The sequence below is a fragment of the Aureimonas phyllosphaerae genome, from assembly GCF_047943035.1.
Classification (GTDB): domain Bacteria; phylum Pseudomonadota; class Alphaproteobacteria; order Rhizobiales; family Rhizobiaceae; genus Aureimonas; species Aureimonas phyllosphaerae.
On sequence record NZ_CP181348.1, the window covers coordinates 1,851,139 to 1,906,841 of the forward strand.

At 69.3% G+C, this 55,703-nt stretch carries 52 protein-coding genes (2 of these 52 only partly in view); 40 read left to right on the forward strand and 12 right to left on the reverse strand.

Annotated features, from left to right (window positions below; genetic code table 11):
• Positions 1-16, forward strand: partial view of a DUF4194 domain-containing protein gene (locus tag ACLNGM_RS08625; RefSeq protein ID WP_416357982.1) — the 3' end only. 689 nt of this gene lie to the left of the window's left edge; only the last 16 of its 705 coding nucleotides appear in the window; its start codon lies off the left edge, out of view; the stop codon is at positions 14-16.
• Complete coding sequence (locus ACLNGM_RS08630) at positions 9-3,452, forward strand: SbcC/MukB-like Walker B domain-containing protein (protein WP_416357983.1); 3,444 nt, start codon at positions 9-11, stop codon at positions 3,450-3,452. The genes ACLNGM_RS08625 and ACLNGM_RS08630 overlap by 8 nt, the downstream gene beginning before the upstream one ends.
• A gap of 73 nt (positions 3,453-3,525) precedes the next feature.
• Here ACLNGM_RS08630 and ACLNGM_RS08635 read toward each other — a convergent pair whose 3' ends face one another.
• From ACLNGM_RS08635 to dhaL (ACLNGM_RS08645), 3 genes are all read right to left on the reverse strand, one after another.
• Positions 3,526-3,867, reverse strand: coding sequence for a CsbD family protein (locus ACLNGM_RS08635; protein WP_416357984.1), 342 nt, complete (start codon positions 3,865-3,867; stop codon positions 3,526-3,528).
• A gap of 99 nt (positions 3,868-3,966) precedes the next feature.
• The gene (locus tag ACLNGM_RS08640; RefSeq protein ID WP_416357985.1) at positions 3,967-6,015 is read right to left on the reverse strand and encodes a bifunctional sugar-binding transcriptional regulator/dihydroxyacetone kinase subunit DhaK; all 2,049 of its coding nucleotides are present in this window, start codon (positions 6,013-6,015) and stop codon (positions 3,967-3,969) included.
• Positions 6,015-6,683, reverse strand: coding sequence for a dihydroxyacetone kinase subunit DhaL (gene dhaL / locus ACLNGM_RS08645; RefSeq protein ID WP_416357986.1), 669 nt, complete (start codon positions 6,681-6,683; stop codon positions 6,015-6,017). Before dhaL (ACLNGM_RS08645) ends, ACLNGM_RS08640 begins: the two co-directional genes overlap by 1 nt.
• 181 nt (positions 6,684-6,864) lie before the next feature.
• On the opposite strand from dhaL (ACLNGM_RS08645), the gene ACLNGM_RS08650 reads away from it, so the two are divergent.
• From ACLNGM_RS08650 to ACLNGM_RS08680, 7 genes are all read left to right on the forward strand, one after another.
• Positions 6,865-8,346 carry a sugar ABC transporter ATP-binding protein gene (locus tag ACLNGM_RS08650; RefSeq protein ID WP_416357987.1) on the forward strand — a complete coding sequence of 494 codons (1,482 nt, stop codon included), beginning with the start codon at positions 6,865-6,867 and terminating at the stop codon, positions 8,344-8,346.
• Between the two features lie 53 nt (positions 8,347-8,399).
• Positions 8,400-9,404: an ABC transporter permease gene (locus ACLNGM_RS08655; protein WP_090962964.1), complete on the forward strand. Its 1,005-nt coding sequence runs from the start codon at positions 8,400-8,402 to the stop codon at positions 9,402-9,404.
• A gap of 96 nt (positions 9,405-9,500) precedes the next feature.
• A complete protein-coding gene (locus ACLNGM_RS08660) occupies positions 9,501-10,481 on the forward strand; it encodes a substrate-binding domain-containing protein (protein ID WP_090962966.1) in 981 nt (326 codons plus the stop codon).
• A 75-nt stretch (positions 10,482-10,556) separates the two neighbouring features.
• The gene (locus ACLNGM_RS08665) at positions 10,557-11,324 is read left to right on the forward strand and encodes an SDR family oxidoreductase (RefSeq protein ID WP_416357988.1); all 768 of its coding nucleotides are present in this window, start codon (positions 10,557-10,559) and stop codon (positions 11,322-11,324) included.
• A 43-nt stretch (positions 11,325-11,367) separates the two neighbouring features.
• A complete protein-coding gene (locus ACLNGM_RS08670; RefSeq protein WP_416357989.1) occupies positions 11,368-12,366 on the forward strand; it encodes a dihydroxyacetone kinase subunit DhaK in 999 nt (332 codons plus the stop codon).
• Between the two features lie 14 nt (positions 12,367-12,380).
• Positions 12,381-13,022, forward strand: a complete 642-nt coding sequence (dhaL, locus tag ACLNGM_RS08675; RefSeq protein WP_416357990.1) for a dihydroxyacetone kinase subunit DhaL — start codon at positions 12,381-12,383, stop codon at positions 13,020-13,022.
• Positions 13,023-13,484: 462 nt separating this feature from the next.
• Positions 13,485-14,135, forward strand: coding sequence for a hypothetical protein (locus ACLNGM_RS08680; protein WP_090962974.1), 651 nt, complete (start codon positions 13,485-13,487; stop codon positions 14,133-14,135).
• On the opposite strand, the gene ggt is transcribed toward ACLNGM_RS08680, so the two are convergent.
• Entirely contained in the window at positions 14,129-15,874 is a 1,746-nt protein-coding gene (ggt, locus tag ACLNGM_RS08685; protein ID WP_416357991.1) for a gamma-glutamyltransferase, read from the reverse strand. The genes ACLNGM_RS08680 and ggt overlap by 7 nt on opposite strands.
• A gap of 136 nt (positions 15,875-16,010) precedes the next feature.
• Here ggt and ACLNGM_RS08690 point away from each other — a divergent pair, with 136 nt between their 5' ends.
• A complete protein-coding gene (locus ACLNGM_RS08690) occupies positions 16,011-16,166 on the forward strand; it encodes a hypothetical protein (protein ID WP_175526830.1) in 156 nt (51 codons plus the stop codon).
• A 4-nt stretch (positions 16,167-16,170) separates the two neighbouring features.
• On the opposite strand, the gene ACLNGM_RS08695 is transcribed toward ACLNGM_RS08690, so the two are convergent.
• Complete coding sequence (locus tag ACLNGM_RS08695; RefSeq protein WP_416357992.1) at positions 16,171-17,175, reverse strand: M23 family metallopeptidase; 1,005 nt, start codon at positions 17,173-17,175, stop codon at positions 16,171-16,173.
• 180 nt (positions 17,176-17,355) lie between these two features.
• Between ACLNGM_RS08695 and pncB the strand changes: the two genes are divergently transcribed.
• The 8 genes from pncB to ACLNGM_RS08735 all read left to right on the forward strand — a co-directional run bounded on the left by pncB (position 17,356) and on the right by ACLNGM_RS08735 (position 23,605).
• The gene (gene pncB, locus ACLNGM_RS08700; protein WP_416357993.1) at positions 17,356-18,660 is read left to right on the forward strand and encodes a nicotinate phosphoribosyltransferase; all 1,305 of its coding nucleotides are present in this window, start codon (positions 17,356-17,358) and stop codon (positions 18,658-18,660) included.
• A 132-nt stretch (positions 18,661-18,792) separates the two neighbouring features.
• Entirely contained in the window at positions 18,793-19,620 is an 828-nt protein-coding gene (locus tag ACLNGM_RS08705) for a ferredoxin--NADP reductase (RefSeq protein WP_416357994.1), read from the forward strand.
• A 34-nt stretch (positions 19,621-19,654) separates the two neighbouring features.
• The gene (locus tag ACLNGM_RS08710) at positions 19,655-20,500 is read left to right on the forward strand and encodes an alpha/beta hydrolase (protein WP_416357995.1); all 846 of its coding nucleotides are present in this window, start codon (positions 19,655-19,657) and stop codon (positions 20,498-20,500) included.
• 23 nt (positions 20,501-20,523) lie between these two features.
• Complete coding sequence (locus ACLNGM_RS08715) at positions 20,524-20,772, forward strand: Lrp/AsnC ligand binding domain-containing protein (protein ID WP_055886538.1); 249 nt, start codon at positions 20,524-20,526, stop codon at positions 20,770-20,772.
• A gap of 3 nt (positions 20,773-20,775) precedes the next feature.
• The gene (locus ACLNGM_RS08720) at positions 20,776-21,639 is read left to right on the forward strand and encodes a dihydroneopterin aldolase (RefSeq protein ID WP_416357996.1); all 864 of its coding nucleotides are present in this window, start codon (positions 20,776-20,778) and stop codon (positions 21,637-21,639) included.
• A 127-nt stretch (positions 21,640-21,766) separates the two neighbouring features.
• Positions 21,767-22,411, forward strand: coding sequence for an amino acid kinase (locus ACLNGM_RS08725; protein WP_055886532.1), 645 nt, complete (start codon positions 21,767-21,769; stop codon positions 22,409-22,411).
• Complete coding sequence (locus ACLNGM_RS08730; protein WP_416357997.1) at positions 22,408-23,274, forward strand: urease accessory protein UreD; 867 nt, start codon at positions 22,408-22,410, stop codon at positions 23,272-23,274. Before ACLNGM_RS08725 ends, ACLNGM_RS08730 begins: the two co-directional genes overlap by 4 nt.
• A gap of 28 nt (positions 23,275-23,302) precedes the next feature.
• Positions 23,303-23,605 (forward strand): urease subunit gamma, encoded by a 303-nt coding sequence (locus tag ACLNGM_RS08735; RefSeq protein WP_055886529.1) that lies wholly within the window; start codon positions 23,303-23,305, stop codon positions 23,603-23,605.
• On the opposite strand, the gene ACLNGM_RS08740 is transcribed toward ACLNGM_RS08735, so the two are convergent.
• Complete coding sequence (locus ACLNGM_RS08740) at positions 23,580-23,825, reverse strand: hypothetical protein (protein WP_416357998.1); 246 nt, start codon at positions 23,823-23,825, stop codon at positions 23,580-23,582. The genes ACLNGM_RS08735 and ACLNGM_RS08740 overlap by 26 nt on opposite strands.
• Positions 23,826-24,044: 219 nt before the next feature.
• On the opposite strand from ACLNGM_RS08740, the gene ACLNGM_RS08745 reads away from it, so the two are divergent.
• Positions 24,045-24,356, forward strand: coding sequence for an urease subunit beta (locus ACLNGM_RS08745; RefSeq protein WP_416358417.1), 312 nt, complete (start codon positions 24,045-24,047; stop codon positions 24,354-24,356).
• A 15-nt stretch (positions 24,357-24,371) separates the two neighbouring features.
• Here ACLNGM_RS08745 and ACLNGM_RS08750 read toward each other — a convergent pair whose 3' ends face one another.
• A complete protein-coding gene (locus tag ACLNGM_RS08750) occupies positions 24,372-24,881 on the reverse strand; it encodes a hypothetical protein (protein WP_090962995.1) in 510 nt (169 codons plus the stop codon).
• A gap of 127 nt (positions 24,882-25,008) precedes the next feature.
• Complete coding sequence (locus ACLNGM_RS08755) at positions 25,009-25,425, reverse strand: hypothetical protein (RefSeq protein ID WP_416357999.1); 417 nt, start codon at positions 25,423-25,425, stop codon at positions 25,009-25,011.
• A 133-nt stretch (positions 25,426-25,558) separates the two neighbouring features.
• Between ACLNGM_RS08755 and ureC the strand changes: the two genes are divergently transcribed.
• The 7 genes from ureC to ACLNGM_RS08790 are packed head-to-tail and all read left to right on the forward strand — an operon-like array spanning position 25,559 to position 31,220.
• On the forward strand, positions 25,559-27,271 hold the full coding sequence (gene ureC / locus ACLNGM_RS08760) for an urease subunit alpha (protein WP_416358000.1): 1,713 nt from the start codon (positions 25,559-25,561) through the stop codon (positions 27,269-27,271).
• Between the two features lie 9 nt (positions 27,272-27,280).
• Positions 27,281-27,739 (forward strand): DUF29 domain-containing protein, encoded by a 459-nt coding sequence (locus ACLNGM_RS08765; RefSeq protein ID WP_416358001.1) that lies wholly within the window; start codon positions 27,281-27,283, stop codon positions 27,737-27,739.
• Positions 27,736-28,095 (forward strand): MliC family protein, encoded by a 360-nt coding sequence (locus tag ACLNGM_RS08770; protein WP_416358002.1) that lies wholly within the window; start codon positions 27,736-27,738, stop codon positions 28,093-28,095. The genes ACLNGM_RS08765 and ACLNGM_RS08770 overlap by 4 nt, the downstream gene beginning before the upstream one ends.
• Positions 28,092-28,559 (forward strand): urease accessory protein UreE, encoded by a 468-nt coding sequence (locus ACLNGM_RS08775; RefSeq protein WP_416358003.1) that lies wholly within the window; start codon positions 28,092-28,094, stop codon positions 28,557-28,559. Before ACLNGM_RS08770 ends, ACLNGM_RS08775 begins: the two co-directional genes overlap by 4 nt.
• Positions 28,552-29,223, forward strand: a complete 672-nt coding sequence (locus tag ACLNGM_RS08780) for an urease accessory protein UreF (protein WP_416358004.1) — start codon at positions 28,552-28,554, stop codon at positions 29,221-29,223. Before ACLNGM_RS08775 ends, ACLNGM_RS08780 begins: the two co-directional genes overlap by 8 nt.
• The gene (gene ureG / locus ACLNGM_RS08785; RefSeq protein ID WP_416358005.1) at positions 29,220-29,879 is read left to right on the forward strand and encodes an urease accessory protein UreG; all 660 of its coding nucleotides are present in this window, start codon (positions 29,220-29,222) and stop codon (positions 29,877-29,879) included. The genes ACLNGM_RS08780 and ureG overlap by 4 nt, the downstream gene beginning before the upstream one ends.
• 3 nt (positions 29,880-29,882) lie before the next feature.
• Positions 29,883-31,220 (forward strand): 8-oxoguanine deaminase, encoded by a 1,338-nt coding sequence (locus ACLNGM_RS08790; protein WP_416358006.1) that lies wholly within the window; start codon positions 29,883-29,885, stop codon positions 31,218-31,220.
• A gap of 6 nt (positions 31,221-31,226) precedes the next feature.
• Here the strand turns inward: ACLNGM_RS08790 and ACLNGM_RS08795 are convergent, their stop codons facing one another.
• From ACLNGM_RS08795 to puuE, 4 genes are all read right to left on the reverse strand, one after another.
• Positions 31,227-31,985: a class I SAM-dependent methyltransferase gene (locus ACLNGM_RS08795; RefSeq protein ID WP_416358007.1), complete on the reverse strand. Its 759-nt coding sequence runs from the start codon at positions 31,983-31,985 to the stop codon at positions 31,227-31,229.
• Positions 31,986-31,989: 4 nt separating this feature from the next.
• Positions 31,990-34,596 (reverse strand): membrane-bound PQQ-dependent dehydrogenase, glucose/quinate/shikimate family, encoded by a 2,607-nt coding sequence (locus tag ACLNGM_RS08800; RefSeq protein WP_416358008.1) that lies wholly within the window; start codon positions 34,594-34,596, stop codon positions 31,990-31,992.
• A gap of 110 nt (positions 34,597-34,706) precedes the next feature.
• Entirely contained in the window at positions 34,707-35,204 is a 498-nt protein-coding gene (locus ACLNGM_RS08805; protein WP_416358009.1) for an ureidoglycolate lyase, read from the reverse strand.
• Complete coding sequence (gene puuE / locus ACLNGM_RS08810) at positions 35,201-36,640, reverse strand: allantoinase PuuE (protein ID WP_416358010.1); 1,440 nt, start codon at positions 36,638-36,640, stop codon at positions 35,201-35,203. Before puuE ends, ACLNGM_RS08805 begins: the two co-directional genes overlap by 4 nt.
• 170 nt (positions 36,641-36,810) lie before the next feature.
• On the opposite strand from puuE, the gene uraH reads away from it, so the two are divergent.
• From uraH to glgB, 14 genes are all read left to right on the forward strand, one after another.
• The gene (gene uraH / locus ACLNGM_RS08815; protein ID WP_416358011.1) at positions 36,811-37,182 is read left to right on the forward strand and encodes a hydroxyisourate hydrolase; all 372 of its coding nucleotides are present in this window, start codon (positions 36,811-36,813) and stop codon (positions 37,180-37,182) included.
• Entirely contained in the window at positions 37,182-38,624 is a 1,443-nt protein-coding gene (xdhA, locus tag ACLNGM_RS08820; RefSeq protein ID WP_416358012.1) for a xanthine dehydrogenase small subunit, read from the forward strand. Before uraH ends, xdhA begins: the two co-directional genes overlap by 1 nt.
• Complete coding sequence (gene xdhB / locus ACLNGM_RS08825) at positions 38,624-41,026, forward strand: xanthine dehydrogenase molybdopterin binding subunit (protein ID WP_416358013.1); 2,403 nt, start codon at positions 38,624-38,626, stop codon at positions 41,024-41,026. Before xdhA ends, xdhB begins: the two co-directional genes overlap by 1 nt.
• A complete protein-coding gene (gene xdhC / locus ACLNGM_RS08830) occupies positions 41,023-41,859 on the forward strand; it encodes a xanthine dehydrogenase accessory protein XdhC (protein WP_416358014.1) in 837 nt (278 codons plus the stop codon). The genes xdhB and xdhC overlap by 4 nt, the downstream gene beginning before the upstream one ends.
• A gap of 45 nt (positions 41,860-41,904) precedes the next feature.
• A complete protein-coding gene (locus tag ACLNGM_RS08835; protein WP_416358015.1) occupies positions 41,905-43,434 on the forward strand; it encodes an ABC transporter ATP-binding protein in 1,530 nt (509 codons plus the stop codon).
• Entirely contained in the window at positions 43,434-44,573 is a 1,140-nt protein-coding gene (locus ACLNGM_RS08840; RefSeq protein ID WP_416358016.1) for an ABC transporter permease, read from the forward strand. The genes ACLNGM_RS08835 and ACLNGM_RS08840 overlap by 1 nt, the downstream gene beginning before the upstream one ends.
• Positions 44,570-45,493: an ABC transporter permease gene (locus ACLNGM_RS08845; protein ID WP_416358017.1), complete on the forward strand. Its 924-nt coding sequence runs from the start codon at positions 44,570-44,572 to the stop codon at positions 45,491-45,493. The genes ACLNGM_RS08840 and ACLNGM_RS08845 overlap by 4 nt, the downstream gene beginning before the upstream one ends.
• 16 nt (positions 45,494-45,509) lie before the next feature.
• Positions 45,510-46,610 carry a BMP family ABC transporter substrate-binding protein gene (locus ACLNGM_RS08850; RefSeq protein ID WP_416358418.1) on the forward strand — a complete coding sequence of 367 codons (1,101 nt, stop codon included), beginning with the start codon at positions 45,510-45,512 and terminating at the stop codon, positions 46,608-46,610.
• Positions 46,611-46,819: 209 nt separating this feature from the next.
• Positions 46,820-48,079 carry a urate hydroxylase PuuD gene (locus ACLNGM_RS08855; protein ID WP_416358018.1) on the forward strand — a complete coding sequence of 420 codons (1,260 nt, stop codon included), beginning with the start codon at positions 46,820-46,822 and terminating at the stop codon, positions 48,077-48,079.
• A gap of 11 nt (positions 48,080-48,090) precedes the next feature.
• Positions 48,091-49,500 carry a guanine deaminase gene (guaD, locus tag ACLNGM_RS08860; RefSeq protein ID WP_416358019.1) on the forward strand — a complete coding sequence of 470 codons (1,410 nt, stop codon included), beginning with the start codon at positions 48,091-48,093 and terminating at the stop codon, positions 49,498-49,500.
• A gap of 127 nt (positions 49,501-49,627) precedes the next feature.
• Entirely contained in the window at positions 49,628-50,473 is an 846-nt protein-coding gene (locus tag ACLNGM_RS08865; protein ID WP_416358020.1) for a fumarylacetoacetate hydrolase family protein, read from the forward strand.
• A 145-nt stretch (positions 50,474-50,618) separates the two neighbouring features.
• Positions 50,619-52,670: an alpha-1,4-glucan--maltose-1-phosphate maltosyltransferase gene (locus tag ACLNGM_RS08870; protein WP_416358021.1), complete on the forward strand. Its 2,052-nt coding sequence runs from the start codon at positions 50,619-50,621 to the stop codon at positions 52,668-52,670.
• A gap of 48 nt (positions 52,671-52,718) precedes the next feature.
• A complete protein-coding gene (locus ACLNGM_RS08875) occupies positions 52,719-54,206 on the forward strand; it encodes a phosphotransferase (RefSeq protein WP_416358022.1) in 1,488 nt (495 codons plus the stop codon).
• Positions 54,203-55,703: the 5' portion of a 1,4-alpha-glucan branching protein GlgB gene (gene glgB, locus ACLNGM_RS08880; protein WP_416358023.1), read on the forward strand. The gene runs 719 nt beyond the window's last position; the window shows 1,501 of its 2,220 coding nt (coding positions 1-1,501); it begins with the start codon at positions 54,203-54,205; its stop codon lies beyond the right edge, outside the window. The genes ACLNGM_RS08875 and glgB overlap by 4 nt, the downstream gene beginning before the upstream one ends.

Consider the following 55,703-nt stretch of genomic DNA (forward strand, 5'->3'; position numbering starts at 1 on the left):
CGCGTCGAATGTATAGCCTCAGGCGGATTTCGCTTTCGAACTGGTACCTGATCGACGCCAAGGACATCGACATCCGCGGCGAGGCGGCGCTGATCGGCCCGACGGGTGCCGGCAAGACCTCGATCCAGGACGCGATCCAGACCGTCATCACCGGCGCCAGCCAGAACCGGCTGAACCTCAATGCCAGCGCCTCCGGTCGCTCCTCGCGCTCGGTGCTGGAATACTGCCTCGGCATGACGGGCGATCCGGCCGAGAACGGCCGGCCGCTGCGCCAGTCCTGCGAGACGCTCCTCGTCCTCACCTTCGCCAACGACCAGACCGGCGAGCCGATCGCCGTCGGCATCGCCATGGCCGCCCGCCAGGGCGACACGCGCGAGGAGATCCTGTCCCGCTTCATCGCGCCCGGCCATGCCTTCTCGCTGGAAGCCGTCCGCCGCCGCGAGAACGGCGTCGAGACGGTGATGCCGTGGAGCGAGATCGCGGCCGACCTGCGGGCGAACTGCCCCGCCTTTGCCGAGTACAAGGCGTCGGCCGAGAAGTTCACGGCCGAGATGCTGGTCGCCATGCGCGGACCGGCGGCGGCGCCCAACGCGCGCCATTTCCTGCGCGCCTTCTCCAACGCGCTCGCCTTCCGCCCGATCTTCGACCCGACCGTCTTCGTGCGCGACTTCGTGCTGGAGCCCGATCCGCTCGACGTCGAGCGCGTGCGCGCCTCGATCGCGACGTGGCGCGAGCTGGAAGGCCTGATCGAGGAGGCCGAGGCCAAGCACCGACACGTCTCGCGCATTGCGGGCAAGTTCGAGACCTGGGGCCGCGAACGCCTTGCGGCTGATCTCGGGCGCTGGCGCGCCAGCGCCTTCCAGGCGCGCCGCACGGGACAGGAATGGCTCGGCATCCGCCGGTCGCTCACCGAGCGCGAGGCGGAGCTTTCGATCGAGCAGGGCGTGCTGACGACGCGGCGCGAGTGGATCCGCTCGTGGGACGAGGAGATTCGCGACAAGACCGCCCGGCTGGCCGCCGGTGGCGGCGAGGGGCGGCTGCGCGAGATCGCGGCCGAGACGCGCCTCAACGAACGCGACATCCGCGAGATCGAGCAGGGCTGGGGCCGGATCGCGACGGCGCTCGGCACGCTCGCCCGCCTCGTGCTCCGCCACGCGGCCGACCTGCCGCCGGGCGCGGTCGAGGCGGGACGCGCGGCCGCCGAGGCACTGACCCTGGTGCGTGACGGCGACAGCTTCCTCGACCATGCGCGCGGCAAGGGCGACCGGCTGGAGGACCTCGTGACGGCGGCGCGCCGCGCGGACGGGTTCGAGGCCGCGCTCGACAAGGCGACCGAGCGGCTTGGGAGCCGCGCCCATGCGCTCGAAGCGGAGCTGGAGCGCCTGCGCGGGGCCTTGTCGCGGCCGAAGGGCGCTGGCGGCACCCTGTCGCGCGAGGCCTCGCGCCTTCTCGCCCAGCTTCAGGCCGCCGGCATTCCCGCTGTGCCGCTCTGCGACGTCGTCGATGTCGCCGATCCCAGCTGGCAATATGCCGCCGAGGCCCTTCTCGGCCGCGGGCGCGAGGCGCTGATCGTCGAACCGTCGCTGCTCTCCCAGGCCTTCGACCTGATGTGGCGCGACCGGAACGCCTTTGCCGGCTGCACGCTGGTCAAGACCTCCGCGACGCGCTCGATCAACGCGCGCGCCCCGGCCGGCAGCATCCTCGAAGCGCTGACGACCGACGACCCGCATGCGCGCGCCTTCCTCAACGTGCGCATCGGCGCCTTCCGCAAGGCCGAGACGGATGCCGAACTCGACCGGCTGGAGCGCGGCGTCATGCGCAACGGCAAGACCTCGTCGGGCATGGGACTTTCCGTCCAGCGCGATCTCGGCGATCTCCTGTTCGGGCGCCGCAACGCGTCGAGCGACGGTGCCGGGCTCGAGGCGGAGCGGGGACGCCTGGAGGTGGAACTCGCCGAGGTGCGCACGCGCCTACGCGAGGCGCGCGAGGGCGCACGGGCGCTGGGGCCGGTGCTGGTCGCCCTGTCGCCGGAGGCGGGGCCGGCCGAGCTGGAGCGCCGGGCGCTCGGCGTGCGCCAGCGCGCCGACGAGCTGGTGCGCGACCGCAAGGCGCTGGAAGACGGCGAGGCCGCGACGCTGAAGGCCGAGATCGAGGAGATCCGGGCCGAGCGCGATGCCTATGCGACCGAACTCGCCGAGGAGGTGGAGCCCAAGGTCGAGACGCTGCGCCAGATCGTGGCGACGCTCAAGGCGCGCGGCGACATGGCGGCGGAGCGGCACAGGGTGGCGTTCGCGCGCCGGCGCCGGAACTGGGCTGTGCTCGCGACCGATGCGACGGCCGAACTTCTCGCGCTGGTGCCGGCAGGCGACGATGCGCCGCGTACGCTGGCCGGCGTCGCCGCGGCGCTGCGGGCCGAGATCGCCGTGGGCGAGGCCGAACGGCGCGATGCGCCCGCCTGGCTGGCGACCCGGCGCAACGAGGCGGAGGCGGCGACGGAGAGCGCGGAGGGCACGGCGCGGCGCGAGCAGTTGTCGGCGCTACGCGAGCTCACCGAATACGCGTCCCGCTGGAGTGCGCCGGTGCCGGCCTTCGACGGCGAGACGATGGTGGCGGCGCTCGCCTGGGTGCAGGGCGAGGCGGCGCGACTGGAAACGCACGAGCTGCGCGGCCATCGCGACGCCTGCGTGAAGGCGGCCGCCGAAATGCGACGCATGATGCGCGAGGATCTTCTGGCACGCCTGTCGGAGAAGCTGGCGCGGGTCGGCTACCGCCTTGCCGGCATCAACCGGCTTCTCAAGCGCCATCGCTTCACCGGCCAGACCTACGCCTTCTCCTATGCCGTCAACGGGCGGTTCGAGGGTATGCACGATCTGGCGCAGCGCGCCGCCGACGGGCAGCTCGGCGACGAGGCGTTCGAGACGTCGATGGGCGAGGTCGAGGCGATGATCGAGGGGGCGGAGGACGCGGCGCTGCTCGCCGACTACCGCCAGTACTACACGTTCGAGATCGTGATGAGCGATGCCGACGGCAATCGCACCACGCTGTCGTCGCGCGCCATGAAGGGCTCGGGCGGCGAGGCGCAGGTGCCGTTCTACGTCGCGATCGCCGCGTCCCTGGCGCTCGCCTACTTCCCCGGACACATCGCCGGGCGTCCGGTCGGCATGGGTCTCGCGCTCTTCGACGAGGCCTTCAATAAGCTCGACGTGCCGAACACGCAGGCGCTCCTGCGCTTCTTCCGCGACATGGGGCTCCAGCTTCTGATCGCGGGCCCGGAGGACAAGCGTGCGACCTTCACCGAGGTCCTCGACACGATCATCCTCGTCAACAAGTCGCTCGACGGGCGCGCGGTCTATATCGACACCGAATATCCCGGCGAGACGGCCAAGCAGGCGCTCGCGCGCCTCAACCCCGACCACCGCGGGGTGGAAGGCTTCCGTTCGGCCGCCGAGTAGCGGGCGCTAACGAGAAACGCCCGCGTGCCGATCTCGGCACGCGGGCGATATCAGAACCGGTCAGTCCGCTCGATCAGTCGCGGTCGCGGGCCAGAAGGCCGAGCACGAAGCCGACGGCACCGGCCGCCAGCAGCGACGAGAGCGGATGCTCGTGGATCGTCCGGCGGACCACACGCGTGCCTTCCTCGGCATAGGCGCCAGCGTTCTCGTAGAGGTCGGTCGCGTACTTCTGCGCGTCGTGGGTCGCCTCGCGCACGGCATCCTTGCCCTGGCCGAGGAGGTTCTGCGCGGCGCCTTCAGCCTGGCGGCGACGGCCCTCGGCCGAGTCCTTCTCGGAACCGAACGCGTCACCCAGAGCGCCCTGCACCTTGCCGCCAAACTCCTTGGCGGCGCCCTCGAGACGGTTGTTGTCCATGAGTTCGAAACTCCTTGATAGGCGAGCGGTTGATCCGCTGTCGGAGCCTATAAGTCGTTAGGCGGCGATTGGTTCGATCTGTCGCACCTTAAATTCTCGTTATCGGACGACCGTCATCGCGGCGCTGCGGCAGGGATGGCGGAGAAGATCGAGAAGTTCGTCGTCGCAGTGGAGGAACGACAGGGAGACGCCGGCCATGTCGAGCGAGGTGTAGTAGGGACCGACCCAGACGCCGACCACCTCGACGCGCCGCGCCGCCAGCCGCTGCGCCACACGGCGGTGGACGACGTAGAGCTCCATCGCGGGCGTTCCGCCGAGCGAGTTGACGAGAACCGCGACGCGGGCTCCGGCCTCGAGACGCATCTCGGCAAAGAGGCGGTCGACGAGGAGATCGGCCACCGCGTCGGCGCTGGCCAAGGGCTCGCGTGCGACGCCAGGCTCGCCGTGGACGCCGACGCCGATCTCCATGTCGGCCGGCCCGAGCGAAAAGCTCGGCCGGCGCGTTTCGGGCATGGTGCCGGGTTCGAGTGCGACGCCCATCGAGAAGGTGCGCGCCGCGGCCCGGCGCGTCACCGCCTCGCAGGCGTCGAGCGGCATCATTCGGTCGGCCGCCGCGCCCGCGATCTTGAAGACGAAGACGTTGCCGGCGACCCCGCGCCGCGAGCCGACCGCCTCCGCCGGCGCCGAGGCGATGTCGTCGATCGTCACGACCGAGCGCGTCTCGATGCCGTCCGACGCCAGTTCCTCGGCGGCCATCTCGAAGTTCATCACGTCGCCGGAGAAGTTGCCGAAGACGTAGAGGACGCCGGCACCGCCGTTGATCGCGCGGGTGCCCGCGAGGATGGGGCCGGGCGGCGGGGCGGCAAAAAGGTTGCCGACGACCGCCGCGTCCGCGAGCCCCGGCCCGACATAGCCCCAGAAGGCCGGCTCGTGGCCCGAGCCGCCGCCGATCACGACGCCGACCTTGCCGGGACGCGGCCCGTGGACGGCACGGACGGCGCGCGGCGTGCCCGGCACCGGTGCGATCGTGTCGCCGTGCGCGGCGAGGGCGCCCTCCAGCGCCTCGTCGACCGCCGCGCGGGGATCGTTGAGGAGCTTCTTGGTGTGGGTGCGGCCGAGCGGTGCGGAGGCCGGCACCGCCGGTGCGGCGCGGCGCGGCGTCTCGCTCCAGCCGTCCGCCGTCAGGATGCCCCAGCCGGTCTGCGTGTCGGTAACGAGAACGCTGACGAAGCCGCCGCGCAACGCGCCGAGGATGGCCGGCACCTTGTCGGACCCGCCGGCCACCGCGATGCGCTGCGGCACGGCGCGCAAGGCCGCGAGGTCGATCCCGATCGTGCGTCCGTCGAGCGGTCCGGGCACGCGTTCGCCGGAGGCCGAAATGAAGCGCCCCGCGATCGAGCCGATCGCCACCTGCTCGTAGTCGTGGCGCTCCGGCCCATCGAGAAAGCCGCTCGTGTGGATCGTGCTCTCTGGCCGCAGCGACGAGATGCCGAAGAGGATGCGGTTCGCCTCGGACAGGACCGCCATCTGTTCGGCGAGGACGGGCTCGGCGAAGAGCATGTCGCGCATCGCCGCGCTGGAGACGATCGCGGGCGCCGACAGCGGAATGCAGCGGCCGCCGAGCGCTTCGGCGAGGCGTGAGGCACAGGCCTCTGGGGTCCAGGGGATCTTGGCCGTGGTGCCGCCCGTTGCCTGCACGACGCGCAGGTCGCCGAGCGGGGCGACCCGCAGCGCCTCGACCAGCGCCAGGATGGTGCGGCCCCAGGTCACGGCAAGCGTGTCGCCGGGCCGCGCGAAGCGGGCGAGGGCCTGCGCGCCGGCTGCGCCGAGGCGCGCGTTCAGCGAGCGCTCGCCGCCGTTCGTCGGCACGACGAGGCAGTCCTCGAGATCGAAACGCTTGCGCAGCGCCTCGGCGAGCGAGAGCGCCCGGAACTGGCGCGGCTCGATCTCGATCGTCACAAGGCCGCGCGCTCGCGCCTCCGCAAGATAGGTATTCACCGAGGCCCGCGAGACGCCCATCTCGGCGGCGATGTCGCCCTGCGTCATGCCCTCTTCGTGATAGAGCCAGGACGCCCACAGGAGCGCGTCGTCACCGAAGCGGAGCGGGATCGCCGTCTCGCCGGCGGCGCGAGGGGCGGGGCGCGCCATCAGCCGCGCCCGCCGCGTGCGGCGCGGATCGCCTCGAAGGCCTCGCGCAGCGCATCGATCACGATCGCGGCCGAGGCGGCGCCGGGATCGACATGCCCGAGGCTGCGGGTCCCGAGCCGCGCCGCGCGGCCCTTCGACGCGACCATGGTCCGGGTCGCGTCGCGGCCCTCGGCGGCGGCTCGCGCCGCCAGGCCGAGCGCGGTCCCGACGTCCGCGCCGGATGCTTCGGCCGCCGCAATCGCCCGTAGCGCGGGCCCGAACGCGTCCATCATCGTCTTGTCGCCCGGCACCGCCTTGCCGCGACGCGCGATCCCGTCGCCAAGGCCCGCAACGAGCGTCAGGAGGTCGCCGTCCGACAGTTCCGCGCGTCCCGCGAGCCGCCGTCCGGCTTCCTGGAAGCCGCTGGCATAGAGCGGCCCCGCCGTTGCGCCGACAGCGTCAAGGAAGGAGCGGGCGGCGATCGGCAGGAGGTCGGCCGCGCCGGCGCCGGCATGGGCCGCGTCCTGCGCATCACGGACGACGGCCGCAAACCCTTCCGACATGGTGCGGCCGTGATCGGCATCGCCGATCGCGCCGTCGAGGTCTGCCAGATGCTCGCGTGCCTCGTCGATCCGGCGCGCCACCGTGCGCAGGATCTCGACCAGCTGTTCGGCTGTGATTCGTGTCATGGCCCAAGTGTCGGAGCGCACGGCCGATCGCGCAAGCGTCGGCCCGCCGGCAGCCGATCGGCACGGCTTGGCGATGCGGTGTTGACATTTGTCGGAAACAATCTGACTAATGTCGAAACGGGGCGTCGAAGGGAGAGTCGACGTCGGAAGCGCCGCAAAGGCGTTTCGGGAGGACGTCGGAATGTCGGAACCGCTTCTGAAGGTGGAAGGGCTGCGCAAGTCCTTCGGCGGCGTCGCCGCGCTGCGAGACGGCCGCTTCGAGCTCGAGGCCGGCTCCGTGCATGCCCTGTGCGGCGGCAACGGCGCGGGCAAGTCCACCTTCCTTACCATCGTCATGGGCATCCAGAAGCGCGACGGCGGCACGATCTGGCGCAACGGTCAGCCGGTCGATTTCTCCAGTCCCGCCGATGCGCTGAAAGCCGGCATCGCGATCATCGAGCAGGAACTGAGCCCGGTTCCCCACATGAGCGTCGCCGAGAACATCTTCCTCGGGCGCGAGCCGTCCGGCCGCTTCGGCGGCATCGACTTTCGGACCATGAACGCCCGCGCGCAGGCCCTGCTCGACGATCTCGGCTTCGCGATCGACGCGCGTCAGGCGATGGCGACGCTCTCGGTCGCCCAGATGCAGCTCGTCGAGATCGCCAAAGCGCTCAGCCACGACGCCGAAGTCATCTTCATGGACGAACCGACCTCGGCCATCGGCGAGCGCGAGGCGCAGCACCTCTTCGCCGCGATCGAGCGCCTGAAGGCGCAGGGGCGGGGTATCGTCTACGTCTCGCATCGCCTGTCGGAGATCTTCCAGATCGCCGACAGCTACACTGTCTTTCGCGACGGCGCCTTTGTCTCGAGCGGCAAGCTCGCCGAGATCGACCGCCCCGGCCTGATCGGCATGATCGTCGGGCGTGAGCTCGGCGAGGAATATATCAAGACGAACACGCCGTCCGAGACGGTCGGCCTGCGGGTCGAGGGGCTGGCGAGCCCCGGCCGCATCGAGGACATCTCGTTCGGCGTGCGCAAGGGCGAGATCTTCGGCATCTACGGGCTGATGGGCTCGGGCCGCACCGAGATCTTCGATGCGCTGTTCGGCCTCGACCCGAAGGCCGAAGGGCGCGTTGCCGTGGACGGCCGCGAGATCGCGGTCCGCAAGCCGGCCGATGCGATGGCCGAAGGGCTGGCGCTCGTCACCGAGGACCGCAAGCAGACCGGCCTCAACCTCCACGATTCGGTTCGCGGCAACATCGCGCTGGCGAGCCTGCCCGAGATGAGCCCGGCCTTTGCCATGCGCGGCCGAGACGAGGCGGCCGCCGCCCACGAGATGATCGCGCGCTTCGGCATCAAGGCGGCGCGCGACACGATGCCGGTGTCCGGCCTGTCGGGCGGGAATCAGCAGAAGGTCGTGCTCGGCAAGTGGTTCCTGCGGAACCCCCGGGTGCTGCTCCTCGACGAGCCCACCCGCGGCGTCGATGTCGGCGCCAAGCGCGAGATCTATCGCATCATCTGCGAGTTCGCCGCCGCCGGCGGCACGGTCGCGATGATCTCGTCGGAGATCGACGAGGTGCTCGGCCTTTCGGACCGCGTGATGGTGATGCGGGGCGGGCGCTCGGCCGGCATCCTCGACCGGAGCGAAGCCAGCGCGCAATCGCTCGTCCATCTTTCGACCTGAACCGGGCTTCTCGCAGCCCGCGCCCGCGCATGACCTCTTGGGGAGACGATCCCGTGACCGACATCAACGCAAAAGCCGCCGATCCCAACGCGGGCGCCGAGCGCCGCCGGCTTCTGATCCAGGAATACGGCATCTTCATCGCCTTCCTGATCCTGGTCGGCGTGCTGGCCGTCTCCAGCCCCTACTTCCTGACGGCCGGCAACATCTCGAACGTCCTTCTGCAGACGTCGATCAACGGCATCCTCGCCATCGGCATGACCTTCGTCATTCTGACGCGGGGCATCGACCTGTCGGTCGGCTCGGTGGTGGCGCTCGCCGGCATCGTCAGCGCCAGCTTCGTGACGACGACGGCGAACGCCAGCGTCGCGGGCGGGCCGTACCCGATGGTGCTGGCGCTCGCGATCGGCATCGGCGTCGGCGTCCTGAGCGGCGCGATCGTCGGCCTCATCGTCTCGCGCTTCAACGTACCGGCCTTCGTGGCGACGCTCGGCATGCTGTCGGCCGCGCGCGGCATGACGCTGATCTACGGCGGCGGCCGTCCCGTGCCGGGCCTCATCCCGGAGTTCCGCTGGATCGGGACCGGAAACGTCTTCGGCGTGCCGCTACCGGTCGTGATCCTCGCCCTCGTCTTCGCCGTCTCGTGGTGGCTTCTCTCCTCGACCCGCTTCGGCCGCTACATCTATGCCGTCGGCGGCAACCCGCACGCAGCCAAGACCTCGGGCATCAACGTCGCCCGCATCCGCTTCATGGTCTACGTCATCTCGGGCGCGCTCGCGGGTCTTGCCGGCATGATCCTGTCGGCCCGGACCGGCTCGGCCCTGCCGCAGGCGGGCGTCGCCTACGAGCTCGATGCGATCGCCGCGGTCGTCATCGGCGGCACCTCGCTGTCGGGCGGTGTCGGCCGCGTCACCGGCACCCTGATCGGCGCGCTGATCATCGGCGTGATGAACAACGGCCTCGATCTCATGGGCATCCAATCCTACTACCAGCAGATCCTCAAGGGCGCCCTGATCGTGGGCGCGGTAATGCTGGACCAGAAGCGCAGCCACGCCGGCTGAGCGCTCGACGCGTTCCGTCCGGCGACGAGCCGGACCGAAAGGGGGCCACCATTCCGGCGGCCCGACCACCAGTTCCACTCGGGAGGAGACTTGACGATGAAGACCCTACTGCTCGCCCTTGGCCTTGCCACCGCGCTCACCGGTCCGGTGCTCGCCCAGGAGAAGCTGAAGATCGGCGCGACCGTCTACGGCCTCAACGCCGAGTTCATGCAGATCTGGACCGCCGCGCTGCAGAAGCATCCGGCCGTGCAGAAGGGCGAGGTCGAGGTGACCGTGTTCGACGGCCGCTACGACGCGCTGGTCCAGCAGGAACAGTTCAACACGATGATCACGCAGCAGTATGACGCGATCATCTTCGTGCCGATGGATATCGAGGCGGGCGCCGCGCCCGTGCAGGCCGCGGTCGATGCCGGCATTCCGGTCGTCGGCTCCAACGCGCGCGTCAATTCCGATCTCCTGACCTCCTATGTCGGCTCCAACGACGTTGAGGCCGGCGAGCTCGAGGGCAAGGCCGTTCTCGACAAGATGGGCTGCAAGGGCAACCTCGTGATCATCGAGGGCCCGATCGGCCAGAGCGGTCAGATCCAGCGCCTCGAGGGCAACGAGAAGGCGCTCGCCGCCTGCCCCGACGTGAAGGTCTTGGAGAAGCAGACCGGCAACTGGTCGCGCGCCGAAGCCCAGACGCTGATGGAGAACTGGCTGACCTCGCATCCCGGCCAGATCCAGGGCGTGATCGGCCAGAACGACGAGATGGCGCTCGGCGCGATCGAGGCGATCAAGGCCGCCGGCCTCAACGTCAGCGACTTCGCGATCGCCGGCATCGACGGCGTGACCGACGCGATCAATGCGGTGAAGGCCGGCGAGATGGCCTCGATCTTGCAGGACGCGAACGCGCAGGCACAGGGCGCGCTCGACGTCGCGATCAAGGCTGTGAAGGCGGATTACCAGCCGCAGTCGCCGATCTGGAACCAGTACCCGTCGATGAAGTGGGAAGACGGCAAGGCGAAGACCTACCTCGTCCCCTGGACGCCGGTGACGACGGCCAATGCCGACGAGCTCCTGAAGTCGCGCCAGTAGTCGCATCGCGGACGGCGGCCGGCATCCCGGCCGTCGTCCCCATCCTGCCCTTCCCCACAGCCTGGAGCCGGTCCCTTGAGCGACGACCCTTCCATCGATCTCGACTTCTCGCTGGCGACCAAGGTCGCGCTGGTGACGGGCGGCGGCTCGGGCATCGGCCAGGCGATCGCGCGCGCCCTGAGCCAGAAGGGTGCGCGGGTCGCGCTGCTCGACAACAACCTCCAGGCCGCCGAGGCGACCGCAGGCGAACTATCCGGTGCGCGCGCCTTCCGCTGCGACGTCGCCGATCCCGCCTCCGTCGAGGAGGCCGTCGGGGCGGCTGAGAGCGCGTTCGGCGCGATCGACATCGTGGTCAACAGCGCCGGCATCGTGGCGCTCGCCCCGGCCGAGAGCCTGACGCTCGACCAGTGGGACCGCACGATCGCGATCAACCTGAAGGGCACGTTCCTCATCTCCCAGGCCGCCGGAAAGCGCATGATCGCGGCCGGGCGCGGCGGGCGCATCGTCAACCTCGCCTCGCAGGCCGGCACGGTCGCGATCGAGGAGCACATCGCCTACTGCGCGTCGAAATTCGGCGTGATCGGCTTGACCAAGACGCTGGCCGCCGAGTGGGGCCGTCACGGCATCACCGCCAACACGATCTCGCCGACCGTCGTCCTCACCGAGCTCGGCAAGGCCGCCTGGGCCGGCGAGAAGGGCGAGGCCGCCAAGAAGCGCATTCCGACCGGCCGCTTCGCCTATCCGGGTGAGATCGCGGCGGCGGCCGTCTTCCTCGCCTCGGGCGCCGCGGCCATGGTCAACGGCGCCGATCTCGTGGTCGACGGCGGCTACACCATTCTCTGAAGCCCTGCCTCCCAGCCCAACTCCTCAGAACGGACCTCGTCCCATGCAGCGTTTCATCAACGATCCCGACAACGTGGTGGACGACACCGTCCGCGGTTTCGTGAAGGCCCATCGCGACCTCGTGCGTCTGTCGGAGACGAACCGGCGGGTGGTCGTCTCCACGCACGCACCGAAAAGCGGGCGCGTCGGCGTCGTCACCGGCGGCGGCTCGGGCCACGAGCCGGCCTTCATCGGCTACACCGGCAAGGGGCTGGTGGACGCGGTGGCCGTGGGCGAGCTGTTCTCCTCGCCGACCGCGAAGAGCTTCCATGACGCGATCAAGGAAGCGAGCGGCGGTGCGGGCGTCGTCTGCCTCTACGGCAACTACGCCGGCGACAACATGAACGTGAAGATGGCGCAGAAACTGGCGTCCAGGGACGGCATCGAGGTCGCCGTCGTGGTGGCCAACGACGACGTCTGCTCGGCCCCGCCGGAGGAGCGCGAGAAGCGCCGCGGCGTCGCGGGCGAAATCTTCATGTGGAAGATCGGCGGCGCCAAGGCGAACGAGGGCGCGAGTCTCGAGGAGGTGCGCGCCACCGCTCAGAAGGCGATCGACAATTGCCGCTCGATCGGCGTCGGCCTCGGGCCCTGCACCCTGCCGGCCGTCGGCCATCCCAACTTCCAGATCGAGGCCGGCACGATGGAGGTCGGAATCGGCCACCATGGCGAGCCCGGCATCCGCGTCGAACCGTTGAAAACGGCCGCCGAGGTCGCGCGCGACATGGCCAAGATCGTCCTCAACGACCACGCGCTCGCCGCGGGCACCGAGGTTGCGGTCCTCGTCTCGGGCCTCGGTGCGACGCCGCTCAACGAACTATACATCCTCAACGACACGATCGAGGCCGAGATCACCGGTCGCGGCCTCACGGTCTACCGCACCTATGTCGGCAACTATTTCACCTCGCTGGAGATGGTCGGCGCGACGCTGACCCTGCTGGCGCTCGACGACGAACTGAAGCGCCTTCTCGACGCCGAGGCCCGCGCGCCCGGCTTCCAGGGTTGAGGGAGACCGGACCGATGCAGAGCTTCCCGAATGCCGGCAGCGGTGCGATCGTCGAGGCGATGGCGGCGCGGATCGTCGAGAACAAGGCCTATCTGTCGGAGATCGACGGCAAGATCGGCGACGGCGACCACGGCGTGAACATGGCCAAGGGCTTCGGCATGGCGGCCGAGCGGCTGAAGGGCCGCGACGCGTCGCTGGCAGAGGCCTTCGCGCTCCTCGGCGAGGTGCTGATGGGCGAGATCGGCGGCTCGATGGGTCCGCTCTACGGCATGACCTTCACCGAATTCGCCGAAGCCATCGAGGGCCGGGACGCGATCGACGCCGCCCTGTTCTCGACCATGCTGCACAAGGGCCTCGAAGGCGTGCAGTCGATCGGCTCGGCCAAGGTCGGCGACAAGACGCTGCTCGACACGTTCGTGCCGGCGGTGGAGGCCTTCGATGCGGCGACCGCCGAGGGCAAGTCCTTCGCCGAGGCGCTGGATGCGTTGGTGGCGGCCGCCGAAAAGGGGCGCGACTCGACGATCGACCTCGTGGCGAAGATCGGCCGGGCGAGCCGCCTCGGCGAGCGCTCGCGCGGGGTGCTCGATGCGGGCGCGACGTCCTGCGCGATGATCCTCAAGAGCCTTGCGGACGGCGCCAAAGCACGGCTCGCCTGAGCAGCATCGCGTCTGGCAAGACGAAATCGGGAAGGGGAGGGTCCGCGGATTCTCCCCTTTTTCTGTGCGAGACGGAAACCCGCGCGATCCGCGCATCGCCCAACGCAAAACGCCCTGCCGGGGGAGGACCGGCAGGGCGTCATGGGTAAAGCCAGCGTGGGAGGAACGCGGGCTTCGATCCGCTTCGGCCGTTGGGAGGAGAGTGGCCGACGCGAAACTCTTGAGAGGATCGGTCGAGGCCCCGCGGGTGCCGCTTCCGTTTCTCTGATGCTTCGAACATAGGGGTTCGGATCGAAATGCTGTAGTGCAAAAACCGCATAGCTGCATTGCGGTATAAGTCTGCGGATTTCCCATCCGAGACCAAAATGCCACAGGACCGTAGCCGCCTATTCATCATTCTGTCATATGGGATGACAGGTTCCCTTACGGACTCTAGCGTGCTGCGCAGACTGTGGGGACACGATGCAGCATCTGGAATTTCGAAACGGCTTCGCCAAGCTCCTGGCGGGCGTAATGACCCTTACCCTTCTCGGGGCCCTCTTTTCGTGGTGGACACTGGGTCTGCCTTTGGCCGCGCACGAGAATGGTCCACTGGAATGGGTTCAGGAGGCGGCTCTCCTGGCGGCGGCCGTATTCTCCGGCGCAGCGGCTGCCGGACTAAGAGGCCCCGAGCGCATCGCCGCCTATCTCGCCACCCTTCTTTACCTCGTTTTCCTCCTGCGAGAACTGGAACTGCCGCCGGTCGGTCCGGTCACCACCTATCTCGCCTCGGATGCATTCCGCTGGCATGAGGCGCTGGCGCTCGTGGTTCTCGTCCTGCCCTGCCTCGTTCGCGGGTGGCGTCACTGGCGCACCTTCCTCGCCTACGGACTCAGCCTGCGCGGCTGGCCCTTTGCCGTGGCGGCCGGTCTCGTCGGCCTCGGGGCCGTGTTCGACGGTGCGCCGCATTTTGCCGGCGTTGCCTGGCTCGGCACGTTCCTCGAGGAAACGGCCGAGCTCCTTGGCTATGTCGTGCTGGCGACTGCGGCCGGCTGGGTTCTCGCCGGCATCCGCAGCGAGGCGACGACGGATGCCGTCGCCCTGCGCGGCGCCGATCCGATCGGCTCTCAGTAGCCGATCGCGGCGCCCGCGGTCGCGCGGCTGTCGATCGCGCCGAAGAAGCGCTCCTTCGAAGCCGGGTCCCGCGCGGCAAGGCTCGGACCGCCGATCAGGATGCCCGCCGCCTCACCCCAGACCGGCCAGTCCGGATCCTCGGCGACCTTGTGGCCCTTGGCAGCCAGAAGCGCGATCGTGTCCGGCGACAGGGCGTGCGGCTCGATCGTGATGCGGTCGGGCTGCCACTGGTGGTGGATGCGCGGCGCGTCGATCGCCTCCTGGATGTCCATCCCGTGCTCGATGACGTTGAGGATTGCCTCCAGCGTGATGGTGATGATGCGCGAGCCACCGGGACTGCCGATCACCATCAGCGGCTCGCCGTCCTTCGAGACCACCGTCGGGCTCATCGAGGAGAGCGGTGACTTACCCGGCTCGATCGCGTTGGCCTCGCCCTGCACGAGGCCGTAGAGGTTGGGAACGCCGAGCTTCTGCGTGAAGTCGTCCATCTCGTTGTTGAGGAGGACGCCGGTGCCGGGGGCGACGACCCGCGCGCCGAACGAGCCGTTCAGGGTGTAGGTGACGGCGACCGCGTTGCCGTCCTTGTCGACGATCGAATAGTGCGTCGTCTCGTGGCTCTCGCCCATGCCGGCCGGCTTGAGGTCGGCCGAGACACCCGCGCGGTTGGGGTCGATCTTGGCGAGAATTTCGGCCGCATGCTCCTCGGACAGGAGCTTGTCGACCGGGTTGTTGACGAAATCCGGGTCGCCGAGCGCCGAGTTCCGGTCGACATAGGCATGGCGCATCGCCTCGGCCATCAGGTGGACGGTCTCGGCCGAGCCGAACCCGGTATAGGCGATCGGGTAGGCCTTCAGGATGTTGAGGATCTCGCAGATGATGACACCGCCGGAGCTCGGCGGCGGCGAGGAGACGATCTCGTAGCCCTTGTAGTCGCAGCGGATGGGCGCGAGTTCGCGGACCTTGTAGCCTTCGAAGTCGGCGGTCTCGAGGATGCCGCCATGGGCCCGCGAGGCTGCGACGATCGCCTGCGCTGCCGGCCCGCGGTAGAAGCCGTCGGGTCCGCGCTCGGAAATCGTCCGCAGGACGCCGGCGAGATCGCTCTGCACCAGCCGCTCACCCACCGCATAGGGCGCCGTGCCGCCTTTCAGGAAGATCGCGGCGGCTGCCGGGTCCTTGGCGAGGTCCGCATTGCTCTCCCGGAAGCTCGCGACGTCGCCGGGCGAGAGGGCGAAGCCGTCGCTCGCGAGCCGGATCGCCGGGGCGAGGAGGTCGGGTCGCTCGCGCGTACCGTAGCGCTCGCGCGCATACTCGAAGCCCGCGACCGAGCCGGGCACGCCGACCGCGAGATAGCCGTCGGTGGACAGGCCCTCGACCGGGTTGCCGTCCTTGTCGAGATACATGTCGCGGGTCGCCCGGCCGGGCGCGCGCTCTCGGAAGTCGATGAAAGTCGAGCGGCCGTCCTTGAGGCGGATCGTCATGAAGCCGCCGCCGCCGAGATTGCCGGCAGTCGGATAGGTGACGGCCAGCGCATAGCCGACGGCGACCGCGGCATCCACCGCGTTGCCGCCCGCCTTCAGGACGTCGACGCCGACCTCGCTCGCCAGTCGCTGGGCGGTGACGACCATGCCGTTCTCGCCGGCGACAGGCGCGGGCGAGGCGGCGAAGGCGGCGGCGGTCTGCAGGAGGCAGAGCGTCAGGACGCCGGCCTGGCCGGCGCGCGCAAGGCGATGGATGGACATCAGAGGCTCCCCGATCTCTTCGACCCGAGGGAGGATGGCCCAAGTCGGCCGCGCTGTCGAAACGAAAGCGACACGAACCTGTCGTTCGCGTGAAACGGAGCATGGGCAGAACGAGGCCGATCCGAAGGAGGACGCCATGCTCGCCCGCTTCAGCCGCCTTGTCAGCGCCCGTCGCCGCCGCCTTGCGTCGCTCGACGCCATCCGTCACCTCGACGCGCGGCTGCTCGCCGATGTGGGGCTCCGTCGTGCGGGAGCCGGCCGGCTTGTCGAGCGCCTTCCGGCCGCCGGCTGACCCCTCAGCCCTTCACGTCGATCCGGCGGCTCCCGGACACCACGGTCTCGCCGTTGCGCACCACGTCGACGGCGACGGTCCAGGGGCCGGGCGCCAGCGGACGCTTGCGGCCGGCAAAGGCGGAGTAGACCGCCTTGTTGCTGTCAACCGGGGGGCTCGATCCCTCGTAAAACGGCGTGCCGTCCGGCGCCGTCATGCGGAAGGCGAGCGTATCGCCCTTCGACAGGTTGTTGACCCAGGCCCAGACGATCGCCGCATTGCCGCCGGCCGGCGGGGTCGGCGGTCCGCCCTCGACGACGAGGCGCGCGTAGTCGACCGGGGCGGCCGCAAGACCGAGGCCGAGAACCGCGGTCGAGCCCTTGGACAGGGCGGCGACGGCCGCCGGGTCGAACAGCGTGCCGGCAAAGGCCGGGCCGGACGAGCAGCCGGCGCCGACCGTTCTCCCGCTCGCCGGATCGATCTTTTCGCCGTTGCGGCGCACCGACAGGTGGACATGCGGGAACTCGGCGGCGCCCGACGCACCGATCTGCCCGAGCACCGTGCCTGCCTCGACCCGGTCGCCGGTCTTCACCCGGATGCTGCCGCGTCGCAGATGACAGACCTGCGTTTCCCAGCCGTCGCCGTTGTCGATCACCACGCCGTTGCCGCACTCGACGCCCTTGACGCTGTCGCGCGATTCGCGGGTCGACCCGATCAGCCGGTCGGGCATCGCGTCGCGAACGCCCTTCACTGTGCCCGCAGCGGGCGCGACCACGTCGACGCCCCGCGCCACGTCGGCCATGGAGCGTACACGAATGTCGAGCCCGTCGTGCCCGTCATAGGCGGCCATGCCGCAGAACGGATCGCTGGCGCCGGGGCCGGCGTCCATGTCGGGCCACTGCTGGACGAAGCAGTCCTGCCCGATCGTGCATGCGACGGGCAGGCCGAGCCGGAATTCGGCGCGGGCCGCCGGGATACCGGTCCCGAGCGCCGCGGCGGCAAGGGCGGCGATGATCGCGTGGCGTCTCATAAAAAGGGTCCGCTCCCGTCAGGTGTCCCGGCCTCGAGGCGTCGGCTGCAAATCGGGCACAGGCATGGCGGGAACCGCCGGCGCAGGGTCTGTCTAGGGCTTTGGAGGGTTTGTCAGAGGCTTGCGCGTTCGGCTAAGGGTCGGACGCCCCACGAGCGCCAGCGGACGCCAGGACGAATCATGGTCGCCATCGACATCGCCACCCGGGTCTGGAACCACACGTTCAAGCTCGACCCCATCGTCCGCTCGCTGCTCGACACGGACTTCTACAAGCTCCTGATGCTGCAGATGGTGTGGGGGCTGCACGGCGACACCGACGTCACCTTCCGCCTGATCAACCGCACCAAGACCGTACGCGTCGCCGACGAGATCGACGAGGGCGAGTTGCGCGCCCAGCTCGACCACGCGCGCTCGGTCCGCTTCTCCAAGCGCGAGATGATCTGGCTGGCCGGCAACACGTTCTATGGCGAGCGCCAGATCTTCCGCCCCGCCTTCCTCGAATGGCTGAAGGACTTCCAGCTTCCGCCTTACGAATTGTCCAAGCGCGACGGCCAGTACGAGCTGATGTTCTTCGGCCGCTGGACCGACACGATGATGTGGGAGATCCCGGCGCTCGCCATCATCAACGAGCTGCGCTCGCGCGCGGCGATGAAGACCTACCGCCGTTTCGAGCTCGACGTTCTCTACGCCCGCGCCAAGGCCAAGATGTGGGAGAAGGTCGAGCGGCTCGACAAGCTGCCGGCGATCCGCATCTCCGACTTCGGCACGCGCCGCCGCCATTCGTTCCTGTGGCAGCGCTGGTGCGTCGAGGCGCTGAAGGAAAAGCTCGGCCCCCGCTTCATCGGCTCGTCCAACGTGCTCCTCGCGATGGAGGCCGATCTGGAAGCCATCGGCACCAACGCGCACGAATTGCCGATGGTCGCCGCCGCGCTCGCCGACACGGAAGCGGAACTTCGCGAGGCGCCCTACCGGGTGCTCGAGGAATGGCAGAGATGGTACGGCGGCAACCTCCTCGTGGTGCTGCCCGACGCCTTCGGCACGGCCTCGTTCCTCGAGCGCGCGCCCGACTGGGTCGGCAACTGGACGGGTTTCCGCCCCGATTCCGCGCCGCCGATCGAGGGCGGCGAGGCGATCATGGCGTGGTGGCGCTCCAAGGGCATCGACCCGCGCGAGAAGCTTCTCGTCTTCTCCGACGGGATGGACATCGACACGATCGAGGAGACCTACCGCCACTTCGACGGGCGCGTGCGCATGAGCTTCGGTTGGGGCACCAATCTCACCAACGATTTTCGCGGCGTCGCGCCGGAGGAGAACTTCGGCCTCCACCCGATCTCGCTGGTCTGCAAGGTGATGGAGGCGAACGGCCGCCCGGCGGTCAAGCTCTCCGACAATCCCGCCAAGGCGACAGGCCGGCCGGAGGACATCGAGCGCTATCGCCGGGTGTTCGGTACGGCGGCGAAAATTCCGCGCGAGGTCGTGGTTTGAGAATATCGTCCCTTCAAGCCCGCGCCGTCTTCGTGCAAACGGGTGAGTGATGACCTCAGCGGGGCTTTTGCTGCACCGCATCCGGCTCTATCTCCGGGGCCGACACACGATCTCTTGCCCGAAGGTTCGATCATGACCGCCACCGCCGAGACCGCGGCCCAGGCTTCCGGCGCGCCGAGCTTCCCGATCCCCGCCAACGTCTTCGCCGAGACGGTGACCGAGGTGAAGCACTACACCGACTCGCTGTTCAAGTTCCGGATGACGCGGCCCGCGAGCTTCCGCTTCCGCACCGGCGAGTTCGCGATGATCGGCCTGCCCAACGCCGAGAAGCCGGTGTTTCGCGCCTATTCGATCGCGAGCCCTTCCTGGGACGAGGAACTCGAGTTCTTCTCAATCAAGGTGCCGAACGGACCGCTTACCGAGCACCTGCAGAAAATCCAGCCGGGCGACACGGTCCTGATGCGCAAGAAGCCGACGGGCACGCTGGTGCTCGACGCGCTCCTGCCGGGCAAGCGGCTCTATCTCTTCTCGACGGGCACCGGCATCGCGCCCTTCGCCGGCACGATCCGCGACCCGGAGACCTACGAGAAGTTCGACCAGATCATTCTGACGCATACGACACGCACGCTGGCCGAACTGCACTACGGCGAAGAACTCGTCGATGCGCTGCGGACCGACGAGATGCTGGCCGAGATCAGCCAGGGCAAGCTCCTCTACCACGGCTCGGCCACTCGCGAGGGCGAGCACAAGGGCGAGCGCATCACGACGCTGATGGAGACCGGCAAGCTCTTCACCGATCTCGGCGTGCCGCCGATCGATCCGGCCGAGGACCGCGCGATGATCTGCGGCTCGATGGCGATGCTGAAGGATACGGCCGCGATGTGCGAGCGCTTCGGCCTCGTCGAGGGTTCCAACGCCAATCCGGGCACCTATGTCGTGGAGCGCGCCTTCGTCGACTGATAGAACGGGGCTCGTTTCCCGCCGGAGAGCCCCGATGACCGCCTGGACGCCCGTCGCCGACTTCGACGCCGCCTACGACAATTCGGCGGCGGTGCCGGGCTCCGCCGCGATCATCGCCGAGCTTCCGCGCCTTGCTGCCGCCTATCGCGAAGCGGCGGGTGCGCGGGGCTTTGCCGAGTTCGACATTCCCTACGGTCCGCACGAGCGCCATCGCCTCGACCTCTTCCGGCCCGACCGCGATACGCCGGCCGGCCTCGTCGTCTATGTCCACGGCGGCTACTGGAAGGCGCTCGACAAGTCGGTCTGGTCGCATCTGGCAAGGGGCGCGCGCGACAACGGGTTCGCGGTCGCCGTCCCGAGCTATCGCCTGGCGCCCGAAGCGCGCGTCGCCGAGATCGGCGAGGACGTGGCGCGAGCCATCGTCTTTGCTGCGGGTCTCGTGGCGGGCCCGATCCGCCTCGTCGGCCATTCCGCCGGCGGTCACCTCGTGGCGCGCCAGATCGCGAGCGATTCGCCGCTGCCTGCTCCCGTCATGTCCCGCATCGATCTGGTTGTGCCGATCAGCGGCCTGTCGGATCTGCGCCCCATCCGGCGCACGCGGATGAACGACGTCCTGCGCATCGACGAGCGCGAGGCGCAGGCCGAAAGCCCGGCGCTGCTCGAGCCCGTCGTCGACTGCCGGATCGAGGCCGTGGTCGGCGCGGACGAGCTTCCCGAGCTGCGACGCCAGACGGACGCGCTCGCCTCGGCCTGGGCAGGGCTCGGCGCGCGCATCACCGCGACCGAACTGCCCGGCACCCATCACTTCGACGTCGTCGAGAGCCTCGGGCAGGCCTCCGGCCGGCTGTCGCGGCTTTTGACGGGCGGCGCGCTGCTCTGATAGGCGAAGGCCGGAGGTCCCCCATGCAAGCCATCTTCGTTCAGTTCAAGTGCCGCCCGGGCAAGGCCTATGCCGTCGCCTCGGCCCTCGTCGAAACGGTGGAGGAGATTTCCGAGGTCTATTCGACGTCGGGTCAGTACGACCTCATCGCCAAGTTCTATCTCGAGGCCGGGCGCGATATCGGGCATTTCGTCACCGAGCGCCTGCAGGTGCTCGACGGCGTGTCCGACACGTTCACGACGGTGGCCTTCAAGGCGTTCGGACGCGCCTGACCGATGGCGCATAAGTCCTGCCGCCTGGCCGCGCTGGTCTCCTCGCCGGACGAGGCGCGACGGGCCCTCGAGGCCGGGGCCGACTACGTGCTCGCCCCGACGCGCCGCGATCGCTCCGGCCTCGGCGTGCCCGACCGATTGAAGGGCGACGGCGAGCAGACGCTGTATGCGATCGCTGCCGACGAGTCCCTCCCGTCCGAGCCGCGTCGGGTGCGCAGCGTCGAGACGCCGGCCGATCCCGCCGCGCTGCGGGGCGACGCGGGCGGCATCGTCCTTCTCGATCCCGGCCGGCCGATCCTGCGCGCCTTCTCCGCCGAGACTATCGCCAATCATATCGCGGCGTGCCGCGCGGCGGGCGCCGAATGCTGGCTGGCCGGCGCGCTCGAATTGCCCGACATTCCGCGGCTGATGGCCCTGTCGCCGGACGTCCTGGTGGTCGAGGGCTTCGACGAGGCGGCGCTGGCTCAGGCCGGCCGGATGCTGCGCACGGCCGAAGCGCCGCTCGCCGATGCGCCGACCGATCTCATCCGCGTCACCAACTTCATCCTGCAGGCGCGGGTCGGGGCCTACGGCTTCGAGCGCGAACGCAACCAGCGCATCCGCTTCAGCGTCGAGGCGGCCGTCCGGCGTTCGGTCGCGGGCGTGCTGAGGGCGATGGGCGACGTCTATTCCTACGACATCGTCATGGACGCCGCGCGACGGTTGTGCGAGCGCGGGCACACCGACCTCGTGGAGACGTTGGCCGAGGAACTCGCGGTCGAGCTTCTGACGGATCTCCGCGTCGCCGAGGTGATGGTGCGTGTGGAAAAGCTCGACCTCGGGCCGGAAGCGGTCGGCATCGAGATCCGACGTCGGGCGATCGGTTAGAGCGAGCTTGCCTCGGGCTCACGCGTGCGTGAGAAGGAACCTTCCAACCCGCAGGAAACTTGTTCAAAATACGGCGCGGGGCAGGATCGCCGCGTGCGTATATCGGTTGAGTCGGGAGTTGCCTAAAATGAAGGACGTCCTCGTCGTCAAGTTCGGCGGAAGCTCGATCGCGTCGACGGACCTGCGCAAGTGGGTCGAGGCGATCGAGAAGTCCAAGCGCCGCCTCGTGGTCGTGCCGGGCGGCGGCCCGTTCGCCAAGCTCGTGCGCCAGTACCAGACCCGCATCGGCTACGACGACGACGCGGCCCATCGCATGGCGATCCTCGGCATGGAGCAGTTCGGCCACGCGTTGGCGAGTCTCGGTACGCGCCTTCGCCCGGCCGCGACGCTGGACGCGATCGCCGCCGCGCACGGCGAGGGCCTGATCCCCGTCTGGATGCCGGCCAAGCTCGTGATCCGCGCCGACGAGATCGAGCACACTTGGAGCACCACGTCGGACAGTCTCGCCGCCTGGCTCGCCGGCCAGTTCGAGGGCGCCTCGCTCTGCCTCATCAAGCAGATCGACCTGCCGGCCGGCTCGACGATCGAGGCCGTGTCGGCTGCCGGCGTCGTCGATACGGGTTTTGCCAGCCTTCTCCATCCGGCCACGCGCGTCTTCGTCGCCGGACCGTCCGATCTGGCCATTGCCGGCCGGCGGCTGGCGGAGGGGGCCGTGCCCGGTCGCGAGGTGACGCACGAGAAGCAGAACGGCTTCGTCGAAGCCGCGCAGTGACGCTCCTCGACGACGCGCCCGCCGGTTCGGACACGCCGTTTCCCGCCGCCACGCCGCCGCGCCTCCAGCGTGCTCGGGGCGACGCGCGCGCGAGCGTCGGGCCGGTCCCGCGAGGGCCCGGCACCCGCACCGCCATCCGCCGCCTCCATCAGGCCGGCTGCCTCAAGCTGCGCTTTCCGCGTCTGGCGGACGACGAATGCCAGGCCGTCGTCATCAACACGTCGGGCGGTCTCACCGGCGGCGACCGGCTGACGCTCGGCTTCGAGGTCGAGCCGCGCGGGGCGCTGACCGTCACCACGCAAGCTTGCGAGCGCGTCTACCGCTCCACCGGCGGCACGGCCGACGTCGACCTGTCGATGCGGCTCGGGGCGGGCGCGTCGCTCGCCTACCTGCCGCAGGAGACGATCCTCTTCGAGGGCGGGCGCCTGTCGCGCCGCCTCACGCTCGATGCCGCCGCCGACAGCCGGTTCCTGCTTCTGGAAAGCGTGATCCTCGGTCGCGCGGCGATGGGGGAGACGGTCGCCGACGGCCTCATCGCCGATCGCTGGCGTGTCCGCCGCAACGGGCGGCTGGTTCTGGCCGAGGACCTGCGTCTTGGCGGCGACATCGCGGCGCTCGGGCGGGAGGGCGCGACGCTCAACGGCGCCCGTGCCTTCTCGACGCTGGTCTGGCAGGGGCCGGACGCCGCCGGGCTGCTGGCGGGCGTGCGCGCCGGGCTGGGCCCGACCGAAGGCGCGAGCCTCGTCGATGGTCTTCTCGTGGTGCGTGTCGTGGCGGCGGATGGCTACGCCTTGAGAAAACGCCTCATGCCGCTGATTGGCCGTCTGGCGCATGCCCCGCTGCCGCTAGTATGGTCGATGTGAATCCTGCGACCGATCGGAATCGAGCCTGATGAACCTGACCCCGCGCGAGAAGGACAAACTCCTGGTGGCCATGGCGGCGATCGTGGCGCGCAAGCGCCTCGAGCGGGGCGTGAAGCTCAATCACCCGGAGGCCATCGCCCTGATCACCGATTTTGTGGTCGAGGGCGCGCGCGACGGGCGCTCGGTGGCCGACCTGATGGAGGCGGGCGCCCATGTCGTCACCCGCGATCAGGTGATGGAGGGCATCGCCGAGATGATCCACGACATCCAGGTCGAGGCCACGTTCCCGGACGGCACCAAGCTCGTCACTGTGCACGAGCCGATTCGCTGACGGCCGCGCCAGGTACCATCGCGACGACCTCGTCGTGCGGCGTGGTGACGATGAAGCGGTAGCTTCGCGTCGCATGCGAGTAGTAGGCCGGGCCGCTCGCCCCATTCATCGTCACGGTGCGGACCTGGAAGGGTTCCGGCGCGCCTGCGGGGATCGCCGTGCCCGCCGTTCCCAGGATGGCCGCCGCCAGCGCGAACGCGCCCGTCAGCTTGCGTTTCATGGTCGCTCATTCCCTGTGCCGCCGGTTCTATCGTCGCTCGGCGCTTGCCCGCCGCCGCTGACCGGCTTGTCTCATCGAAAACTAGCAGCGCGAGGTTTCGATCCGGTGTCGCTCGATCGGGCCCGCTAGAGCGGTCTCTTCGGACCCTCGGCTTTGACAGGGCCAGCCCGCGACGCCATGATCGCGGGACACGAGGCGACCGGCAAGCAGGCGACGACGATGATCCCAGGCGAAACCTTGACGCGCGAGGGCGAGATCGTTCTCAACGAGGGGCGCGAGGCGCTGAGCCTGAAGGTCGCCAACACCGGCGATCGCCCGATTCAGGTCGGGTCGCACTATCATTTCGCCGAGACCAACCCGGCGCTCGACTTCGATCGCGCCGCCGCGCGCGGGATGCGCCTCGACATCGCCGCCGGCACCGCCGTGCGGTTCGAGCCCGGACAGTCGCGCGACGTGCGCCTGATCGCCCTCTCGGGCGACCGGCAGGTCCATGGCTTCAACGGTCGGGTCGGCGGCGCCTTGGACGGCTGACCGCCTTCCGGTCGCTCAGTTGCCGCGCGAATCCGGGGTCGCGTTCGGGCCCATGCGCAGCGCCGAGCGAATGGCGCCGAGATCGACGTTCACGCGCGGGCGCGGGATGTTGTAGAGCGAGGCCGGACCGGCGCCGGCCTGGCCGTATCCCGTGCCGTTCGAGCCGCTGGAGCCGAGCGTTCCGTCGCTGCCGATGGTCGACGCCGCGCCGACATTGCCGGTGCGCGCGGCCGCATCCGCGTTGATCGGGTTGAGCGTGGTGGAACCTGCCGTCGCGCGCTGCTGCGTCGAGGTCGCGCTGGAGCCGACGCCGCCGGACGAGCCGATCGGGTTGCTCGCGCCGCCAAGGCTCGGCGTCAGGCCCGTACCCGTCGTGCCGCCGCTGCTGCCGACGCTGGAGCCGCCGGTTCCCGACGACCCGACCGAGTTCGACGCACCGCCGAGCGACTGTGCGCCGGCCGGGACCGCGATCGACACGGCGGCGAGGGTGGCAAGACCGAGAAGCGACGACGAAGCGCGGCGCATGGGACGGGCCTTTCGAGGTTGGGGCGCTCGCGCCGAATCGGTCGCGCGCAGCCCGAAAACAGGGACGGACATCGTATCCGTTCTACAGGCGAAAGTCTGAGCGCTTGTTTAAGTTGCATCCGCCCCGCTAGCGCACGATCCGGGCGCGGCGCGGCGGCGAGATCGGCCGCGTCACGCCGCTGTTGTCGATCACCGAACCGTCAGAGCGCGCGAAGTCGCCCGCCGTGTCCGGACCGATCGTCGAGCGCCCTTCCGCTGCGCGCAAGCGCGTCGAGGTTCCGTCGGCGTCGGGCCGCACGACGCGCGGGCGGAGATAGGAATTGTCGTAGTCGCGCCCGTAGGTCCGCTCCTCCACCGTGTCGCCGAACACCGGCGCGTTCGGGATGGAGAGGGGGCGGGAGGGCGCGCGATAGCCGCCGATCGGGGCGCCCGACATCGACTGGCCGACGACGGAGCCCTGCGGGCCGGGATCGAAGGGCTGAGCAGCGGCCGGGACGGCGAGCGGCGCGGCGGCAGCGAGGGCGAGAAGTGATCGGACGATCATGTGAGGTCTCGTGTTCAAAAGGTGCAACGCGCGAGGTAGGAAAAAAGCTCAAGGCCAAAGCCACAGGAGGAAGACAAGGCGGCTCCGGGCGCTTAAGTCTTTTGCGGTGCAAACGCCCGACGCCGGAGGAGCCGTGTCCACTTCGATCTCCCGCCCCGCCTATGCCGCCATGTATGGGCCGACGACCGGCGACCGCGTCAGGCTGGCCGACACCGATCTCCTGATCGAGGTGGAGAAGGATCTGACCACCTACGGCGAGGAGGTCAAGTTCGGCGGCGGCAAGGTGATCCGCGACGGCATGGGCCAGTCGCAGCGAAGCCGAGCCGAGGGCGCGGTCGACACCGTCATCACCAACGCGCTGATCCTCGACCATTCCGGCATCTACAAGGCCGATATCGGCCTGCGCGGCGGGCGCATCGCGGCCATCGGCAAGGCCGGCAACCCGGACACGCAGCCGGGCGTCACCATCGTCGTCGGGCCCGGCACCGAGGCGATCGCGGGCGAGGGCAAGATCGTCACCGCCGGCGGCATCGACAGCCACATCCACTTCATCTGCCCGCAGCAGATCGACGAGGCGCTCTACTCGGGCGTGACCACGATGATCGGTGGCGGCACCGGGCCGGCCCACGGCACGCTCGCGACCACCTGCACGCCGGGCCCCTGGCACCTCGCGCGCATGCTCCAGTCGCTCGACGCCTTCCCGATGAACTTCGCGCTGTCGGGCAAGGGCAACGCCTCGCAGCCGCAGGCGCTGGTCGAGATGGTCAAGGCGGGCGCGGCGGCCCTCAAGCTCCACGAGGACTGGGGCACGACGCCGGCCGCGATCGACTGCTGCCTGTCGGTCGCCGACGACTACGACGTGCAGGTGATGATCCACACCGACACGCTCAACGAATCGGGTTTCGTCGAGAACACGGTGGACGCCTTCAAGGGGCGCACGATCCATGCCTTCCACACGGAAGGGGCGGGCGGGGGCCACGCGCCCGACATCATCAAGGTCTGCGGCCTGCCCAACGTCCTGCCGGGCTCGACCAACCCGACGCGTCCCTACACGGTGAACACCCTGGAAGAGCATCTTGACATGCTCATGGTGTGCCATCACCTCGACGCCTCGATCCCCGAGGACATCGCCTTTGCCGAGTCGCGCATCCGCAAGGAGACGATCGCGGCCGAAGACATCCTCCACGACATCGGTGCCTTCTCGATCGTCTCGTCGGATTCGCAGGCCATGGGCCGCGTCGGCGAGGTGGTGATCCGCACCTGGCAGACCGCCGACAAGATGAAGAAGCAGCGCGGCGCCCTGACGGGCGAGACCGGCGACAACGACAACCTGCGCGCCCGGCGCTATGTCGCGAAATACACGATCAATCCGGCGATCGCCCACGGCCTCTCGCGCGAGATCGGCTCCGTCGAGGTCGGCAAGCGCGCCGACCTCGTGATCTGGGACCCGGCCTTCTTCGGTGTGAAGCCGGCGATGGTGCTGCTCGGCGGCACGATCGCCGCCGCTCCGATGGGCGACCCCAATGCCTCGATCCCGACGCCGCAGCCCATGCACTACCGCCCGATGTTCGGCGCCTTCGGCAAGGCGGTGGGCGCGAGCGGCGTGACCTTCGTCTCCGGCGCCGCGATGGCCGAGAACTTGCGCGAGAAGCTCGGCTGCGAGAAGACGTTCCTTGCGGTCGAGAACACACGGTCGGGCATCTCGAAGGCCTCGATGATCCTCAACGACGCGACGCCGCACATCGAGGTGAACCCGGAGACCTACGAGGTGCGCGCCGACGGCGAGCTCCTCACCTGCGAGCCCGCCAAGGTGCTGCCGATGGCGCAGCGGTACTTCCTGTTCTAGGCTTCCCGCATGGCCAAGCCGCAGCCCGCCGACCTGCCGCTCTACGAGCGCGACTTCTACGCCTGGACCCAGGACCAGGCGGCGAAGCTGCGCGCGCGGGCGCACAACTCGATCGACTGGGACAACGCGGCTGAGGAACTGGAAAGTTTGGGTGACTCGCAGCGGAACGAGATCGAAAGCCGGATGAACGTCCTGCTGGTTCATCTCCTGAAATGGCGTTACCAGCCTGATCGCCGATCCGGCAGTTGGAAGGGCTCGATCGTCGAGCAGCGCAACCGCCTGCAACGCCGAATCGCCAAGAGCCCGAGCCTGAAGGCCTACCCGGCCGAAGTTCTCGGCGATGAATATGCGCTGGCCCGGACACTCGCTGCGGCCGAAACCGATCTGCCCGACACCATCTTCCCGGTCGACTGTCCTTTCACGCTCGACGACATCCTCGATCCCGCCTTCTACCCGGACGGCGAATGAAGAACCTCTCCAAAGCGTTTGCGGCGCTTTTGGCGTCCGCTGCCGGCGCGCATGCCGATCCCTTGACGCTCGACCTGCCGGGAACGCCGGAGCGCATGCGCTTCACCTACGAGTGCTCCGACGGCGTGGCCCGCGTGGTCGAATACGTCAACCTGCCCGACAACGACCTCGCGCTGGTCGAGGCGGGCCCGAGCCGGCGGCTCTTCGTCGGTGTCATTGCCGCGTCCGGCGCGAAATACGCGGCCGGCGCGCAGGTCTGGTGGTCGAAGGGCAGCGAAGCCAGCCTCCTCGACGTCACAAAGGGCGACGCGCCGATCGCCGAATGCCAACAATCCAGGAAAGGGTCACGCGGTTGATCGAGGCGGGAGAGATCCGGGAACGCGGGCAGTGGCAAGGGCCGGCCGACGACACGATCACGCTCGACGAGGCGCAGCGCCATCGCCGGCGGATGGCGATGGTGTCGGATGGCGGCATCGCCTTCCTGCTCGATCTGCCGGAAGCGCGCCTCCTGGTCGAGGGCGACGCGATCGCCCTGTCCGACGGGCGTCTCGTCGAGGTGAAGGCGAAGCCCGAGCCGCTCCTGTCCGTAGAGGGACGCGACGCCGACCATCTCCTGCAGATCGTCTGGCAGATCGGCAACCGGCATCTGCCCTGCCAGATCCGCGACGGGCGCATCCTCCTGCGGCGCGACCATGTCGTGGCGGACATGTTGAAAGGGCTCGGCGCCCATGTCCACGAGGTCGAGGCAGCCTTCGATCCCCTGGGCGGAGCCTATGCCGGCGGCCACCAACATGGGGGCCACCGTCACGGCCATGACTGACGGAGTGTCGTCGGACGAGCGAACCGGGCTGGACGGGCTCTTGAAGCTCCAGGCCTGGCTGTCGCCCGCTTTTCCGATCGGCGCCTTCGGCTATTCGCATGGTCTGGAGGCCGCGATCGCGGACGGCCTCCTTCGGAGGGGCACGGACTGCGAAGCGTGGATCGCGACGCTTCTCCAGCATGGAAGCGGCTGGAACGACGTCGTGCTGCTGGCGGCGGCCTACCGGGCGGATGCCAGCGAGCTTGTCGAGGTCGCCGAACTCGGGCTTGCGATGTCCGGATCGGCCGAGCGGCGGCGCGAGGCGATGGATCTCGGAAGCGCCTTCGCGGACGCCTCTGTGCCGTGGGGCGACGGAGCCAGCATCGCTGCGACCTACCCGATAGCGGTCGGTGCACTGGCGTGCCGCGAGGGGCTGCCGCTCGCCGCCGTCTGCGCCGCCTTCGCCCATGCCTTTGCCGCCAATCTCCTCAGCGTCTGCGTCCGGCTCGTGCCGCTCGGCCAGCGCGAGGCCGTCGCGATCCTGCGCCGGTTGGAACCCGTGCTGGAAGCCGTCGCACGCCGCGCGGCAGCATCCACGCTCGACGATCTCGGCTCGGCTGCGATCCTGTCCGAAATCCAGGCGATGCGTCACGAAACTCTGGAAACGAGGCTGTTCCGCACATGACCACGATCGAGAAGGCCGTCACCTCGCTGCGTCGCAACGGTCCCCTGCGGGTCGGCATCGGCGGTCCCGTGGGCTCGGGCAAGACGACGCTGTGCGAGAAGATCTGCCTTGCCGCCCGCGACCACTGGTCGATCGGCGTCGTCACCAACGACATCTACACGGTGGAGGACGCCGAGGCGCTGGTACGGCGGCAGGCGCTGCCGGCGGACCGGATCATCGGCGTCGAGACCGGCGGCTGCCCGCACACGGCGATCCGCGAGGACGCCTCGCTCAACCTGCGCGCCATCGCCGACCTGCGGGCCCGCCATCCCGACCTCGACCTCGTTCTGGTGGAATCGGGCGGCGACAACCTCGCCGCGACCTTCTCCCCCGATCTCGTGGACCTCTCGATCTACGTCATCTCGGTCTGCCAGGGTGACGATATCCCCCGCAAGGGCGGGCCGGCGATCACGCGGTCCGACCTCCTCGTCGTCAACAAGACGGACCTTGCCCCTTACGTCGGGGCCGACCTCCAGCGGATGGAGACGGACGCGACGCGCGGGCGCAAGGGGCTGCCGACCATCTTCGCCGACCTGTCGCGGAGGGTCGGGCTGGACGACATTCTGGACTTCCTCGCCGCCACCGGAGGACTTCCCGCCCGCGCCAGGGCGGCCTGACCCGTGGCGCGCCTGTTCCTGAAGACGCCGCTCGCCATCCTCGCCTCGGGCGCCGAGGGCGGCCTCGTCGTGGAGGACGGGCGGATCGCCGAACTCGTGCCCGCCGGCGGCCAGCCCTCGGCGTCCGTGGACGATACGTTCGACGCCTCCGCGCACGTCGTCCTGCCGGGTCTCGTCAACACGCACCACCACTTCTACCAGACGCTGACGCGCGCCCATCCGCAGGCGGTCGACAAGGAGCTGTTTCCCTGGCTGCAGGCGCTCTACCCGATCTGGGCGCGGCTCGATCCGGAGAGTTTCCGCCTGTCGGTGCGCCTTGCGCTGACCGAACTTCTCCTGTCGGGCTGCACCACGGCGGCCGATCACCACTACCTCTTCCCGCAGGGGCTCGGCGACGCGATCGACGTCGAGGCGGAAGAGGCGCGGAGCCTCGGCATCCGCGTGACGCTGACCCGTGGCTCGATGAACCTCAGCCAGAAGGACGGCGGCCTACCCCCGGATTCCGTCGTGCAGGACGAGGACGAGATCCTCGCCGACTCCGAGCGTCTTCTGTCCACCCTGCACGAGCCGGGCGAGGGAGCGATGGTGCAGGTGGCGCTGGCGCCCTGCTCGCCCTTTTCCGTCACCAAGAGCCTGATGGAAAAGAGCGCGGTCCTCGCGGAACGCCATGGCGCTCGCCTCCATACCCATCTCGGCGAGACGGAGGACGAGAACCGCTTCTGCCTGGAGCGGTTCCGATGCCGGCCGGTGGACTATTTGGAGGAGGTCGGCTGGCTCGGGAACCGCACCTGGCTCGCGCACGGCATCCATTTCACCAGCGAGGAGTGCCGGCGTCTCGGGACGCACCGGGTCGGCGTCTGCCATTGCCCGACCTCGAACGCCGTGCTCGCCTCCGGCTTCTGCCCGACGGCCGAGCTCGAAGCCGCCGGCAGCCCCATTGGTCTCGGCGTCGACGGCTCGGCCTCGAACGACAGCTCCAACATGATGGAGGCGGTGCGCCACGCGCTCATGGTCAACCGCCTGTCGCGCAACTCGGCGTCCGCCGTCACCGCGCGGGACGCCATCCGCTGGGGAACGGAGGGCTCGGCGGCCTGCCTCGGACGCACCGACATCGGTCGCATCGCGGTCGGTCTGCAGGCCGATCTCGCGCTCTTCACGCTGGACGAGTTGCGCTTTTCCGGCGCCCACGACCCAATCGCGGCGCTCGTCCTCTGCGGTGCGACGCAGGCCAACCGGGTGATGGTCGCCGGCCGCTGGCGCGTCGTGGACGGGCAGCCGCTCGGCGTCGACCTTGCCCGGCTGCGGCACGAGCATGGAGCTGCCGCGCGCCGCTTCGCCTGAGGCGGATCAGAGCCGGCGGCAGCGGAAGGCGCTGGTGACGTAGGGCACGGCGATCTTGTCTTGGCCCGCAAGGTTCGGCACCGCGGCGACCGCCGCGCGCAGGCGCTCCGCCACGCGCTCGCGCTCGGGCGCCGGCAGCGCGGCGATGTAGCTGACCGACAGGAATCGGTCGATCACCACCTCTTCGACCGGCCCGGCGTGGGCATGGGGGAACCGCGTTTCCTGTAAGGGGCCGAACCCCTTCGCCGGAAACGGCGCCCGCCAGGCGCCGGAGGCGAAACGCGGCGCGTCGCCGGCATGAGCGTTGACGATCTCCCCGAGCGCGCGGACCCAGGGGACCGTGTCGTCGCGCGTGTTCCAGACCAGGAGGAGCGAGCCGCCCGGTTTCAGGACGCGCCCGAACTCGCACAGCGTCTCGGCCGTCGCGAACCAGTGAAACGACTGCGCGCAGCACACGGCGTCGAGCGAGGCGTCGTCGAAGGGAAGATCGGCGGCCACGGCATCGACGACCGGCACGTCGGGATACTGCGCCTTGAGCTGCCGGCGCATCGCCTCCACCGGCTCGACGGCCACGACCGCCGCGCCCGTGTCGAGAAGACGGCGCGTGAACTTGCCGGTTCCCGCCCCGATCTCGGCGACACGCCTCTCTGTCCCGACGATCCCGGCGAGCCATTCCTGGAGCTCTTCCGGATAATCAGGACGGCCGCGCGCATAGGCGTCCGCGCTGCTTCCGAAGCCCTCGCGCGCGGCGTGGTGGATCTCCAAGGTCTTAGCCGCCCTGCGGCAGGGCGTAGGCGATCACCGAGTCGCCGCGCTTGGTGCCGAGCGAGCCGTGGCCGCCGGCGACGACCAGCAGGTACTGCCGCCCGTCGGCGCCGCGATAGGTCATCGGCGTGGCTTGACCGCCGGCCGGAAGGCGGGCCTTCCACAGCTCTTCGCCGGTGGTCACGTTGTAGCCGCGCACGTAGTAGTCGATGGTGCCCGACAGGAAGGCGACGCCGCCTGCCGTCATCATCGGCCCGCCGAGATTCGGCACGCCCATGCGGAAGGGCAGGGGAACCGGTGACGCGTCGCGCGTCGTGCCGTTCTTGTGCATCCAGGCCGTCTCGCCGGTGGTGAGATCGACGCCTGCGACATAGCCCCAGGGTGGCTGCTGGCAGGGGAGACCGAGCGCCGAGGTGAAGGGGCCGAGCTCGATCGCATAAGGGGCGCCGAAGTTCTCGTTAAGCGCCGGCAGCGCGCCCTGCGGCTGGCTCTGATTGACCACCAGCGTCCGGTTGTCAGGGCGTGGCACGAGACGCGAGGTGAAGGCGAGATAGGTTGGGGTCGCGAACATGACACCGCGAGCCGGGTCCACCGCCACCGAGCCCCAGTTGAAGACGCCGAAATTGCCGGGATAGATCAGCGAACCGTCGAGCGAGGGCGGCGTGAAACGGCCGCCGTAGTTCAACCCATGGAAGGCGATGCGGCAGGCGAGCTGGTCGAACATCGTCGCGCCCCACATGTCGCGCTCGCGCAAAGGCGGCGGGTCGAAGGAGATCGCGGATTTCGGCTGAGTCGGTGCCGTCCGGTCGGGCGCGACGGCGCCGCCCGGTGCCGGCTTCTCGACCACGGGCATCACCGGCTCGCCGGTGCGGCGGTCGAGTACGAAGATTTCGCCCTGCTTCGTCGGCTGGACCAACGCGGGCACGATCTCGCCGCCGATCGGCAGGTCGACAAGGCTCGGCTGCGCCGGCACGTCGTAGTCCCACAGGTCGTGATGAACGGTCTGGAAGTGCCAGCGCGGCTGGCCGGTGCGGATGTCGAGCGCGACGATCGAGGACGAGTACTCCTCGACTTCCGGCGATCGGTTGGCGCCCCACTGATCTGGTGGCTGGTTGCCGAGCGGCACGTAGACGAGACCGAGGTTCTCGTCGGCGCTCATTATCGACCACGAGTTCGGGCTATTGGGCGTGTAGGTCTGCCCTTCCGCGATCGGCTGGGTGTCGTTCGGACGGCCCGAGTCCCAGTTCCACAGGAGGTTGCCCGTCGTTATGTCGAAGGCGCGGATGACGCCCGAGGCCTCGGCCGTCGACACGTTGTCGAGCACCGTGCCGCCGACGATCACGCTGTTGCCGGCGACGATCACCGGCGACGTCGAGTAGTAGGAGCCCGGATTGACGTTGGGCATGCGGTCCCAGAGGTCGATCTGGCCGTCGCCGCCCCCGGCGTTGCGGCAGACCGCGCCGGTCTCGGGATCGAGGATCACGATCCGCCCGTCCGCGGTCGGCATGAAGAGCTTGTCGTCGCAGGTTGTGGTGCGCGCGTTGGCGACGGCGACCGGCAGGCCGGGGTCCGTGTTGCCGCCGGTCTGGTCGACCGGGGCGCCGCCGGTGTTGGCGGGCGTCTCTGCGGTCTCCTGAGGCGCCGTCAGGCCGCCCTCCGCTGAGAGCCCGGTGGCGGTGCCTTCCGGCGCGCCCGTGGTGGCCGGCGTGGCCGGCGTCGTCGTCGCGCCGCTCTGTGTGCCCGCGGCCGCGGCGGCTGCGGCGCTCTGATAGGACAGGCCGCGGCAGGTGAGATGCTGGAGCGCGAGTTCGCCCTGAATCACCGGATCGTATCGCCAGACCTCGGCGCCGGTCGTCGCGTCGAGCGCGATGACGTTCTGATGCGGGGTGCAGAGATAGAGGCGCTCGCCGATCTTGAGCGGCGTGACCTGGAAGGTCGTCTCCTCGGGGTCGCCCGGCTGCGGCTCGTCGCCGGTCTCGAACTGCCAGGCGACCTTGAGCGAGGCGACGTTGGCGGGCGTGATGTCAGCGAGCGGCGAGTATCGCTGACCCATCTGGCTGCGGCCATAGGCGAGCCATTCTCCCTCCGGAATGCCGTTGTCCGCCGCCCCGAGACGGGTGCCGGGGAGCTCACCCTCCTTGGCGTGAAGGTCGGTGAACCATGAGGTGGCGGCGACCGCGACGGCCACGAGCAGCGAGGCGGTGAGGAAGGCGCCGTGCCCCTTCAGCGGCGTGACGCTGCGGTCGCGCCCGTCCAGCGCATCGGCGACGCTCCGCCGCGAAAGGGGCCGGGTGATCCAGGGAAGGAGCAGAAGCGCGCCGAGCACGAAGACGACGTCGCCGCGTGCGGCCAACGGCCACCAGTCGAAGCCGACCTCGTAGAGCGCCCAGATCAGGGTGCCGATCACAAGAACCGCGAAGACGCCGAGCGCCTCCGGGCGGGCGCGGTGGAGGAGATAGGCGGTGCCGAGGAAGAACAACGAAGCGACGACGTAGTAGGCCGAGCCACCGATGGCGACGAGCCAGCCGCCGCCGAGAAGCAGGGCGATGCCGCACAGTCCGATCACCCAGGTCATGACGCGAAGAAAGGCGGGCGTGGGTCGCTGCGGCATTGGGCATCCTTTCGCCCGGACGCGACACGGCTCCCTCGCGAAGCCGTGAACCCTGCCGGACCAACGCGGACATGTCGCGACATTGCGCCGCGTCAAGCGCGAGGGGTGGTTCAGCCGTCCACGAGAACCGGCGCGTCCAGCACGTACTCGGCCAGGTTGACGCCCGAGCCGCCGCGATCGACGACGAGGAAGTCGGACCGTTCGCCCAGCGCGACCAGCGGGTGGTGCCAGGTGCCGCGCGCATAGGAAACCCCTTGCGCACCGCTCGCGATGAAGGCGACGGGCTCGCCGGGCCGCCCATCCGCATCGGGCGCGACGACCACGAGGTACGGGCGGCCCTCCAGCGGCATGAAGGCCTGGCTGCCGAGCGGGTGCCGCTCCAGCATCTCCACACGGAAGGGAAGGTCGAACGGCTTGCCGCGGAAGATCGAGATCAGCGCGTGCCCCCCGCCGGACGACACGTCCACCGGCGCGATGTCGTGGAAGCGCGTCGTGGTGCCGTTGTTGATGAGCCGGATCTCGGTGCAGTTGTCGGGCTCGATCACCTCGCCGAACGCACGGAAGGCTTCCGCCGTCAGCGGCATGGCCTTGAGGGTGCGAAGGCTCATGCGCCGCCACCGAGGATCGCGTCGAGGCGCAGCCGGGCGATCCGCTCGACTTCGGCCGAGGCCGTGTGGAACTCGGTTTCCGCGTCGTTCGAGACGCGGCTCTCGAAGGCGGCGAGGATGTCCTCCTTCGAGCGGCCGCGCACCGCGATGATGAAGGGAAAGCCGAAGCGCGCCTGATAGCGCGCGTTGAGGTCGGTGAAGCGGGCGAGTTCGTCGGGCGTCAGGCGGTCGAGGCCGGCGGACGCCTGCTCAGTCAAGGAATCGGCCGTAAGGTCGCCGGCGAGCGCGAGGCGGCCGGCGAGATCGGGATGGGCGCGCAGGACGCCGAGCCGCTCCTCCCGGCTGGCGCGCCGGAACTGGACGGCCAACGCTGCGGCCAGTCCCTCCGCGGTGTCGTTGGCGGGCCCGAGGCCGCGGTCGAGGGCACGCTCGGCGATGAAGCGCGAATGCTCGTAGATGCCGCCGAACATTTCGAGGAACACGGCCCGCTCCAGCCGGTGCGGACTGATCGTCTCGCGATAGGGGAACCGGGCGCGCCAATGGCGGGCGATGTCGGCGCGCGTGGCGACCCAGACGTCGGGCTTCGATCGGACATAGTCGAGGAAGCGTGCGAGCGCCGCCGACCGGCCGGGACGGCCGACGAGGCGGCAGTGGAGGCCGACGTTCAGCATCTTGGCCGCGCCCGCCTCGCCCTCGGCATAGAGCGCGTCGAACGCGTCCTTGAGGTAGATGTAGAACTGCTCGCCCGTGTTAAAGCCCTGCGGCGTGGCGAAACGCATGTCGTTGGTGTCGAGTGTGTAGGGGAGGACGAGGATCGGCTTGGTGCGCGTTTCCTGCCAGTAGGGCAGGTCGTCGGCATAGGCGTCGGAGACGTAGAGAAAGTCGCGCTCTGCGGCGAGTTCCAGCGTGTGCTCGGAGGAGCGGCCGGTGTACCAGCCGAGCGGCGGCTCGCCCGTCACCGCCTCGTGCAGCGCCAGCGCCTCGTCCATGTCGGCGCGTTCGGCATCCGCCGCGTGGTCGCGGTAGTCGATCCATTTCAGCCCGTGCGAGGCGATTTCCCAGCCGGCCTCGCGCATCGCCGCCACCTGTTCGGGGCTGCGCTCCAGGGCGGTGGCGACGCCATAGACGGTGACGGGCATCTGCCGCTCGGTGAACAGGCGCCAGAGACGCCAGAAGCCGGCGCGCGCGCCGTACTCGTAGATCGATTCCATGTTCATGTGGCGCTGGCCGGGCCAGGGCGCGGCGCCCACGATCTCCGACAGGAACGCCTCGGACGCCTTGTCGCCGTGGATCACGGCATTCTCGCCGCCCTCCTCGTAATTCACCACGAACTGGACGCAGATCTTCGCCGCGCCGCTGCCGTTGGGGTTCGGCCATTGCGGATCCGGAGCGTTGCGGCCGTAGCCGCGGAGGTCGCGGGGGTAGGAACTGGTCATCGGGCGGCCCTCGATCGTGACGCTAAGCGCAAGCTCTGGATACGCGCTTGCCGGCGCGCTTGCCAAGGCGGCGGCGGCACGAAGCGTTCCAACGTTTCCGCTGGACGGGGCGTCGCGAACGGGTGCAGACTGGCGCACCGGACGATCGAGACGGAACGGATCCTCGCACGATGCCATCACTGCCCCCCGGCTCCGGCCGGCTGACGACGCATGTTCTGGACACGGCCCGCGGCACGCCTGCGCGCGGGCTGGAGCTCGTGCTCCACCGGCTGGAGGGCGAGCGGCGGGATCTCGTCGGCGAAGGGCGCACCAACGAGGACGGGCGCTGCGAGGCGCCACTGATGCAGGGCGAGGGCTTCCGCCACGGGACCTACGAGATCACCTTCTTCTGCGGGCCCTATTTCGACGCGCAAGGGGTCGAGCTCGACCAGCCGAAGTTCCTCGACGACGTCGTGATCCGCTTCGGCATCTCGGAGAACCGCCACTACCACGTGCCGCTCCTCCTCTCGCCCTTCGGCTATTCGACTTACCGGGGAAGCTGATGGCACCGATCCGCTTCATCCTGAACGGCAAGGAGCGCAGCGTGGAGGGGCTGGCCCCCACCACCACGGTTCTCCAGTACCTGCGCGGTCCCGCCGAGCGCTTGACCGGCACCAAGGAAGGCTGCGCGGAAGGGGACTGCGGCGCCTGCACCGTCATGGTCGAGGAGCCCGACGGGCAGGGCGGCCTGAAGCGGCGGGCTTTGAACGCCTGCATCCTGTTCCTTCCGGCGCTGCACGGGCGCTCGGTCGAGACCGTGGAGCATCTGTCCTCGGCCGGCGGGCTTCATCCCGTGCAGGACGCGATGGCCGAGCATCACGCCAGCCAGTGCGGCTTCTGCACGCCGGGCTTCGTGATGCAGCTCTACGCCGGCTGGCGCACGGGCGCCCTGTCGGACCGGCAGTCGGTCAAGGACGTCGTCTCAGGCAATCTGTGCCGCTGCACCGGCTACGGTCCGATCGTGGATGCCGGGCTCGACGTCGCGGCCGTCCCGGTGCCCGACACCGGACCCGAGGACGCGCTACGCTCCGAGGCGCTCCAGTCGCTCCGCGGAGACGGCCTCTTTCGCTACGAGGCGGCCAGCGCGACCTGGCTCTCGCCCGCCGATGTCGACCAGCTGGCCGACACCTATGCCGCCAACCCAAAGGCAACGCTCGTTGCCGGCGCCACGGATGTCGGTCTTTGGGTCACGAAGCAGCATCGCACCTTCGAGACCCTGATCGACGTGTCGCGCGTCCATGATCTCCGCCATGTCGAGGAAGGGCCGGAAAGCCTGTTCTTCGGCGCCGCCGTAACCCATGCCGACGCCCGCGCGCGGCTGGCGGAGCTGCATCCCGACCTCGGCGAGGTGATGCGCCGCTTCGCTGGTTATCAGGTGCGCAATGCCGGGACGGTCGGCGGCAACATCGCCAACGGCTCGCCGATCGGCGACTTGGCCCCGGTGCTGATCGCGCTCGGCGCGACCCTTTACCTGCGGCAGGGCGAGGCGGTGCGGCGATTGCCGCTCGAAGACTTCTTCCTCGAATACGGCAAGCAGGACCGCCGCGAGGGCGAGTTCGTGGTCGCCGTCGAGGTGCCGCTCCTGAAGGAAGGCGAGCGCTTCTCGGCCTCGAAGATTTCCAAGCGCATGGATTCCGACATCTCGGCCGTCCTTGCCGCCTTCAAGCTCGGCTTCGAGGGGGAGCGCGTGACGAGCGCGCGCCTTGCCTTCGGCGGCATGGCGGGAACGCCGAAGCGCGCGCTCGCCGCCGAAGCGATGCTGGTCGGCCGCCCTTTCGACGAGGCGGCGGTGAGGGACGCTGCGGCGGCGCTGGCGGATGACTTCCAGCCGCTGAGCGACATGCGCGCGAGCGCCGACTACCGCCTGAAGACCGCGGCCGCCTGTCTCGAACGCTTCCGGCTCGAGCTCTCGGGCGTTCCCACGAGGATATGGGAGGTCGCGTGATGGACGAGACCCGCATCCAGGACCGCGGCGAGGCCGGCACGGTCGATCCAGCCGCGCTCGACGAGGCTCCGCCATCGCCCCGCACCCGACTGAAGGGCGGCGTCGGCCAGCCGATCCGCCACGACAGCGGCGTCAAGCACGTCACCGGCGAGGCGCGCTACACCGACGACGAGCCCGAGCTTCCCGGCACGCTCCAGGTGTTCATCGCCATGAGCCCGCGCGCCAACGCGGCGATCCTGTCGATGGATCTCGATCCCGTGCGCGCGATGCCGGGTGTCGCCTGCGTGCTGGCGTCCGAGGATATCCCCGGCATCAACGACTACTCGCCGGTCTTCGGCGACGATCCGATCTTTGCGGACGGCACGGTCCACTATGTCGGGCAGCCGCTCTTCGCGGTGGCGGCGACGGACCTGCGCACCGCGCGCATGGCCGCGAAGCTCGCGCGGGTCGAATACGCCGACGCCCCGCCCGCGATCACGATCGACGAGGCGCTGACCGCCGCGCACGAAGCCGGCGAGGACCTGCTGCCGCCCCACGAGATGCGGCTCGGCGATGCGGGAGCCGCGATCGCGGGCGCGCCGCATGTGGTCGAGGGGCGCGTCGAGACCGGCGGGCAGGACCACTTCTATCTTGAAGGCCACATCGCCACCGCGATCCCGCTGGAGGACGGCGACGTCCTCGTGCGCTCCTCGACGCAGCATCCGTCCGAGGTCCAGCACAATGTCGCAAAGGCCCTCGGGCGGCCGGACAACGCCGTGACGATCGAGGTGCGGCGCATGGGCGGCGGCTTCGGCGGCAAGGAATCGCAGCCGGCGCTGTTTGCGGCCGTCTGCGCGCTGGTCGCGGTGAAGACGGGGCGACCCGCCAAGTGCCGGCTTGACCGCGACGACGACATGGAGATGACCGGCAAGCGCCACGAGATGCGTGCCGACTACCGGATCGGCCACGACGGCGAGGGCCGCATCCTCGGAGTCGAGTTCCGCCACGTGGTGCGCTGCGGCTACTCCAAGGACCTTTCGGGCGCGATCGCCGACCGTGCGATGTTCCACGCCGACAACGCCTATGATCTTGGGGCCGCGCACATCCATTCCCGACGCCTCAAGACCAACACGGTCTCCAACACCGCCTTTCGCGGCTTCGGCGGGCCGCAGGGCATGGTGGCGATCGAGCGGGCGATGGATCGCATCGCCTTCGACCTCAAGCTCGATCCGCTGGACGTGCGCCGGCGCAACTTCTACGCCGCGATGGGCGAGGGAACGCCCGGCCATACGCCCTACCACATGGCGGTCGAGGACTGCGTGATCGCCGAGATCGTCGGCGAACTCGAGGCGTCGAGCGACTATCGCGCGCGGCGCCGGGCGATCGAGGCCTTCAACGCGTCGAGCCCGGTCCTCAAGAAAGGGCTCGCGCTGACGCCGGTGAAGTTCGGCATCTCCTTCACGACGACCCACCTCAACCAGGCCGGTGCGCTGGTCCATGTCTACAAGGACGGCTCGGTCCATCTCAACCACGGCGGCACGGAGATGGGGCAGGGCCTCTTCACCAAGGTCGCGCAGGTCGTCGCCGAGGAGTTCCAGATCGACGTCGCGGACGTGAAGATCACCGCGACCACCACCGCCAAGGTGCCCAACACGTCGGCCACCGCCGCCTCGTCGGGCTCCGACCTCAACGGCATGGCCGCGCAGGCCGCCGCGCGAACCATCAAGGAACGGCTGATCGGCTACGCCGTCTCGCGATACAACGTGGCGCGCGAGGCCGTGGTCTTCGGCCCCGGCAAGGTGCGGATCGGCCAGAAGGAACTTCGCTTCCGCGACCTCGTGGGCGAGGCCTATCTCGCCCGCGTCTCCCTGTCATCGACCGGCTTCTATGCCACGCCCGGCATCGCCTACGACCGTGAGACGGCCAGCGGCAAGCCGTTCTACTACTTCGCCTACGGCGCCTCGTGCTCCGAGGTCGTGATCGACACGCTGACCGGCGAGAACCGCCTCCTGCGGGCCGACATCCTCCACGATGTCGGCCGTTCGCTGAACCCGGCCCTCGACCTCGGCCAGATCGAGGGCGGCTTCATCCAGGGCATGGGCTGGCTCACGATGGAGGAGCTCTGGTGGGACAAGGCGGGGCGGCTGCGCACCCACGCGCCCTCCACCTACAAGATCCCGACCGCCAACGACCGGCCGGACGATCTCCGCGTGAAGCTCTGGGACAAGGGCCGCAATCCGGCCGACACGATCTTCCGCTCCAAGGCCGTCGGCGAGCCGCCCTTCATGCTGGCGCTCTCGGTCTTCTCGGCGCTGGGTGACGCGATCTGCGCGGCGGGCGACCGCCGCCGCTTCCCCGATCTCGACGCGCCGGCAACGCCCGAACGCATCCTCGCCGCCGTCGAGGCGGTGCGGGGGGCTTGAGCTTGTTGGCAGATCTCAAGGCGGCTCTGGCCGCGCGCGATCCCGCGATCGTGGTGCGGGTCGAGCGTGCCGAGGGCTCGACGCCGCGCGAGGCCGGAGCCGCGATGCTGGTCACGGCGTCCGGCGTCTTCGGCACGGTCGGCGGCGGCGCGCTCGAGATGGAAGGCATCGCGGAGGCGCGCCGCATGTTGGCGGCCGGCGAGCGCGAGGGGCGGCTCGACATTCCGCTCGGGCCCGCGATCGGCCAGTGCTGCGGCGGCCGCGTCGTGCTCGGCCTCCAGCGCGGCACGGCGGCGCTTCTGGAGCAGTTGGAGCAGGCCGACGAGACGGCGCGGCTCGGCTGGCCGCATGTCTACCTCTTCGGCGCCGGCCACACGGGGCAGGCGACGGCGCGCGCATTGGCGCCGCTACCGCTCCGCACGCTGGTGATCGACACGCGGGCGGACCGGCTCGCCGAGCTTCCGCCCGGCATCGAGCGCCGCCGCGCGGCGATGCCCGAGGCCGAGATCGCCGGGGCACCCCGCGGCAGCGCTTTCGTCGTGATGACCCACGACCACGGGCTCGACTTCCTGATCGGCGCCGCCGCGCTCGGGCGGACGGACGCGGCCTATGTCGGCATGATCGGCTCGGCGACGAAGCGCGAGAAGTTTCGGCGATTCCTCGCGGAGCGCGGCGAGGCGGAGCGAATCGGACGGCTTGTCTTGCCGATCGGCGGCTCGGCTGTGCGCGACAAGCGCCCGGCGGTCATCGCCGCGATGGTCGCCGCGGAGCTCGTCGTTCAACTTCTTGGGCAAAACATGGAGCAGGATTGCGCAGGCTTAGCGCCTGCGTAAACTCGGTGCAATATCGGGACCGGGTGTCCCGCCGGTCGGAGTTCCATGGCGCATCGTCTTGAACTGAGGAGCATTTCGAAGCGCTTCCCCGGCGTCGTCGCTAACGACGACATCTCGTTTTCCGTGGAGCCGGGGCGCATCCATGCGCTGCTCGGCGAGAACGGGGCGGGCAAGTCCACCCTCGTCAAGATCATCTACGGCGTGCAGCAGGCGGACGAGGGCACCATGCTCTTCGACGGCCGACCGGTGCGCGTCGGCTCGCCGCGCGAGGCGCGGGCGCTCGGCATCGGCATGGTGTTCCAGCACTTCTGCCTGTTCGAGGCGATGACGGTTCTCGAAAACGTCGCGCTCGGCATGGACGACCCGCCGCCCCGGCGCGAGCTCGAAGCGCGCGTGCGCGAGGTGATGACGGCCTACGGCCTCGGCCTCGACCCGCACCGAGAGGTGCACACGCTGTCCGTCGGCGAGCGCCAGCGCATCGAGATCGTGCGCGCGCTTCTCGGCAAGCCGAAGCTCCTGATCATGGACGAGCCGACCTCGGTGCTGACGCCGCAGGAGGTTGACGCGCTCTTCGCCGTCCTGCGCCAGCTGGCGAGCGAGGGCTGCTCGATCCTCTACATCTCCCACAAGCTCGGCGAGATCAAAGCGCTGTGCACGTCGGCGACGATCCTGCGCGGCGGCCGCGTCGTCGCCTCCTGCGATCCGCGCGAGGAGACCGCCAAGTCCATGGCCGAGCTGATGATCGGCGGCTCGCTGAAGGCGTTGAAGCCGAAGGCGGAGGGGCAGTTCCGCGAGACCCGCCTCAGCGTCGAGGCCTTGAGCGCGCCGGGCGATCCGCCCTTCGGCACCAGCCTCAAGGACGTCGCCTTCTCGGTCCGCTCCGGCGAGATCCTCGGCATCGCGGGCGTGGCCGGCAACGGGCAGAACGAGCTTCTGGAAGTCCTGTCGGGCGAGAAGCTGAACGGCGTGTCCGGCGCGATCACCATCGGCGGCGCCCGCGTCGAGCGAGAGGGCGTGTCGGCCCGCCGGCGGCTGGGGCTGGCCACCGTGCCGGAGGAGCGCAACGGGCACGCCGCGGTACCTGCGCTGTCGCTCGCCGAGAACGCCATCCTGTCGGCGCGCGCCCGCAAGGGGCTGAGCCACGGCGGCCTGATCCGCCTCAAGGCGGCGCGCGACTACGCGAAGAGCGTGATTTCCGCCTTCTCCGTCAAGGCGACGGGCGAGGGCGCGCTCGCCGGCAGCCTGTCGGGCGGCAACTTGCAGAAGTTCATCATGGGTCGCGAGATCGGACAGGAGCCGAGCGTGCTCGTGGTCTCGCAACCGACCTGGGGCGTCGATGCCGGCGCCGCCGGCTTCATCCGGCAGGCGATGATCGATCTGGCCGCGCGCGGCGCGGCGATCGTGGTCGTCAGTCAGGACCTCGACGAGCTTCTGGAGCTCTGCGACCGCATCGCCGTCCTCAACGAAGGGCGCCTGTCGGAGACGATGAACGTGAAGGGCATCTCGATCGAGCGCGTCGGCCTCCTGATGGGCGGCGTGCACGGCGAGCCCCATGCCGGCGCCGAGGCCGCCTGATGGCGCTCCGCTTCGTCCCCCGCCGCGAGCCGAGCCGCATCATGCTGTTCGCGACGCCGGTTCTCGCCGTCGCGCTGACGCTCCTCGTCGGCACGATCGTCTTCACGCTTCTCGGCTACGACGGGCTCGGGGCCGCGCGCGAGATCTTCGTGACGCCACTCTTCAACCCCTATCGCTGGCAGGATCTTCTGGTGAAGGCGGCGCCGCTCGCCACCATCGCCATCGGCCTGTCGGTCGGCTTCCGCGCCAATGTCTGGAACATCGGCGCCGAGGGCCAGTACGTCATCGGTGGCCTGGCTGGCACCGGCATCGCGCTCTTGACGATGGACATGGAGGGGCACTGGATCCTGCCCGCGATGGTCGTGGCCGGCATTCTCGGGGGCATGGCGTGGGCGGCGATCCCCGCCTTCCTGCGCAACCGGCTCGGCGTCTCCGAGATCCTGTCGTCGCTGATGCTGAACTACGTCGCGATCCAGGTCCTCTACTACCTGATGCGCGGACCCTGGAAGGACCCGATGGGGTTCAACTTCCCGCAGACCGCGATGTTCTCCTCGTCGCAGACGCTGCCCTATGTCGTGCCGGGCACCCTGATCCATCTCGGCATTCCGGTGGCGCTGGCGCTGGCGCTCGCCGTCTGGTTCCTGATCGCGCGCACCGTCGCCGGCTTCCAGGTTCGCGTCGTCGGCCTCAGCCCGCAGGCGGCCCGCTACGGCGGCTTTCGAGAGGCGCGCGTCGTCTGGCTCTGCATGGCGCTCGGCGGCGGCATGGCGGGGCTTGCCGGCATCTTCGAGGCGTCCGGACCGTTCGGGCAGATGGTGCCGAGCTTTCCCGTCGGTTACGGATTCACCGCCATCATCGTGGCCTTCCTCGGCCGGCTGCATCCCGTCGGCATCGTGCTCGCCGCGCTCGTCCTGGCGCTGACCTATGTCGGAGGCGAAAGCGCGCAGACGACGATCGGCCTGCCGGCTGCCGCCATCGGCGTCTTCCAGGCGATGATGCTGTTCTTCCTCCTCGCGGTCGACATTCTCGTCCGCTACCGGCTGACCAGCGGCCCGGGCGGCGCCCCGGTCGCGGCGCCGATCGCGCCGGCGCCGTCCCTGACACCCGAACCGACGTCCGGCCGGGGAGCCGCCGCATGAGCCCCGAACTGATCGTCGCCATCGTCGTCGCCGTGGTCGCCTCCGCGACGCCGATCCTGATCGCAGCGCTCGGCGAACTCGTGGTCGAGAAGTCCGGCGTCCTGAACCTCGGCGTCGAGGGCATGATGCTGATCGGCGCGGTCACGGGCTTTGCCGTGTCCGTCACGGTCGGCTCGCCTTGGCTCGGCGCGCTGGCGGCGCTGTTCGCCGGCGCCGCGTCGTCGCTGATCTTCGCCTGGCTGACTCTGACGCTGACCGCCAACCAGGTCGCGACGGGCCTCGCGCTCACCATCTTCGGCACCGGCGTCTCGGCGCTGGCGGGCGCCGGCTTCGTCGGCATCACGACGCCGGTGCTCGGCTCGTTCTTTCCCACAGCGCTCGCCGCCGACCCGATCTGGCGCGTCCTTTTCGGCTATTCGCCGATCGTTTATCTCTCGCTGGTCCTGACCTTCGCCGTCTGGTGGTTCCTGAAGCACTCGCGGGCCGGGTTGATCCTGCGTGCCGTCGGCGAGAGCGACGCCTCGGCGCATTCCATCGGCTACCCAGTCCTCAAAGTTCGCTACCTCGCGGTGCTCTTCGGCGGCGCGATGGCAGGGCTGGCCGGCGCCTACTACTCGCTGGTGCTGACGCCGATGTGGGCCGAGCGGCTGACCGCCGGACGCGGCTGGATCGCCATCGCGCTCGTCGTCTTCGCCTCCTGGCGTCCGGGCCGTCTGCTTCTCGGCGCCTATCTCTTCGGTGCCGTGATCACGCTGGAGCTTCAGGCGAAGGCGGCCGGATGGTCGCTGCTCGCGCCGGAGTTCCTGACCAGCCTTCCCTATCTCGCGACCGTTCTGGTGCTGGCCCTCATCTCGGGCAGCGCGCGGACGCGGAATGCCGCACCGGCCTGCCTCGGCAAGCCGTTCCGGGCGACCGCCTGACCACTCGAACAGCCCTCTGCAAGGAGCCCTCATGAGCCTCTTCACCCGCCGCCAAGTCCTCCTCGGGGGTGCCGCGCTCGCCGCCGTCACCGCATTCGGCCTGCCGGCCTTCGCACAGGTCTCCGACCGCCCGGTCAAGGCCGCCTTCGTCTATGTCGGCCCGGTCGGCGACTTCGGCTACTCCTTCGCCCATGACCAGGGCCGCAAGTATCTGGCCGAGAAGCTCGGCGACAAGGTGCAGACGAGCTTCGTCGAGAACGTCGCCGAGGGACCGGACGCCGAGCGCGTCATCCGCCAACTCGCGCAGGACGGCAACGACATCATCTTCGCGACCTCGTTCGGCTTCATGAACCCGACGCTGAAGGTCGCCAAGCAGTTCCCGAACGTGAAGTTCGAGCATGCGACGGGCTACCAGACCGCGCCGAACATGGCGGCCTACAATTCGAAGTTCTACCAGGGCCGCGCCGTACTCGGCACCATCGCCGGCATGATGTCGAAGAGCGGCAAGGCGGGCTACGTCGCCTCCTTCCCGATCCCCGAGGTCGTGATGGGCATCAACGCCTTCACGCTCGCCGCGCGCAAGGTGAACCCGAAGTTCGAGACGCAGGTCGTCTGGGTGAACTCCTGGTACGATCCGGCCAAGGAAGCGCAGGCGGCGGGCGCGCTGCTCGACCAGGGCGCCGACGTCATCACCCAGCACACCGACAGCCCCGGTCCGCTGCAGGAAGCCGAGAAGCGCGGCGCCATCGCCTTCGGCCAGGCTTGGGACATGAAGAGCTTCGCGCCGAACGCCCACATGACGGCGATCGTCGACCAGTGGGGCCCGTACTACGTCGACCGCGTCAACGCGGTGATCGACGGCTCCTGGAAGACGCAGGACGTCTGGCTCGGCATGAAGGAAGGCGAGGTCGAGATGGCCCCGTTCAACGACAAGATGCCGGCCGACGTGAAGACCGCCGCGCAGAAGATCGTCGACGAGACCAAGGCCGGCACCTACGAGGTGTTCACCGGCCCGATCAAGGACCAGTCGGGCGCCGAGAAGATCGCCGCCGGCACCCGCATTCCGGATGCCGATCTCCTTAAGATGGACTGGTACGTCGAGGGCGTTCGCAACTGACGGCTCGCGTCGGCGCATAGCGCCGCAAACCTCTTGTCTCGACCCTTCGAGGCGTGAAAGACTGGAACCATTCGAAGGGCGTCATGCGCCCTTCGATCCCAACGCCTGTCCTTCCCACCGTCTCCTGAACGGCGAGGGACCGCTGAAGGCACATCGGATCATTGTGGGGAGCGTCCGCGACAAGGGGGCGGCGTTCCGGGGCTCATCCCATGTGGACCTATTTCGCCGATTGGCTGCAATTCGGCGTGCGCTGGCTGCACGTCATCACCGCGATCGCCTGGATCGGATCGTCGTTCTACTTCATCGCGCTCGATCTCGGGCTGCGGAAGCCCCACGGAGCGCCGCTCGTCGGCGTCGGCGGCGAGGCCTGGCAGGTCCATGGCGGCGGCTTCTACCACATTCAGAAATACATGGTCGCGCCGCCGCACATGCCGGAGGACCTGACATGGTTCAAATGGGAGAGCTATGCGACCTGGCTGTCCGGCTTCGCGCTCCTGTTCCTCGTCTACTATCTCGGCGCCGAGCTTTACCTGATCGACCCGGCCAAGGCGGACCTGCCGGCCTGGGGGGCGACGCTGATCGGGCTGCTCGGCCTCGGGCTCGGCTGGATCGTCTATGACGCGATCTGCAAGTCGCCGCTGAAGAACAACGATTCGGCGCTCCTCGGCGTGCTCTTCGTCTACGTGGTGGCCGCGAGCTTCGTGTTCAGCCAGGTGTTTTCCGGGCGCGGTGCGATGCTGCACACGGGCGCGATGATCGCGACGATCATGACCGCCAATGTCGCGATGCTGATCATCCCGAACCAGAAGATCGTGGTGGCCGACCTCAAGGCCGGGCGCACGCCCGATCCGCGCCTTGGAGCGGCGGCCAAGCAGCGCTCGCTCCACAACAACTACCTGACGCTGCCCGTCGTCTTCCTGATGCTGTCCAACCACTACCCGCTGGCCTTCGCCACGGAGTGGAACTGGGCGATCGCGGGCCTCGTGCTCCTGATCGGTGCCGTGGTGCGGCACTTCTTCAACACGATGCACAAGACCGGGCAGCAGCTCTGGTGGTGCTGGGCGGTGGCCGGCGTCCTGTTCGCGGCCGTCATCACCCTGTCGGGCGCGCCGGGCTGGCGCGCGGCGGCCGGGTCCGGGCCGACGGCGGCGGAGACCAGCCTCGACTTTCCAGCCGACCCGCAGGTGGCGCTCGCCCGTTCCAGCCATTTCGCCGAGGCCGAGAGCATCGTCCAGTCGCGCTGCTCGATGTGCCATGCCCGCCAGCCGCTCTGGCCCGGCATCGGCCACGCGCCGAAGGCGATCCTGCTGGAGACCGGACGCGACATCGTCCTCAACGCCTCGCTGATCGAGCGGCAGGCCGTGCGCAGCCACGCCATGCCGCCCGGCAACATCACTGGCCTCGAGCCGGCCGAGCGGCTGGCCCTCGCGCGCTGGATCGAGTCCGGCGACGGAACCTGGCGCCGCTGAAGGATCGGATCATGAGCGACATTCATCCGGCCGGCGGCACGCTGGCGATCCGAGCGCGCGTCCTCTCCTACCACGCCCATCCCCTCACGGAGGGCGTCGAGGCCTCGTACCGCTACATCGAGGACGTGCTCGTCGTCGTCCGCGACGGCATGGTCGAGGCGGTGGGCGAGGCGGCCGGGTTGCTGGCCGACCTCGATCCCGCGATTCCCCTCGTCGACCACCGCCCGCATCTCCTGATGCCCGGCTTCATCGACCCGCATCTCCACATGCCACAGACGCAGGTCATCGGCTCCTACGGCACGGAGCTGATGGAATGGCTGTCGAAGTACACGTTCCCGGAGGAGTCGCGCTACGGCGACCCCGCCGTGTCGGATGCCGCCGCGCGCTTCCTGATGGCCGAACTTCTGCGCAACGGCACGACGACGGCGGTCGCCTTTTGCACCTCGCACCCGCAGTCGGCGGAGAGCTTCTTTTCCGAGGCCGATCGCCTCGGCCTGCGCATGGTCGGCGGCAAGGTGATGATGGATCGCCACGCGCCGGACGCGCTGCTCGACACGCCGGAGCGCGGCTATGACGAATCCAAGGACCTGATCCGCCGCTGGCACGGCAGGGGCCGCCTGTCCTATGCCATCTCGCCCCGCTTCGCGCCGACCTCGACGGAGGCGCAGCTCGAAGCGACGGGCGTGCTCGCCGCCGAACACCCCGACCTGCATATCCAGACGCACCTGTCGGAGAACCACGGCGAGATCGCCTTCGTGGCCGAGCTGTTCCCATGGGCGGAGGACTATACGGCAGTCTACGAGCGATACGGTCTCGTGCGGCGCAAGGCGCTGTTCGGCCACTGCATCCACTTGTCGGAGCGCGAGCGCGGCGCGCTCGCCGAGAGGGAGGCGACGGCGGTCTTCTGCCCGACCTCGAACCTCTTCCTCGGCTCCGGCCTCTACGATCGCGACGCGGCGCTGGCGGCGGGGCTTCGGACCGGCATCGCGACCGATATCGGCGGCGGCACGTCCTACTCGATGCTGACGACGGCGGCCGAGGGCTACAAGGTGCTGGCCCTGCGCGGACAGAAGCTGCGCGGCCACGCCGCCTTCTACATGCTGACCGCCGGCAATGCCGACGCGATCGGCCTCAATGACAGGATCGGGCAGGTGGCGCCCGGTTTCGAGGCGGATTTCGTGATCCTCGACACGGCGGCGACGCCGGCCCAGCGGCGCCGGGCCGAGCGGATCGAGACGCTGGAGGAGGAGCTTTTCGTGCTGATGACGACCGGCGACGAGCGCAATGTCGTGGCCACCTACGCGGCGGGCCGGAAGGTCCATTCGCGCGATGGTGATCGCGGGCTGCCCGGCCGGCTCGACCAGCCGGCGTTCGCGCCCTCGGGCGGCGGCATGCAGGGCGGCGAAACGCAGGCCCGCTGACGCGCCAGCACGATCTATGCGCTGCTCTGGCGCGTCCGATGTCGAGCGGCGCTGGCATCCGTCGGTGTCCTCGTCCTATGCCTGAACTGGAGGGGGCCGTCCGGCCCCGCAACGAAGAGGTTGAACCATGCGTCTGGTCCGATTCGGCGAGCCCGGAGCCGAGAAGCCCGGCCTGATCGATGCCGAGAACACGCTGCGCGATCTGTCGGGCGAGATCGACGACATCGCGGGGGCGGTGCTTTCGCGAGAGGGACTGGCGAAGCTGCGCGCCCTCGACCCGAAGAGCCTGCCGAAGACCGACCCGAGCCATCGTCTGGGAGCCCCGGTCGCCGGCACGCGCAACTTCGTCGCCGTTGGGCGGAACTACGCCGAACACGCCGCCGAGACGGGCTCGGACGTGCCGGAGGAGCCGCTTCTCTTCAACAAGGCGGTGTCCTCGATCGCCGGTCCGCGCGACGGCGTGGTGATCCCGAAGGGCTCGTCCAAGGTCGACTGGGAAGTCGAGGTCGCGGTCGTCATCGGCGAGCGCTGCTATCAGGCCTCGAAGGCCGAGGCGATGGACCATGTCGCCGGCTTCTGCCTGTGCAACGACGTGTCGGAGCGCACCTGGCAGAAGGAGCGCGGCGGCCAGTGGCTGAAGGGCAAGAGCGCGCCGGGCTTCGGCCCGCTCGGTCCCTGGCTGGTGACGCGCGACGAGATCGAGGATCCGGCCGCGCTGGAGCTCTGGCTCGACGTGAACGGTCAGCGGATGCAGACCGGCACGACGGCCGACATGATCTTCGACTTTGCGACCATCGTCTCCTACGCGTCGGAGTTCTTCGCGCTGGAGCCCGGCGACATCGTCACGACGGGCACGCCGCATGGCGTCGGCGCCGGCATGAAGCCGCCGGTGTTCCTGAAGGACGGTGACATCGTCACGCTCGGCAACGCCAAGCTCGGCGAGCAGCGGCAGGTCTTCTCCGCGCCGCGCTGAAACGGCACGGCTCAGAAAGAAAGCTCCCCGCAAAAGGGTGCGGCGCACTGGAAGCGGCGCGCCCGGCCCCTATTCCTTCTGCGCGTCGGACGAGCCTTCGAAACGGCACGTCCGACCCCTCGACAGGCAGCAGGAAGGCCCGCCCATGTCCCAGGTCGAAACCGGATCGAAGCCCAAGAAGCGCGAGACGGCAGCCCGAAAGGCATCCGCCGCCGCATCGCTCGACCGACTGCAGATGCTCGCCGCCGACCGCGTCGCCATCGAGGGCGTCCAGCCCGAGATCGACGGCGGTCGGTTCGCCGTGAAACGCTTCGAGGGCGAGCCGCTCACCGTCACCGCCGACATCTTCTCCGACGGCCACGAGATCATTGCCGCAGCGCTTCTGACGCGCGGCGTGGACGAAGCGAACTGGCGCGAGACGCCGTTCGTCTTCATCGCCAACGACCGTTGGGGCGCGACCGTCGCCTTCGACCAGCCGGGCCCCTACCGCTTCACGATCGTTGCCTGGCGCGACACGTTCGCGACCTGGGCGAGCGATACGAAGAAGAAGCGCGACGCCGGCGTCGACATTTCGCTCGAGCTGCGGGAGGGCGCGATCCTCCTCGAAAAGGCGGCCGGGTCCGGGCGCGGCACCAAGGACCAGCAGAAGGCGCTGAAAGCGCTGCGCGACCGGATCGGCAAGCTCGCCGCCAAGGGCGACGGCGAGGCTCTCTACGCCGCCTTCGAGGAGGCGACGACCGTCGCGCTCCTGCGCGACGTCGGCCTGCGCGAGAACCTCTCGTCCTACGGCCGCGAGGTGCCGGTCTGGGTGGATCGCGAGCGCGCGGCCTTCTCCGCCTGGTACGAGCTGATGCCGCGCTCGCAGTCCGGCGACGTCAACCGGCATGGCACGTTCGACGACGTCATCGCGCGCCTGCCCGACATTCGCGAGATGGGCTTCGACGTCCTCTATTTCCCGCCGATCCACCCGATCGGCAAGTCCAATCGCAAGGGCAAGAACAACTCGGTCACGGCGCAGGAGGGGGAGCCGGGGAGCCCCTATGCGATCGGATCGCACGAGGGCGGCCACAAGGACCTCCACCCGGAGCTCGGCTCCTTCGCCGACTTCCAGCGCCTCGTGACGCGCGCTGCCGACCACGGGCTGGAGATCGCCATCGACTTCGCCATCCAGTGCTCGCCCGACCATCCGTGGATCAAGGAGCATCCGGAATGGTTCGACTGGCGGCCGGACGGCTCGATCAAATACGCCGAGAACCCGCCGAAGAAGTACCAGGACATCGTCAATGTCGACTTCTACCGCGAGGGCGCGATCCCCTCGCTGTGGCAGGAACTGCTCGACGTCGTCCTGTTCTGGCTGAACAAGGGCGTGCGCATCTTCCGTGTCGACAATCCGCACACCAAGCCCTTCCCGTTTTGGGAATGGATGATCGCCGAGGTGCGGCTGGTGGACCCCGGCGCGGTGTTCCTGGCGGAGGCCTTCACCCGGCCGAAGCTGATGAAGCGGCTCGCCAAGGTCGGCTACAACCAGTCCTATTCCTACTTCACGTGGCGAAACCAGAAGTGGGAGCTTCGCGAGTACCTGACCGAGCTGACGAAGGAGGAGTGTGCCGAGTTCATGCGGCCGAACTTCTTCGTCAACACGCCGGACATCAACCCGCTCTTCCTCCATACGAGCGGGCGGCCGGGCTTCCGCATCCGGCTTGCGCTGGCCGCGACGCTGGCCGGCAACTACGGCGTCTATTCCGGCTTCGAGCTCTGCGAATACGAGCCGCTGGTCGCCGGCAAGGAGGAGTACAAGGACTCCGAGAAGTACGAGATCCGCGCCTTCGACTGGAAGCGCGAAGGCAATATCCGCGACGACATCGCCTTCTTCAACCGCATCCGGAACTCGGAACCGGCGCTGCGCGACTTCCGAAACCTCGAGTTCCTGAACTTCTGGAACGACAACGTCCTTTACTACGCCAAGCGCACGCCCGACCGGTCGTCCTACATCTTGGTGATGGTGAGCCTCGACCCGCACAATCCGCAGGGCGGGCATTTCGAGGTGCCGCTGTGGGAACTCGGACTGGGCGACGACGCTTCGGTGAAGGTCGAGGATCTCGTCGACGACCGCCAGTTCGTCTGGTCGGGCAAGATCCAGCATTGGTGGTTCCGCCCGGACGAGCGGCCCTACGCCGTGTTCCGGATCTCGGTCTGACGGCCGCCGCGGCGACCGGTTGAGGATGAGCGAAGCGAGAGTGCGAGCATGACCATGTCCCATTCCCGGCCGGACGGCGCCCCGAGCGCCGGGTTCGACGCCGCCTCGGTGCCATCCTCCGCGCTGGTCGAGTTCGCCGGGCGCCAGCGCTGGTACGCGGGGCGCTCCGAACGGGTCTCGAACGCCCGCTTCGAGGCGATCGAGGACTCGATCGGGGCGGCGAAGCTCGGCGAACTCGTCGTCCATGTCGAGGACGGCGAGACGCAGCGCTATTTCCTGCCGCTCGTGCGCGCCGCGGAGGGCGCGGCGGCGACGAGCCTCGATGCGGGGCCGGCCGGCGGGCTTCTGGCGGACGGCGCGCGCGACCCCGCCTTTGCCGCGGCCGTCGTCGCGCTTCTGGCGAAGGGCGAAGGGGAGGGCGGAGCGCTGGTCGTCCATCGCAGCCGCGCCACGGCGGATCGGCTGGCGGCCGTCGCCGACGTGCCGACCTCCGACATCAAGGTCCTGTCGGGCGAGCAGTCCAACACCTCGGTCGGGGTCGGCCAGCTCGGCATCCTGAAATTCTACCGTCGCCTGCGCGACGGCGAGCAGCCCGAGCTCGAGGTCACAGCCTTCCTGACCGACCGGAGCGGCTTCACCAACGCGCCGGCGCTCTTCGCCTGGCTGGAACTGCGGCGGCCTGACGGCAGCCACACCGCCGTCGCGGCCCTCTTCGAGCGCGTCGCCAATCGCGGCGACGCCTGGGGCGTCGTGACCGACGACCTCGTTGCCGACCTGTCGGGCAGCCAAATCACGCACGAGCGCTTCGATGCCGGCGCGACGCTTGGCCGGCGCACCGGCGAGATGCATGCGGCGCTGGCTCGGAAGACGGGCGATGCCGCCTTCGATCCCGAGCCGCTCGACGCGGCCTCGCTTGGCCGAATCATCGCGGAGGCGAGGACCGAGGCGGGCGAGGCGCTGGATGTGCTCGCGCGCGAGGCCGAGCGCAGCCCGGAACTAAAAGGCGAGATCGACCGCCTGCTCGCGGCGCGCGGCGAGATCGACGCGTGGTTCGCCGGTTTTCCGGCGGACGAAGCCGGCGGCTGGCGTACGCGCATCCACGGCGACTACCATCTCGGTCAGGTTCTGGTGTCGGGCGCAGACGCCGTGATCCTCGACTTCGAGGGCGAGCCGGGCCGCCCGCTTGCCGAACGCCGGGCGAAGACCTCGCCGCTACGCGACGTCGCCGGCATGCTGCGCTCCTTCGACTATGCCGCATTCGCCGCCCGCGACCGCCTCGGATCCGATGCTGGCGAGCCCGCCCGCGCGGCGTCCGACGCCTGGCGCGAGCGCACGAGCGCCGAGTTCCTGAAGGCTTGGGAAGCGGCGAGCGGCGTTTCGCTCTCTTCGGCCGCGAACATGAAGCTTCTCGATCTCTTCGTGTTGCAGAAGGCCTTCTACGAACTGCGCTACGAGGCGGCCATGCGGCCGGCGTGGCTGTCCATCCCCCTTCGGGGCATCGTCTCCCTTCTCGAAAAGCGTCAGGTCCTCCGATGAGCCAGACTGAAACCAACCGTTCGTCGGCCGTCGCCGGCTTCGATCACGCGCTGCATGGGGACGAGGCGCGGGCGCTCGGCGTCGGGCGGCACGAGAACCCGTTCGGGGTGCTTGGTATCCATCGCACCGACGGCGGCGCGGTGATCCGCACGATGCGGCCCGGCGCCGAGCGCGCCGAGGTGATCGATACGGCCGGAAAGGTGCTCGGCACGCTCGAGCGCGGCGAGGTCGACGGCCTGTTCTCCGGTTTCATCGCTGGCGACGTGCCGACCCATCGCTTCCGCTTCACCCATGGCGACGTGACCTGGGAGGAGGAGGACGCCTACCGCTTCGGCACGCTCCTGTCCGACTTCGACGCCTATCTCCTGGCCGAGGGACGGCACTACAAGCTCTACGAGAAGCTCGGCGCCCATCCCCGCGAGATGGACGGCGTGAAGGGCGTCGCGTTTGCGGTGTGGGCGCCCGACGCGCGCCGCATCTCGGTGGTCGGCAACTTCAACGCCTGGGACGGCCGGCGCCACGTCATGCGCAAGCGCCTCGACACCGGCGTCTTCGAGATCTTCATCCCGGGCCTCCAGCGCGGCGAAGTCTACAAGTACGAGATCATCGGCAAGCACGGCGAAATCCTGCCGCTGAAGGCCGATCCGGTGGGCTTCCGCCAGGAACTCGCCCCCTCCACCGCCTCGATCGTCGACGGCCTCGTCGAGCACGAGTGGAAGGACGACGCCTTCCGCTCCAAGTCGCGCGACTGGCAGGACCGCGAGAAGCCGGTTTCGATCTACGAGGTGCATCTCGGCTCGTGGAAGCGGGGCGACGGCGACACGTTCCTCGACTACGACGCGCTGGCGCGCGAACTGACGGCCTATGTGAAGGACATGGGCTTCACCCATGTCGAGTTCATGCCGGTGTCGGAGCACCCGTTCTACGGCTCGTGGGGCTACCAGCCGATCGGCCTCTACGCGCCGACCGCCCGCTTCGGCGATCCGGCCGGCTTCGCGCGTCTCGTCGACGCCCTGCATCAGGCCGATATCGGCGTGCTCCTCGACTGGGTGCCCGGCCATTTTCCGACCGACGTCCACGGGCTCGGCCGCTTCGACGGCACGGCGCTCTACGAGCACGCCGACCCGCGGCGCGGCTTCCACAAGGACTGGAACACGCTGATCTACGACTACGGGCGGACCGAGGTGAAGAACTACCTCGTCGCCAACGGCCTCTACTGGCTCGACCGGTTCCATGTCGACGGATTGCGCGTCGATGCCGTCGCCTCGATGCTCTACCTCGACTACTCGCGCAATCACGGCGAGTGGGAGCCCAACATCTACGGCGGGCGCGAGAACCTCGAGGCCATGGCCTTCCTGAAGGAGACCAACGAGCAGGTCGGCGGCCAGTATCCGAACGCCTCGACCCACGCCGAGGAATCGACCGCCTTCCCCGACGTCTCGCGCCCGACCTATGCCGGCGGCCTCGGCTTTCACTTCAAGTGGAACATGGGCTGGA

What these genes read in the sequence shown, in the direction of transcription:
- ACLNGM_RS08680 (WP_090962974.1), top strand. Translation starts at nt 13,485, where the DNA reads ATGCAGCATCTGGAATTTCGAAACGGCTTCGCCAAGCTCCTGGCGGGC.
- ACLNGM_RS08835 (WP_416358015.1), top strand. Translation starts at nt 41,905, where the DNA reads ATGGCGCATCGTCTTGAACTGAGGAGCATTTCGAAGCGCTTCCCCGGC.
- ACLNGM_RS08805 (WP_416358009.1), bottom strand. Translation starts at nt 35,204, where the DNA reads ATGAGCCTTCGCACCCTCAAGGCCATGCCGCTGACGGCGGAAGCCTTC.
- ACLNGM_RS08755 (WP_416357999.1), bottom strand. Translation starts at nt 25,425, where the DNA reads ATGATCGTCCGATCACTTCTCGCCCTCGCTGCCGCCGCGCCGCTCGCC.
- ACLNGM_RS08840 (WP_416358016.1), top strand. Translation starts at nt 43,434, where the DNA reads ATGGCGCTCCGCTTCGTCCCCCGCCGCGAGCCGAGCCGCATCATGCTG.
- ACLNGM_RS08765 (WP_416358001.1), top strand. Translation starts at nt 27,281, where the DNA reads ATGGCCAAGCCGCAGCCCGCCGACCTGCCGCTCTACGAGCGCGACTTC.
- ACLNGM_RS08855 (WP_416358018.1), top strand. Translation starts at nt 46,820, where the DNA reads ATGTGGACCTATTTCGCCGATTGGCTGCAATTCGGCGTGCGCTGGCTG.
- ACLNGM_RS08695 (WP_416357992.1), bottom strand. Translation starts at nt 17,175, where the DNA reads ATGAGACGCCACGCGATCATCGCCGCCCTTGCCGCCGCGGCGCTCGGG.
- ACLNGM_RS08745 (WP_416358417.1), top strand. Translation starts at nt 24,045, where the DNA reads ATGATCCCAGGCGAAACCTTGACGCGCGAGGGCGAGATCGTTCTCAAC.
- ACLNGM_RS08780 (WP_416358004.1), top strand. Translation starts at nt 28,552, where the DNA reads ATGACTGACGGAGTGTCGTCGGACGAGCGAACCGGGCTGGACGGGCTC.
- ACLNGM_RS08670 (WP_416357989.1), top strand. Translation starts at nt 11,368, where the DNA reads ATGCAGCGTTTCATCAACGATCCCGACAACGTGGTGGACGACACCGTC.
- xdhB (WP_416358013.1), top strand. Translation starts at nt 38,624, where the DNA reads ATGGACGAGACCCGCATCCAGGACCGCGGCGAGGCCGGCACGGTCGAT.
- ACLNGM_RS08690 (WP_175526830.1), top strand. Translation starts at nt 16,011, where the DNA reads ATGCTCGCCCGCTTCAGCCGCCTTGTCAGCGCCCGTCGCCGCCGCCTT.
- ACLNGM_RS08800 (WP_416358008.1), bottom strand. Translation starts at nt 34,596, where the DNA reads ATGCCGCAGCGACCCACGCCCGCCTTTCTTCGCGTCATGACCTGGGTG.
- xdhA (WP_416358012.1), top strand. Translation starts at nt 37,182, where the DNA reads ATGGCACCGATCCGCTTCATCCTGAACGGCAAGGAGCGCAGCGTGGAG.
- ACLNGM_RS08845 (WP_416358017.1), top strand. Translation starts at nt 44,570, where the DNA reads ATGAGCCCCGAACTGATCGTCGCCATCGTCGTCGCCGTGGTCGCCTCC.
- ACLNGM_RS08630 (WP_416357983.1), top strand. Translation starts at nt 9, where the DNA reads ATGTATAGCCTCAGGCGGATTTCGCTTTCGAACTGGTACCTGATCGAC.
- dhaL (WP_416357990.1), top strand. Translation starts at nt 12,381, where the DNA reads ATGCAGAGCTTCCCGAATGCCGGCAGCGGTGCGATCGTCGAGGCGATG.
- ACLNGM_RS08720 (WP_416357996.1), top strand. Translation starts at nt 20,776, where the DNA reads ATGGCGCATAAGTCCTGCCGCCTGGCCGCGCTGGTCTCCTCGCCGGAC.
- ACLNGM_RS08740 (WP_416357998.1), bottom strand. Translation starts at nt 23,825, where the DNA reads ATGAAACGCAAGCTGACGGGCGCGTTCGCGCTGGCGGCGGCCATCCTG.
- ACLNGM_RS08710 (WP_416357995.1), top strand. Translation starts at nt 19,655, where the DNA reads ATGACCGCCTGGACGCCCGTCGCCGACTTCGACGCCGCCTACGACAAT.
- ACLNGM_RS08660 (WP_090962966.1), top strand. Translation starts at nt 9,501, where the DNA reads ATGAAGACCCTACTGCTCGCCCTTGGCCTTGCCACCGCGCTCACCGGT.
- ACLNGM_RS08635 (WP_416357984.1), bottom strand. Translation starts at nt 3,867, where the DNA reads ATGGACAACAACCGTCTCGAGGGCGCCGCCAAGGAGTTTGGCGGCAAG.
- ACLNGM_RS08650 (WP_416357987.1), top strand. Translation starts at nt 6,865, where the DNA reads ATGTCGGAACCGCTTCTGAAGGTGGAAGGGCTGCGCAAGTCCTTCGGC.
- ACLNGM_RS08875 (WP_416358022.1), top strand. Translation starts at nt 52,719, where the DNA reads ATGACCATGTCCCATTCCCGGCCGGACGGCGCCCCGAGCGCCGGGTTC.
- ACLNGM_RS08770 (WP_416358002.1), top strand. Translation starts at nt 27,736, where the DNA reads ATGAAGAACCTCTCCAAAGCGTTTGCGGCGCTTTTGGCGTCCGCTGCC.
- pncB (WP_416357993.1), top strand. Translation starts at nt 17,356, where the DNA reads ATGGTCGCCATCGACATCGCCACCCGGGTCTGGAACCACACGTTCAAG.
- ACLNGM_RS08725 (WP_055886532.1), top strand. Translation starts at nt 21,767, where the DNA reads ATGAAGGACGTCCTCGTCGTCAAGTTCGGCGGAAGCTCGATCGCGTCG.
- ACLNGM_RS08705 (WP_416357994.1), top strand. Translation starts at nt 18,793, where the DNA reads ATGACCGCCACCGCCGAGACCGCGGCCCAGGCTTCCGGCGCGCCGAGC.
- uraH (WP_416358011.1), top strand. Translation starts at nt 36,811, where the DNA reads ATGCCATCACTGCCCCCCGGCTCCGGCCGGCTGACGACGCATGTTCTG.
- ACLNGM_RS08735 (WP_055886529.1), top strand. Translation starts at nt 23,303, where the DNA reads ATGAACCTGACCCCGCGCGAGAAGGACAAACTCCTGGTGGCCATGGCG.
- ACLNGM_RS08870 (WP_416358021.1), top strand. Translation starts at nt 50,619, where the DNA reads ATGTCCCAGGTCGAAACCGGATCGAAGCCCAAGAAGCGCGAGACGGCA.
- ACLNGM_RS08640 (WP_416357985.1), bottom strand. Translation starts at nt 6,015, where the DNA reads ATGGCGCGCCCCGCCCCTCGCGCCGCCGGCGAGACGGCGATCCCGCTC.
- puuE (WP_416358010.1), bottom strand. Translation starts at nt 36,640, where the DNA reads ATGACCAGTTCCTACCCCCGCGACCTCCGCGGCTACGGCCGCAACGCT.
- ACLNGM_RS08715 (WP_055886538.1), top strand. Translation starts at nt 20,524, where the DNA reads ATGCAAGCCATCTTCGTTCAGTTCAAGTGCCGCCCGGGCAAGGCCTAT.
- guaD (WP_416358019.1), top strand. Translation starts at nt 48,091, where the DNA reads ATGAGCGACATTCATCCGGCCGGCGGCACGCTGGCGATCCGAGCGCGC.
- dhaL (WP_416357986.1), bottom strand. Translation starts at nt 6,683, where the DNA reads ATGACACGAATCACAGCCGAACAGCTGGTCGAGATCCTGCGCACGGTG.
- ureG (WP_416358005.1), top strand. Translation starts at nt 29,220, where the DNA reads ATGACCACGATCGAGAAGGCCGTCACCTCGCTGCGTCGCAACGGTCCC.
- ACLNGM_RS08865 (WP_416358020.1), top strand. Translation starts at nt 49,628, where the DNA reads ATGCGTCTGGTCCGATTCGGCGAGCCCGGAGCCGAGAAGCCCGGCCTG.
- ggt (WP_416357991.1), bottom strand. Translation starts at nt 15,874, where the DNA reads ATGTCCATCCATCGCCTTGCGCGCGCCGGCCAGGCCGGCGTCCTGACG.
- ACLNGM_RS08750 (WP_090962995.1), bottom strand. Translation starts at nt 24,881, where the DNA reads ATGCGCCGCGCTTCGTCGTCGCTTCTCGGTCTTGCCACCCTCGCCGCC.